Source organism: Haloferula luteola, from assembly GCF_014201715.1.
GTDB lineage: Bacteria > Verrucomicrobiota > Verrucomicrobiia > Verrucomicrobiales > Akkermansiaceae > Haloferula > Haloferula luteola.
This window is the reverse complement of the sequence record NZ_JACHFD010000014.1, coordinates 56,468-112,108: the sequence shown is the minus strand read 5'-3', so window position 1 is coordinate 112,108 and position 55,641 is coordinate 56,468. Positions and strand designations below refer to the sequence as shown.

The window sequence follows — 55,641 nt, the reverse complement described above, 5'->3', positions numbered from 1 at the left end:
TGGCGGTCGATCACCGCCTGCATCCGTTGCCGTTCGTCGTCCTCCATATACGGCGCATGTCGTAGCAATCGGCATGCCCTTCCGAGGAAATTTCAGGGAAGTTCATACCAGGGCCGCTTGCAGCCATGGCGCATGTCGATGCCATCAAGCAACAGTGCGAACGCGGTGGAGCTTAGCCGTAGCTTGCCGTCCCTGGCCTCCGCTCCCTTCGGCCAAGCGAAGGTCCCTCGCTCCAAGCGCTTGGCCAGCACCCACAGGCCGCTGCCGTCCCAGTAGAGGATCTTGAGCAAGGTGCGGCGCTTGTTGGTGAAGGCGAAGATCGCACCGCTCATCGGGTCCTCCTTGAGCTTCGTGCCGACGATGTCATGGAGACCGTTGAAGCTGCGGCGCATGTCGCAGGGCTCGACGGCGACGAAGACCCGCAGGCTGCCGGAAAAACTCAACATGGCCGGGAGAGTTCTCGGATCAGGGCCGCGGCGAGCGCAACACCGGCCATGTTGGCGACGCGCAGCTCGGCTCCTCCAAGCAGCCGGACCGTCACACCGTCGCCCAAGTCGGAGACCAACGACTCCACTTCAAGCAGCGACCCGCCCGCCGGGGCCGGCAATCCGGGAGAGGATCCGGTTCGCTTCCGTTTCTGGATCCACGCGGTGAGTGTCTGATATTTGACGCCATGGAGGGCGGCGAATTTTGGACCGCTCAAGCCACTGGCGTCGTAGGCTTCCAGCAAGTTGGACTTCTGCTCGGGCGAATAGCGCAGACGGCCTCTGCGATCCAATCTGACAAGGGATTCTTGCGTAGCATTCATACTCTGAAGAGCTATGAACGCTACGCTACACAACAGCCATAAAAGCCCGACGGGGCTTCAGACCACGCTTACACCCAGAAAGAGCAAAGTGACACCCGCAACCACAATGTGAAAGTGCGAGGACTGACCCCTTTGACGTGACGGCACGCCAGCGGGATGCTTGGCGGCGCGGAGCCTGGCTTTGAGGAGCGGAGCATTCCGAGCCCGGGGACCGGAGGGACTTCGCATCTACTACTAGCGACGTAATCGAGACGTCGAATACTGCTTTTCACGGAAAAGCCTTCGATCTCACGCGATAGATCGAGACCTCGGCTGACGAACCCTCTTCTACAGAGTAGATCGACTTGGCGAACAATTTGCTACGAAACTCAGGGGCAAGACACTCGCATCGCCAGATCCGATCAGCATTCGTCGTTGCCGACTGGACCAATACCAAGTCCAGGTCATCTGAGATAGGTGCGAGCTTCAGAATCAGCTCGATCAGCGATTCGAGTTTGGGTGGAGCCGAACCAATATCGTTCCACTCTTCAAAATCTCCCTGAAACTCTTCATCCCCCACCTCAAAGAGTTGAAGTTCACCGCGAAGTCCCAGCACTTTTTCCAAGTACTGCTTCTTGGACTCATCGACTAGTGGGGTGATACGGAGCGCCTCGTCAAAAAGGCTCCCGAGTCCGGCTTGCGGGTTGGAGGACCGAATCGCAATGAACTGTGAACAATCAAAAGCAAACATACTCATTCGGCATACTTTCCATTTTCGACGTGATCATACAGTTGCTTTACGTCCTTCCTTGAGGGTTTGGTGACACCTCCATTCTTAGTCTTGGTTCCGGTGGTCCCCCGCGCTCCTCTCGGCGTCATGTTCCGGAGAGGTTGGTGAACATGTGGGCTCAGCCCTCCATGGCTTCCGGATCCAAATCGCTTAAACTGAGTGCTTCCAGCGGTCACATCAAAGCCTGGTGACTTAGTGTAGAGCCCCACCTCTGCTTGGGCGGCGGTCTGCTGAACATAACCTTCAAGCGTTCGAGTTCCCGCTGCCGGACGGACTCCCCTTGTGTGCAAGGTACTTTCGGTGACTTTGGCCGTGGTCGCGGCTGTTCCACGCGCTGTCGTGCCTCCGGGCTTCAACGGGCCGGAAAGCATCGCGGCTGTTCCGGCAGCCTTAGCCGTTGCCGAGGTGCCCTTCTGGAAACGCTCCATGCCGGATAGTTCTCTTCCATCTTCAAGGCTGTTCCCCGTGGCCGCCTCGACTCCGTCATTCCATCCGAAAAACTCTCCTCCAGCGACGCCGACCATCTGCGCGCCCTCAAGAACTGAAACGTGACCGTCCTCCGCTGCGGAGGATGTAATCGCAACCCCGCGCTCGACCATCGCGTTGTGGGCATCCTTGTCCACCATGGCACCGAGCGCGTTGACGAAGTTGCCCATCGTTCCCTGCGCCACGGCGGTGACGTAGTTGCCCTTGTCCGACGAGCGGTCCGACATTGTCATCCACTCGTTGCCCATGTCGTAGGCGTAGTCCCGAGCCGGGTTTGCAACGGCGTTCCATGCGGCGTCGATCCAAGCTCCGTTGCTCTCGCCAAAGCCGAACAACCCATGCGGGTCATACATTGTCCAAGGGTTCTGCCTTACGTAAGTGTAGACATTGGGGCCATCGACAAATCCCGCAGGATCTCGAGTGAGGAAAACGCCCATCTCCAGATCGCGGTAGCGCATGCCTTCATTCAAGAAGCCGGTGGGATCTTCTTCTTTGGTGTTGGCATGATGAACATCAAGATCGGTGCCCTGCTCAGCCGTGCGCGTGCCAAAAGCTTCATACTGACCCTGCCAGACGATGCCTCCGAGGGCATCGGTGCGGGAAATCACATCACCGCGTGAGTTGAAGGCAACAAAAGTAGCGGCCGGAGTGCTGGAGGGAGTCGCGCGGCGATAGGTGTAGAGAATGCCGCCAACACCGCCTCCCCAATCGCTCCCCCGGATCTGTTCCACTGTCGGCTGGGTGACCCCATCAAAATACTCCTGAACACTCGTTCCCCCCAAGAAGGAAAGCCGTACCATCTCCGAGGCACCTCCATCGGGAATCTGGTTCCGCTCAACCCGACGGGATCGGTGATCGTAACGATACTGGAAGTCTTGGGACTGCACGTGGTCCTCCACCAGCGTCAGACGATTGAGAGAATCGTACTGATATTCCTCGACAGGACTGAAACCCACTCCGGGTTGGTCGTATTTGGCCACACGATTGCCATTCGGATCGTAGGTGTAAGCGGCAATCCACTCGTATAGATTATTGGCAACCTCCTTTTTGACATTGACCAATTGGTTGGTGTTGGTGCCGGCTGCCGGGCTTCCATACTCATATTGCCACTCGCCGGGAGCGGATCCGACCTGCACATCTTTCACTGTCCGGTTGTCCGCCAAGTCGTAATCGTAATCGGTCAACTGCGTGACGGGAGCCGTTCCAGCCGCCACCAACGCATAGTTGGTCGACTCCGCAATGCGCTCCTCATCCAGACGATCGAGCTTATCATAGGTATTGATGATCTCGCGTGCCTTCAGGGAAGAAGCCCCGAAATCTTCAAGAATCCGAAGCACATTCCCCACCCGATCGTAGCCGGAGGGCAGACCGGAGCCTGCGACCGGATGAGAGTAGTCATGGCGAGAAATCACCGTGGAGCCGATGGTAACCTCCATGAGGAGCCGGCGATTCAAAGCATCAAAAACGGTGGTGGTGACTTGCCCGTTGGGGAGTTCCTTCTCCACCACATTTCCAGCGCTATCGTAGGCATAGGTGGTGATTTGATCCCCCGCTTGTGGGCTGATTCCACTGCAACGCCACCCGACCGGAGGTGCATGTGCCGCGAGATCGAGACAATCGGTCATGCGGTGAAGTGCATCGTACTCACAATACAAGCTGCGCGTGGAGCCCCCGACCAAATCATAGGAACGGGTCAAGCGACGATTGCCGACCAGGTCGAGGACATGATTGTGAGTCGCCCCTCCAGACATCTCTGAGACGACCCGATCCTGATAGTCGAGTTCTTGAATGACGTCGCGGGAGTCCGATCCATTCAAGTTGCCATGCAGAACCGCGACCAGTCCACCGGGACCCTGCGTCGTCGGCACCACCGGTGCATTGTCTCCAAAATCGCTGATCCCAGTTTGGTAGAAGTAGGTGAGGTTTTCATCGCTGTGACCGGGGAACACCGTGGAGGCGACGCGCATCAAACCATCATAATTGAACTGGGTTTCACGCAGGTCCGGCCGCTTCGCGGAGGTTTGCACCAGTCCATCGTAGAACATTTGTTCCTTGCGCTCCACAACAGAGCCCATGTCCCATAGGGTGGCCGTCTTTCGACCGAGGCCATCGTAAGTGAATCCGGTGACGTGACCGGCACTCATCATTTCGTCAAACAACCATTTCTGATCGGTCTCCTCCCACTCCTTGGCCGCCAACCCATCCGCTACCGCAATCAGGTTCCCCGATGCGTCATACTGATTCGCGATCACCTGATCGCCCGCCGCCGCACTCCAAGGATCTGCCGGATTCCCCGTCACCGGATTTCGGGCGCTGGCAACCAAACGATTCAGAGAATCGTAACGGTTGCGGGTCACGTTTCCATTAGGGTCGGTGACCGCAACCACATTCCCATTGGCATCGAACTCGCTGATCGTTACCATTTGTTCGTCGAGTCCGTAGGCGGCGATGGTCTGATAGGGGCGATGGGCGGCATCGTAATCGGTCTTCACCACAGTGCCCCTCGGGTCGACCGCATACACCGTATTTCCAACGGCGTCATAGACGGTGGAAGTCACTGGTGGGTGAACCGTCCCCCACTCCGCATCCTCCACGGCAGGAGCCTCGACCCGAACCAATCGATTGCGATCATCATAGCTCTGGGTTGTGGTCATTCCCAGCGGATCCGTGACCGTCAACAGGTTCCCGTTGGCATCATAGGTTTTCAGCACCCTGCCAGGTCCGTCGAATTGGCAAGCATCCAGCGGTCCTTCAGAGACTCCCGTTTTGGGATTGGGCGATCTTTCCTCGATCACGCGTCCCGCGCGGTCATACACCATGTGCGAGTCCCGCTGCAGTGCGGACCCTTGGAACATCACTGTTTTCCATGTCCACCCCGTACTGGTATACCGAGTGGCAGTGGTCTGTTTGAGAAGGGTGTTGTTCGGCTCAACCACCGACAGCACGGGACGATTCAGATCATCGTATTCGGTTTTCGTGTAAAGGACATCGAGGGAATCCCAGGCTTCCAGATCAGAGATGCTTGGATTGTTGGTTGGAAGAGTGATTCCGGAGGCATCGCGGAAACTCAGAGTTCCCAAAACATTTCCTACCTCGTCATAGGCTGAGATGGTAAGGGAGCAGGGACCCAACGCGCGGGTTCGCCAATCTCCGGAGTTCTTTTGATACTCCGTCCGCACAGCGATTGGGCGATAGCGATCATCATAGCGGGTTTCCGTCACATAGCCACGGGGATCGACCACCCGGGTGGGCTTGAATCCATCCCCTTGGAACAAGTCCCCCCCCGAATTGGCAGACAAATCGTAGTCCAATTGGCTCACCCCACCCAGTGCATCGACCGTTTGCACCAGACGGTTGAGGCCATCGTAGGTCATGCTCGTCTCGCCCTCCATTGGGTCGATCTTTTTGACCAATCGGGCGCGGCGATCCCACACATACTGAGTGATCAGATCCTCGGCATCGATCCGATAGTTGCGGTTCATATCGACGGCCGATCTCTGAACCATTCCTGCGAGATTGTACTCCCAGAGAAGTGCATTGCCGTTTTCATCCAGTTCACGAACCTTTCTCCCCCCGAGATCGTATCGATAGGACTTCTCAGCCCGTGGTCCCGAGGATGCCACCCCACCCCCAAGGGCCGCTTGCAATGCGGCTTCCGCAGTGGGGGTCGCCGGATATCGAACGAAGGACAACCGGTTCATCCCGTCATAGAAGAAATCGGTCGTATTTCCCCTAGCATCCGTCACCGCAATCTTGTTTCCACTCTCATCATAAAGATTCGTGGTCGTGATCCAGACTCCTTCATCGCCAGGAGTCATGGGGTCATCTTCTTCGAGAAGAGTCTTCTCTTTCCAGATCCTTCCGGCGGCGTCAGGTTCATATTGTTTGACGATGTCCTCAACCCAAGAAGGGTCTCCGCCACCTGGAATTGCCTTCGTCACCTCCTCCGTCAGAAACATCGGAAACTCCGCGGATTCATACTTCCACTCGGTCTCCTGAATGGGATCTCCAGAGACCACCTCGGCTGCATTTGCGAAAATCTTCGACCCAGTCCGAAGGCCCAAGGCGTTGAAATCAAATGCGGTCACTCGCCCCAACTCATCCGTCACCGATTCTTGCAGACGAAGTGCCCCCGAGGTGTAGGTAAATGACTTTTCAACCGTAGTCCCGCCCGTGTGGGTCACCACGCGAGTCGGATCGGGATAGTACTTCTCAATCGGCCCTGCAGTGGCATCCGTCGTGGACGACGCTCCCCGCGCTTCGATGATCCATCCATCGGCAATAGCCTGCGCCACCCCTTCCCTCACATCTTCATAGAAATATTCGGTGGTATTTCCTGAGGCATCGACTGCTTTGGAAACCACTCCGCCCGCCCGAGGGTTGAAATCAAACTCCTCGACCACAAAATCACTACTGGAGACGGGGTTGCGACCGAGCGACTTCCGGATAGCCAGATGACCGCACGCCAGAGTGCCGTTAAAGACCACAGGGGCCTCTCCGACCGAACTATCGCACACATGCCCCGAGCTGCCGCCACTTGAAGAACCTCCACTCTCGTTCCTCTTCTCGGAAAGCATCATCATGTGACTGAACTCGTAAACCGTCGAATAGCCATCCGACTTCACCGTCGTCTCTCGATAGATATCTCCGTTTGAGACATTATCGAGAAATCCCAAGTGGCTTTCATCAAATCCCGTTCCCTGGAACTCGTAGACTTCAGCACCGCCGTCGCCATCGACGTCCGCGGTCGAAACCGATTTCACCGGAATGGCTTGAGGGATTCCAACTTTGTACCAAAAGCCCGAGGCCATTTTGGCAGGATCTGGCTCCTCATTTTGTGGTGCCCTTCGGTATCCAGCAAGCAGTTGGTCCGCTGCCACTTTTGGAGAGTAGTCATACTTGGCCTGGGTCACCACCCGCCCACAATACTGACTCAGGAGGGCATCCCCTTGGGCATCTGCAGGCAAATCCGCAAAATCTTCATGCGGAACTCTTCCAACAAGATTCACATATTGAATTCCCGTCAACTCAGTAACATCGCGCTCATATTCCACATCCAAATATTGCCCCGATCCATCCTCAATCCGCGTAAGCAAGGGAATCACTCCATATTCCGTAGCCTTGATTTGTTTCCCGAGTCGCTTCGACAATTCGTGCCCAATAATGCCTCCCTGCAGCCCCGATCCACCATAAGCGCCAAGATCGCCAAATCCTTCACGACGTTTCAGATGCTCGAATTGGAATCTCTTGACGCTCCCATCAGGACAGTGAACCGCGCGCAACCATTTCCAGTGGGGATTGCTCGTACTGCCGGCAAATCCCGTCCAGCGCCCAAAACTTCCTGGGAGGGTGTATTCGCCGTATTCCAATCGATACACCTGACCTCTGGGATCTTTCAGTGAGGTAACGACGGAACCGTCGTAGGTAGCCTCGATCACCCCAGTTGGTGTGATGCCAGACACCCACTCCCCCTCGGAATCCAAGCATCCGGACGAAAAATGCTCCACGTAGAGGAGATCCCCTTCACGACGATAGCGGATGGAATTTCCGAAACGATCAGTCACCCGCGATCCATAGGCCATTCCGCCCTGCGCCGCTTCGGCGAGATCTGCAAAAGTTGTCGTAGGCTTTTCAACGCTCTCATAGGTCCAGCTGCCACCGGTGCTCGGATCATCTCCATACCAAGGAAAGTAGCACTCCGTCCCAAATCGACTTCTAAGAACATAATGGCCCCAGCAATCCCCAGAAGTCGTCGACCTTGGTGCATCCGTATAGGGCATCCAGATGAGCCGGAACTCGTTCGCAAGTGTCGACGGGCCCAAGCTCCCGCTTTTTCGAAAGTTCCTCATGTCCGACGATTCAAAGTCGTGCACTCTGCCATTCGAATCCGTAACCTTGACGAGATAGCGCAATGAGGAAACTACTCCGACCACGACTTCTTGCCCATTCGCGTCCTTTTTGGTCTGATTCTCCGTATGCCAATCGGAGGCGATATTCAGAGTGGGCCTCAAATTGGTGGAGAACCCGACACCAAATGGCCCGATCAGCAGCGAGTTATTGGGATTTCCACGCAGCGAAGTTCCGATCACCTCTCCCTCTCCCGCAGTTCCCGTTGAGCTGGTAGACTGGGTTTGACCAAGCACTGGGCCCTGACTGGCGGGCTGATTCTTGTAAATGGGACCCATCTCATACCTCAGAGCTTGCGGATTGTACGAAAGGTTGACGGATAGCACCAACTCGCTGGAACCTTGCGGAGCCCACAACAAACTTGTATCAAAATTCAATCTTCGATCAAAAGCATCGACATACGCCTCTTCTGATTCGATGTCGGACTCTTCTTCAGACTGAGGTTGTTGATCACCAATGGGCTTACCTCGAAGAGATATTTTTCGATGATCCGCAGGCCCCATCGGAGAAGAAATCGGAATCGACTGAACATCCACACTCACCTCTGCCGTTATCTCACGAGTGGCGTTCGCAATGCTTTTATAATCAGCAAATAGACCAAAATTCTCAAAGGGAAGATCCCTCCCATAAGTCCAACTATCCGCCAAGCCCTCCCCCTCATCCAGCGTGAGCTCCAGAATAGAATACTGATACAACGGATCATTGTGATTTAGATCCAAACGACCCGTTGAATTCGACCGATATCTTTGAGTGTATTGAGCCAAATAGAGGGCGTCTTTTCTCATCCATGGTGATTGATTGAACAACCGAAACCTTGGCACCTCCTTCTGTGCCGTGAATCCTCCTCCGTCTTCATAATATTCGCCTTCAACCTTGGACATTCCAGCATCAAAAAGCGGAAACTTATGATAATCATAGAACTCCGATCGGTAGTCTTGAATTGAATTTGCTGATGACCACCAACTGTCCCCATTGACATAGGCTCCTTGCGGAACCTCAACCGAAGTGGAATCCCCCTGCTCCTCTGCATCTCCCAGCCAAGCCAGGAATGAGTAGATCAAATGCGACCCCTCCGTTCTGGATTCTGTAGTATTATCAAACTGATACTCGAATTCAGGTATCGGATTTCCTGATGTCGTACTCAAGTTTTTCGCTTCAATTTCTAGGAAGGTATGATTGACAAGATCATCATCCACCACCCCTGCTTGAGCGAGATCGGCAATATTGGGCCCAGAACCAGAAATTCCGTAACCTTCAGGAAGGTCTCCTAGGATCAATGACTGGTGATCCGGATTATTAGAATCGGGAGTTCCAATTCCCGCGAGAATTTGCTCGGAGATGAGTTTCTCCCAGTCATCCGGCATCCCATCGTCGTCCAAGTCATCCGATCCCACTTCCTGCCAACGGATGAAATCTCCCTGAGCCCCGGTGCCTCCCACAACGAGTGAGGACGGTCCAACATCTCCAGCGATGGCAGACACCGAATCCGCTTCCAAGGCAAATCCGTTAGTTAAGAACGTTGTATCCGGCAGGACTGACCACACCCGCACTTCGGTGTCTCCATTGGCCAAGTAACCAGCATCGGCAAGCCGGTCGACATAGTTCAAGATCGGAAAACTCTCGCTCGGCAACGAACCTGATGGAATGCCAGAGTGAAGATGAGGCTCCTCCTTCTTGACGAGGAACTGGTAGGAAGGGCTCTCGAAATCCAAAGAAAGGGAGGAAAACACTCGCCATTCTCCCGTTGTTACAAGCTCAAGGGATTCATCAAAGAAGCTTTGACTGAGACGAAATGCAGGGAAGGAGTCCCGACGATGGCCCGCATACAAATCCACGGTGATGAGACCGCTATCCAAGCCCCAATAGGCGATGTCCCCGGAGAGCAAAAGAGGTTCCACTTCCCACGTTCCCGAAGAGCCACCACTCCATTCGGCTGTGACAAGTTCGTCCTGATCAAGGCCTTGAAATTCTCCTGAAGCAACTTCGACGGTACGGATGCCAACCATGCGTCCATCATCAAGAACCATGGTCCACTCATCGTGCTGTTCCTCGGACGCCACCCATTCCACTGCCGCGCGTGCATCGGCAACTGCAGCTCCTGAAGGATCCGAAACGGCAAAATATCCATTTCCGCTAACATCAAGAGTTTTCCACAGCCAATGGCTTCCCGTGGGACTCAAGGCCACCAGATCCCATGTCGACCCAGTCGGCAGTGTGTACGAGGAAGCGCTCGGCGTCAGTGTCGAAGTCCATCCCGATGATAGGCTCCATTTTTTAGCTCCAGCGGTCGTCGAAATCACCACCGCGCCGGTGGGATCAAAACCCATGATGGCTTCAAAATCGACAACGCCAGGGAGGTTCAAATTGTAAAGGGTGGGGGTCGTCAGCCCACGAACTAGCTTCAAATTCTGGACGCCATTCAGGACCGTCGAAAGAAGGAAGGACCTTGAGGTGACCCCATTGGTGTCCATTTCGGTGAAAGAGTCCACCACGCGGAAGACTTCGCCAGCCTGAAGGAGCGAGGTGATCTGAAACTCCCCTCCGGTCCAAGCTCCGACTGGCCGAGTTCCCAGACGATACTCGTCATAATTCATGACCCCATCGCCATCAAAGTCCTTTTGAGCATCGCTTGCATCGAGGGGATCGAGTCCCCAGCGCAGCTCCCAAACATCGGGCATCAAGTCGCCATCACTATCGGTTTCGGCGGGATTGGAACCCAGTTCGAGTTCGAAGAGGTTCATAAGACCGTCTCCATCAAAATCTTCGGCCCCGTCCGGAATTCCATTTCCGTTCTCGTCCGAATTCAGTGGGTTGAAACCCATTGCAATTTCATCCGCATCACTCATCCCATCCCCATCGGTATCGGACACGGTGGCGGAGGTGCCCCATGCGTATTCATCGAGATCCGACAATCCATCCCCGTCAAAATCATCCCACTCCGTCTGGGCATCCGTCCTATCGAGTCCGTGAGCGAGTTCCCACCAATCAGGCAAGCCATCGCCATCCGTGTCACGCATCGGATCTTCGATGGATTGGACGAGGTCGAGATCGAGACAAAAAACGGCTTTCACCTGACCAATGGTCGCCGGGGCCCGACGAGTCTCGGACTGCGTCAGAGCAGGATCCCATGGGTAATAACCACCGACCACGTATCCCCAGCTGGCGTTCAGAGAACTCGAGGCTTGGTAGGAAGTGACTTGAGAATCCGCCAATTGATCTCTCACCCAGAGAGGATCAATTTCATTGAGGCGGTCGTAAAAGGGTTTGGCGAGCGCCTTGAGTTGTCCGATCTGAAGAGGTGAATAGTTGGCATCCACCTCAGCAGCCGTGGGGGGGGAATCATCAAAGATGCTGGGGATGAGATCTCCGTGAATCACCTGCCCCACCACCGTATCTTCGAGGTTCTCCAGAGCTTTCACGGCGGCATTCTTCCCCTGTCCTACGTTGGAGATGAGATGTCCGTCGCCGTCGCCATTCTCTGAAGAGATCCAAGGAGACTCTCCGCGATACCACCACTCAGGTCCCAGGCGAGTCTGAGCATGGACAACACCCGGGAGAAGAGTGGAACACGCAAAAAGCAGGAGTTGAAATCCTGCTGCGATTTGACGAAAGAGCAAATTCTGAAACATCGAACCGAAATCTAAGCTAAGACTCCCTCTCCTCGATCGCGCCCCATCCAACATCGTTGGTCACCTTAGTGGTAAAACATGGGCATTTGAGACCGCGCAAAACATCGAAAGGATATAGAAATATCCCTTCACCCAAAGAATCCATGCAAGTTCCTCTGATAGATCCCCTTCGTTCGTCAATTTTATTTTCCATCAACCACCGTTTTCTTGATATCATTCTCCGTCGTCCTTCGAGCCACTCATACCGCGTGCCACATCTCCCTTTATTTCACTAAAAGTCAGTGAGTTGAAGACCCATCACCTCTCATTTCAGAGAAATTTCATTTGTAGGATGGGAAGCCCTTCCCTCGCTTCTTTGGTTCTTCCGCATCCGCTAGAGGATAACTATCGCATCACCAAAGCATTTGATGATGGACTCCTTAGCGAATCAAAAATCGGTGAAGCTTACCAAGCCGTCCATCAATGATTCTTGTTTTCATTACTTTTTCATGATCCGTCCCCTATCACAGCATTTGCCGTAACTGGAGCAGAATGAAGGCAAGAGTTGAGAATCGACCCGACCCTATCATTCGCGCACAAATCCCACGGAGCATGGATCTCTTCCGGCAAACGACCTCAAGGCGTTCGATTCCAGCATTTCGAGGGTGCGTTCGGAGAATAGCGGAATTTCATCGCGCGATGCTCCCAACCCCATGACGCCGTTCCGAGTCTCGGAGGAGTCGATTGCCTCCTCACCACTGGACGCGCGGTAACCCGTTGAGACGACCTGCTGGAGCGACGCGATTGAGTCCAAGGAAAGGAACGACTGGAGAGCGCCAGGGAGGAAGGATCGTCTCCCCCTGAAGCACGGCGGGTTTCGGGCCATCGTCGTTTCAGCGAAAAGGGTCGGGAACCGAACCGAAGGACGCCACCCAGTCGAGTTCTCGGAAAATGGCCCCCAAGACAGGAATCACCACAAGCGGACTTGCGACATTCGGTACCCTTTCGGCTTCTCCGTTCACCGATTCCAAACACTCCATTCACCACCGATCACCCTTGCGCCAAAAAATGCCTTCGATGTCGTCGAACGCTTCGATTCTCCCCCGCTCCTCGCCGGAAAAGCATCGGCGCTCTGCTGCGGCGCAAAAAGCGCCTGATCGGGCACTGCCGAGGATGCGGGTTGCCACCGTGATCCAGAGGACGGACTCCCGCCAAGAGGGGACCCGCTGGTTTTTATCCTGACCCTGAGGACCCGTGAGGGCTTTGGCTCAGAAGGCACCGGAAAGGGATTTCGTTGCCTCCCCACGCCCCAGCGAGCGCCCTGGAGATTCAGGGTCCGCTGGAAGAGCGCTGACTTTCTGAATCTCCCGGTGCCTCGGTCGGCATCAATAGACGTCGCGCTGGTAGCGCTTGTCCTTCTTGAGCTGGTTTACGAACTCCGCTGCCTGCTCGTCGCTCATGCCGCCATGTTGAGCAACCACGGCATGCAATGCCTGGTCGACATCCTTGGCCATGCGGGAAGCATCGCCGCAGACATAAAAGGCGGCGCCCTTTTGAAGCCATTTCCAAAGCTCCTCGCCTTGTTGCTCCATCAGGTTCTGCACGTAGACCTTCTCTTTCTGATCGCGAGACCAAGCGAGGTCGAGGCGGTCGAGAGTGCCATCCTTCACATACGCTTCCAATTCGTCTTGATAGAGGAAGTCAGAAGTTTGGTGCGGGTTTCCAAAGAACAGCCAGTTGCCGCCCTTGGCCCCCTGGAGTTTGCGCTCCTCAAGGAAAGCGCGGAAAGGCGCGATGCCCGTACCCGGACCACACATGATGACCGGAGTCTCGATATCGGTCGGCAGTCGAAAGGCTTTGTTGGAGTGAACGAAAACCCCCGGAGTGGCCCCCTTCGCACGATCGGCGAGGAAAGTGGTGCAGATGCCGCCACGCTTCCGTCCATGGCTTTCGTAGCGAACGATGCCCACGCAGAGATGGACTTCACCCGGATGGGCGTTGGGACTGGAAGCGATGGAATAGAGCCGTGGTTGAAGCTTCTTGAGGATGCCCACAAAATCTTCTCCATCGGAGAAATCAGCGGGGTGATCGACCACAAGATCAATCAGATCCCGGCCCCAACAGAAGTCCTCGTAGGCCTTTTTATCATCAGCTTCGACCAAAGACCGCAGATAGGGCGACCCGCTGCGAGGCTGCCATTTCTGAATGATCGATTTGTTGAGGGTACCGATGTCGTAGTATTTGAGGAGAGCTTCGCGCAGAGACGCTTCCTTGCCATTGGGCAGAGGAACATCGGTGTCGGTGTTGAAGCCAAGATTCGAGAGAATTTCGTCGACCACAGCCGGATCATTCTCGGGCACCAGACCAAGGGCGTCCCCCACCTCGTAGCTGAGACCGGATCCCTCGAGGGAGAAGGCGATGTGGTGAGTCTCCTTGGCCCCACCTTGATTGAGATTGAAGTTCTGAAGAATGGCCGATGGGAATGGACGCTTCTTCGAATAGCCTTCTTCGGATTGGTCGAGAGCCTCATCCTGCCCCGGAACCACCATGGTTTCGGGCGCAAGAAGGTCGACGAGGGCTTCGCTCCACTGCTTGAATTCCGTATCGAAATCGACATCGCAATCGATCCGATCCACCAACCGGGTGGCCCCCAAATCAGCAAGACGAAGATCGATATCGATGCCGCATTTGCAGAAATCCGGGTAGCTGGAGTCTCCCAAGGCAAGGACCGAAAAGCCGACCCCTTCCAGAGCCGGAGCTTCGGAAGATAGCAGCCATTGGTAAAAGTCTGCCGCATTGTCCGGCGGCTCACCATCGCCGTAGGTCGAGGTGATGATCAGCACGTTTTTCTCTGCAGGCAGCGTCGAGCGATCGTAAGTGGAGAGGTCCTCGACCTTCGGCTCGAAGTTGCCCTTCTTGAGCCGCTTGAGGAGCTTTTTCGCGAGGCCTTCGGCATTGCCGGTTTGGGAACCCCACAGCACCGTGACCGGAACCGCAGGCCCGGACGGCTTGCTGGGAATGGCGACACCGGCGAGAGTCTTGGTCAGGAAATCCTCGAGCCAAGCACGCTGCTCAGCGGTGAACGGGGCGTCGTCAGGAAGTCGAATCATGGCTGGATGGCGGGATTGAGAAAAGCTCCGCCGGAGGGAGGCGGAAGATGGAGGTTGAAGGTTGGGGATTCAAGCGCGTTTCATACCATCTCGGATGGCGTTGAAGCGGGTATGACAGGATTGGTCCCCTGTCAGCCGACCGTCTTCAGCAGCTCGAGAAAGGTGGGTAGGATCTTTCGATAGAGAGAGTTTTTGCCTCCGCGCGACAATTGCTCGCGGACCAATCCGACACATTCATCGGGATCCAACGGGCCAGGTTCTTCCAAGCAATGCCCGGGAGCGGCGAGGTGGCGGCAAAGGTAGTTGGCCCCGGCCTGACGGGAGACTTCAATGGTGACGGCGTCGCCCGATAGACTCAGCAACTGCAAAGGAGGCCCGTCGGCCACGGATTCCAGCACCACATCCAGGGTGTGTCCTCCACGGCTTTCGAAGGCGAAGGAACATGCTGAATCGTGAGCCCGATCAGCTCCGAAGGCCCATTCTCCCGCGGGCTTCCACCCAGCCTGAACCACCAACCATGCCAGCAGTTGCAGAGCTCCAATCCGGTGGTCCTCTTGGTAGCGGATGACGACCTTCCCCATCGATGGCAAGGCGGCCAGGGCGACCGGATCATCGAACAAGGCAGCCAAGGAGACCCGAATCTGAAAGCTCCGAGTCCACTCCAGGTCCTGCACCACAAGAGCCTTCCGCGCCTGAAGCGCCTCTTGGATCTTCGCGAACGAATCTTGAGGCTGACTCCATTCGGAGCTGTCGAAAATGAAACGATCCACCCCGCGGGCAAATCGATCATCGAAGACCCAGCTCAGTTCGCCTTGCCACCACAGGGTGAGCGGCAGATCCGAGGCGAGGTGGGAAAACACGGTGTTATGCAAGCGCCCGGCAGCTCGCCCGGAGAGCGCAAAGGCCAGCTGTTCGCAGCACACTGATTTGCGGCCGTGGTGGAGATGGCAATGGGCGGTAATCCAGGCGCGGATGGATGCCTCGGGGGCGTCAAAATCCATGCTGATCAGGATCGCCCGACAAGCATGTTCCACGGTCAAATCCCGCACGGCCTTCGAGTTGGACTCAAGGCTGTGAGGATCCTCGGAGTATATCGCGAGGTTGATCAGAGAAGCATTGGTGCGGGCGTCATCCTCGGCCCACAGCTTCTTCAGTTCGTGGTCGATCGCCCCCACTGGCACTTCTCGGCCCAGCTCGGGATGGACGGGATTCACTTCGTTCATCGGCTGCAGATCAAAGTCGTCTCCATTCGTGACCGTCCTGCTTGAGCAGTTCGTCGGCCTCCTTCGGTCCCCAGGATCCTGCCACAAACTCCGTCATGGCGGGAGCTTCATCTCCCGCCTGATGCCAGGCGTGTTCGATGTGGTCGATGAACTTCCACGCTTCCTCGACTTCATCTCGCCGGGCAAACAGGGTCGCGTCGCCCGCCATGGCATCGAGGAGCAGGCGTTCGTAGGCTTCAGGGCTACTCTTGCCGAAGCTGGTGGCGTAGTGGAAATCCATTTTCACCGGTTCGAGACGCAGGCTGGTGCCTGGGATCTTGGAAACCATGCGCAGGGAGATGCCTTCGTCCGGCTGGATGCGAATCACCAACACATTGCTGCCGGGAAGCCCTCCGGGCAGGGCATTGAAGAGGACGCCCGGAGCGGGCTTGAAGTGCACTGAGATTTCCGTCGCCTTCTTCGGCAGGCGCTTGCCCATCCGGATATAGAAAGGCACCCCACTCCAGCGCCAGGTGTCGATCAACAGCCGTAGCGCGACGTAGGATTCGGTCATGCTTTCTGGATCAACGCGATCTTCTTCCCGATACCCGGGAACTGAAACGCCATCGACGTGACCTGCGGTGTATTGTCCACGGACGACATTGCGAGCCACTTTCTCAGGTGTATCCCACTGACGCAGGGAGCGGATCACCTTCACTTTCTCATCGCGCACGCCATCGGCGCTGAGGTCCGTGGGGGGCTCCATGGCCACCAGACTCAGCAGCTGCAGGAGGTGGTTCTGCACCATGTCGCGGAGAGCGCCCGACTTGTCGTAGTAGCCGCCACGCCCACCTTCCATGCCGAGGTTCTCGGCGCAGGTGATTTGGATCTGCTCAATGTGATTGCTGTTCCAAAGCGGTTCAAAGATCGCGTTCGCAAAGCGCAGAACCATCAGGTTTTGCGCGGTTTCTTTGCCCAGGTAGTGATCGATCCGATAGGTATCTTTCTCCTCGAAAGTGCGGTTCACCACCTGATTGAGACGCTGGGCTGTCGCGAGGTCGGTGCCGAAGGGCTTCTCAACAATCACGCGAGCCCAGCAACCGTCTTTCGCCTGATTCAGACCGGCGCCCTTGAGGTGCTCCAGGATGTCATCGAAAAACTCCGGTGCACTGGCGATGTAGAACAATCGGTTGCCTTTGCCTCCGCGTTCACGGTCGATTTCATCAAGCCGCTCAGCCAATCGCTGATACCCTTCGGCATCGGTGAATTCGCTGCGGTGGTAGTGAATGCTTTGGACGAAGCTCGACCAAACTTCTTCGTCGTGACCGGAGCGGGAAACCTTGCGGTTCAGCTCTTCCAGACCGGCACGGAATTCCTCGTCGGATTTCTCCCGACGGGCAAAACCAAGGATCTTCACTCCGGGCGGCAGCTCGCCGTCGACGGCCAGATTGTACAAGGCCGGAACCAGCTTTCGGTGGGTGAGGTCGCCGGTCGCACCAAAAATAACCACCGAGCAGGGCTCAGGGCGGGTTCGGGAAACGAGGTCTTCGCGGAAGGGATTGCTCATGAACTGGGGCAGCCGATTTGGAGGATGGAAGGCATTTGGAAAAGAGAAATGGGCATGAATTTCAATCAACGCAGGCATGAAACCCGAGACCACCACGGCCCAATCAGCATCACTCGCTGATCCCTAATGCCTTTCAAAATATACCCCTCTGAATGAAATGTCCTACAAGTTTGCAGTTCGCTTTCCTGAACTCCATCCCCTGAGGAAGCCCCTCCAGAGGGGGACCTGATGATCTTTGCCGCCGTTGTCGCACCTCACCCGATGGACGGAGAGACATCCTCTGCTCACTCAACGGAAAGGCCGAGGATGGACCCGGTCTCCAAAGAAAACGCCCGACCTCGCGAAGAGGACGGGCGTTTTCGAGAAGATGACGTTGAACGGGAATCAGCGGGAGTAGAGCTCGACGATGAGCTGCTCGTTGACGACCGGATCGATGTCGGAGCGTTCCGGCACGCGTTCCACGATACCTTCCAGCTTGTCGCGGTCCAGAGTCAGCCAATCGACGAGCGGGACCGACTGAGTCAGGTCCATCATGCGCAGGACGAGCTGCTGAGCGGACGGCTTGGTGCCGATGGTGATCTTATCGCCGGGCTTCACTTGGTAGCTAGCGACGTCGACCCGCACGCCATTCACATAGACGTGGCCGTGGTTGACCAGCTGACGAGCAGCTGCACGGGTGTTGCCGAAGCCGAGGCGGTAGCAAACGTTGTCGAGGCGAAGCTCCAGAAGCTGGAGGAGGGTCTCACCCGTCACGCCGCGGCGGCGGGCTGCTTCCTCGTAGTATCCACGGAACTGCTTCTCGAGGACACCGTATTGGAAACGGAGCTTTTGCTTTTCGCCGAGGGCGATCGAGTAATCGCTCTTCTTTTTGCGGCCGGCGCGGAGGCCGTGCTGGCCCGGCGGGAAGTTGCGGCGCTCGAGAGCTTTGGAGGAGCCGAAGAGAGCCACGCCGAAGCGGCGGCTGATCTTGGCGCGGGGACCGGTGTAACGTGCCATGGTAAAAGGTGGTTGCGGTCAGGTTTTAGACGCGGCGGGCCTTCTTCGGGCGGCAGCCGTTGTGCGGGATTGCCGTGACATCCTTGATCGAGAGGATCTCCACCCCGAGGGCCTGAACGGCACGCACGGCGGATTCACGACCCGAACCTGGACCCTTCACGCGGACATCGGCTTCCTTGAGGCCGTGACCCATGGCCTGGCGGCAAGCATCTTGGGAAACCACCTGAGCAGCGTAAGCCGTGCTCTTCCGGGAACCCTTGAAGCCCATCTTGCCGGCGCTCGACCAGCCGATGGTGTTGCCGCTGGCGTCGGTGACGCTGACGATGGTGTTGTTGAAGGTGGCCGTCACGTGGACGATCCCCTTCGAAATGTTCTTCGAACCCTTGGCCTTGTGGATCTTGATTTGACCCTCTTCGGCACCGGCGATCTCGGCAAAGATATCGCGCTTCTCCTCTTTTTTAGGAGCCGGGGTGGATTCTTCAGCCTTCGCTTCGGGAGCGGCGGCAGGAGCCGCGGCCTCAGCGGCCGGGGCGGCTTGCTCCGGAGCCTCGGTGGCCGGAGTTTCAGCTTTGGTTTCTTCGTCAGCCATCTTCTGGAAAAATCAGAGGTTCTTACTTCTTCACCCCCACGGTCTTGCGCTTGCCCTTCCGGGTGCGGGCGTTGGTGCGGGTGCGCTGGCCACGAACCGGAAGGCCGCGCTTGTGGCGAATACCACGGAAGCAGTTGATTGAGGTGAGACGCTTCAGCTGTGCTTGCTTCTCACGGCGGAGGTCACCCTCAATGATGATTCCCTCACTTTGGATCACCGTGCCAATCTTGACGAGTTGGTCCTCCGTCAGTTGGCCGGCGCGAATGTCCGGATCGATGCCCGCGTGGTCGAGAATACGCGATGCAGTGGACGAGCCGATGCCGTAGATGTAGCGGAGCGATGCTTCGATCCGCTTTTCGTTGGGAATTTCGATGCCGAAAATACGTGCCATGGGAGCCTTTGGTGAGCGAATAGCGCCACGGACCGAAGGTGCAAGGAAACACTGCTCCGGTCCGGAGCGGGCGGGCTGTTTAGCAGAGGATATGGGGCTGACAAGCGGGAAATCGAAATTTTCCCCATGCTTTTTGCGAAAAACCCCGATCATCGCCTGCTAGAGCCCCTCAAAGCGAGCCATCCAATTTGCGAACCTTCATGGCGCGGAACCAAACCTCATCGCCGTGATCTTGGATCAGGAAGTGGCCAGAACCAGGCTCCGCGTAGTCGTCGACTCCAGCAAACTTGCTCTCTTTTTTCATCTTCTTCCAACTGGCGCTTCCCACCTTGGCCTTCACGACCACCTTGGCATTGAGCCAGTGGGTGATGGTATCCCCCTTCACCACAATCTTCGAATGATTCCACCCGTCCGCGTCCGGCTGCCCGCCTTCTTTCGGCTCGACGACGTCATAGATCGATCCCGCTCGCTGATCCGGAGTCTTGCCATTGGGATGCCGCTCGTTGTCGAGCACCTGATATTCGGGGCCGATCCAGTTCCCCTTCTGCTTCCGCAGCCGGTATTTGACACCGCTGTTGCCTCCCGAGGAGATCTTCCACTCAAACTCCAGTTCAAAGTCGGCGTAGTCGGCCACGGAGATCAGGTCCCCAGTTCCTCCGGTCCGGTGGAGCACTCCCTCCTTGAGCTCCCAGCCATTCCCCGGGGCACCGCCGCTCGCCGAAGTCCAATTCTCGACCAACGGAGCACTCAACAGCTCCTTCCACTCCCCTTCCGCCGCCTGAACCGGCATCCATCCCAAGACCAACATCCATCCGGCAATACTCTGAGTTTTCATCACCCCCCCGTTACGCCGAGTTGTCGGACAACCTTTCCCTCACCGCATCTTCTCGACAAACCAAGGAGCCCACCTAGCGTCAGCCCAACCTATTTCGATCCCGCGATTCCATGGAAGAACCTGCTCCCGCCCTGCCGCTAGATGCATCCGATCTCCCACCCGACGACGTCGCCGCCATTGATGAGCTGGGAAAAACTTACGCCGCTTTTCGACAGGAACTCGCCAAAGCCATCGTCGGCCAGGAAGACGTCATCGAAAAACTCGCGATCTGTCTGTTTGCCCGTGGCCATGCCCTGCTGATGGGCGTGCCCGGCCTTGCCAAGACCTTGCTGATCTCCACGGTCGCCAAGACTTTTGACCTGAGCTTCAGCCGCATTCAGTTCACTCCGGATTTGATGCCAGCCGACATCACCGGGACGGACATCATTCAGGAAAATGCCGCAGGTCACCGAGAATTCGAATTCGCCGCAGGCCCGGTCTTCGCCAACTTGGTCCTCGCCGACGAAATCAACCGAGCTCCCGCCAAAACCCAATCCGCCATGTTGGAGGCGATGCAGGAGAACAAAGTGACCGTGCTGGGTCGCACCTACGACCTCTCTCCGCCCTTCTTCGTCCTCGCCACGCAAAACCCGATCGAGCAAGAAGGCACCTATCCCCTGCCGGAAGCCCAGCTCGACCGCTTCATGTTTCTCATCGAGGTCGACTACCCCACGGCTGAAGAGGAAAAGCGGATCGCCCGCGCCACCACGGGCTCGGCCAAGCCGGTTCTGAACGCGCTCATTGATGGGCGCCGGATTCTTGCCTTCCAGGCGCTGGTTCGGCGCATGCCGGTCCCGGATCACCTCTACGACCACGCCGTCGCCATGGTGCGCAAGACCCGCCCAGCCATGCCGGAGGCCCCCGCTTGGCTCAAAGAATGGGTCGCCTGGGGAGCCGGTCCGCGTGCCGTGCAGTACTTGATTCTCGGGGCCAAGGCTCGGGCGGCCCTGCAGGGTCGCTACATGGCCAGCCTGGAAGACCTCGAAGCCGTGGCTCCCTCCGTGCTTTGCCACCGGGTGATCACAAACTTCTCAGCCGAATCGCAAGGCATGACCTCCCGCAAAGTCGTGGAACGTCTGATCGCTGAAATGCACGAATCGTGAGCCCACCCCGCTACGAGTTTCTCGATGCCGACATGCTGTCCCGGCTCGGCTCGCTTCCGGTCGAAAGCCGCACCGCCATGGTCGGCAACGTCGCCGGTCGCCACGCCTCCCCGCACCGCGGGTCTTCCGTGGAATTTGCCGAGTACCGAAAATACGTGCCTGGTGACGACATTCGCCGTCTCGATTGGAAGGCCTACGCTCGCTCGGACCGCTACTACATCAAGGAGTTCGAGGCCGACACCAACTTGCGGGCCTATTTTGTCGTCGATGGCTCCGGCTCGATGCTATTCGCGGGCAAGGGCGAAGCCAAAGTCGCCTACGCTCGGCGCATTGCTGCCTCCCTGTCTTATTTGCTGGTCAATCAGGGGGACGCGGCAGGTGTCTCCATTTGCACCGAGAAGCTCCACCTCGAAGTCCCGCCGAGTCGTCGCCCAGCGCACCTTCAGCGCATCTTTGACACCTTGGCTGACTTGGAACCCGGCGGTGAAACCGGGCTCGTCGGTGCCCTTCACCAGATTGCCGAAAAGATCAACCAGCGCGCATTTGTCGTCATTCTCTCCGATCTCTTCACGGACCCCGCCGCCCTTTCCGAAGCCCTCCAGCACCTGCGCTACCGCAAACATGACATCTCGGTATTTCACCTGATGGATCCGCAGGAATTGCACTTCGATTTCGAGCGCCCCCACCGCTTCGTCGACCTCGAAGATGGCACGGCATTGGTCGCCGAGCCTTCGTTGATTGCCGAAGAATACCAAGCTGCCTTGAGCGAATTCATGCTTTCCGTCCGGGCCAAGTGCCACGACGCCACGGCCGACTACCAACTGGTGTCCACCGACACCCCCTTGGAGCCGTTGCTGCGGGAGTTCCTGATTCACCGCATCCCCAAGGGAAAATAGTCCCGCGCCAACCTTTTCCTTCTCGCCTTGTTCTTCCTCTCTCCAACGATGCTTTGGGTGCTGCTGGCCGCAGCCATCCCGATCATCGTCCACCTGCTCAACCGGCGGCGCCATCGCACCGTGAAATGGGCGGCAATGCAGTTTCTGCTCAAGGCATCGCGGGAAAGCCGCGGCAAAAAGCGCCTGCGCCATCTGCTGATCCTGACCTGTCGGGCCCTGGCACTCGCCGCGCTCGCCTTCGCCGCAGCCCAGCCGGTGGTGGGTGGATTCTTTGGCCTCGGGGCGGGAAAGCCAGACCTGATCGTCGTCGTTCTCGATCGCTCAGCCTCGATGGAGTCTTCCCCGGCCAACTTTGGACACAGCCGACGGGAAATCGCCCTGATGCGCCTCAAGGGAGCCCTCAAAGACTTCTCCGGCAGTCGCGTCGTGATGATCGACAGCGCCAGTGGGCAAGCTCAAGAAGTCCCCTCTCCCCAAGTTCTGGATGAACTGACCTCCACAGCCGCCACGGACACTCGCGCCGATTTTGCCAAGCTCCTCGGCCAGGCCGCCGACTACCTCCTCCACGCCTCTGGGAAAGCCGAAATCTGGGTCGTCACGGACCTTCAAGCCGCCAACTGGCACCCCGAAGATGCCCTCTGGGAGACCACCCGCGCCGCCCTCACCACCCTCCCCCAGCCTCCGCGCATCCGTATCCTTTCCGTCGCCGGCAAGGACTCGGCCAATCAGGCCATCCGCACTCTGTCCGCTCGACGAGCCGGAGATACCCTGGTGTTGGGGCTGGAGGTCGTCCGCACCGACGAGGCCACCCAGCCCCTCACCTTGCCCCTGAGCATCCAGCTCGATGGAGCCACCCTGACCGACTCCATCGCCATCAGCGGGCAGCGTCTGCAACTCGAGAAAACCGTTCCCCTTCCTCCGGAACGCGAGAACGGCTTTGGCTGGATCAGCCTGCCGGGCGATGGCAATCCGCGCGACAACGTCAGTTACTTCGCCTACGGACCGGCACGCCCCGTGAAGTCGTTGGTCGTCGCCACCACTGGAGAAGCCGCCACCTATCTGGGCCTGGCCTCTGCTCCCGATGGATTTGCCGGCCAATCCGCCGCCGTCTCGTCCGCGGATCAGCTTCCCGAGCTGAGTGACCTCTCCACTCTGTTTTGGGCCGCCCCGCTCCCCCAGGGGGAAACGGCTCGCGACGTCCAACAATTCCTCGAACGAGGCGGACAGGTCGTGTTTTTCGCGCCCCCCGGGGACGATTCTTCCTCTTTTCTCGATCTCTCCTGGAACCCGACCGAAACGTCGCCGCCGGAGCAGTATTGGATCCTCTCCCAATGGGAGCGCGGCGATGGGCTACTCCGCGATAGCCTCGACGGAAGCCCTGTGCCGGCCGATCGGCTCCGTGCGATTCTCCGTCGCACTCCCACGGGGGATGCGAGCGTCCTCGCCCGCTGGGACGATGGCGAAACCTTTCTCGCCCGGAAGATTGTCGGTGCCGGCACCTTGTGGATGGTCGCCACACTTCCCGATTATCAATGGTCCAATCTCGGTGACGCCGATGTCCTGCTGCCCCTTTGCCAGCGCGCCGTCGTCGCCGGGTCCAAGCGCTTTGAAACCGGCCGCCTCACCGAAGTGGGTACGTCTCTGCTTTCGCCCTCTGCATCGCGGATCGATGACTACCCCCACCGAGATACCGCTGAACCGCGCTTTCTCGCTGGCGTCTATCGCTCCGAAGACGGCCCCCTCGCCGTGAATCGCCCCACGGAAGAAGACCTCGTCGGCGCTCTGGATCCCGCCGGCCTCGACCTGCTTCTCGATGGCACCGATCACTCGTTGTTTGAGGACAATCGCACCTCCGCGAGCGATGCTTTGGGTCGCCCCATTTGGCAGGCTCTCCTGGTTGCGATGCTTCTGCTGTTGCTCTCTGAGGCCCTCCTATGCTTGCCGAAACGCACACCAGCGACCTTGGCCACGCCTCGACCCCTGACCCGCGCCTGACCCCCACCTCTTGAACTTCTCGATCCAGTCCCTGCATTTCAGCCCCACCCCGACCCTCTTCGTGACCGGCCTGGTGGTGATGGCGCTCATGGGCGGGCTCTCTGCGGTGATGGTGAAACGCAGTGTCCATCCCCGCCGGACCGCAGGGGTGGAGACTCTCCGCCTCCTCGCCACGCTCGTGGGAGTCCTGTTTCTATGGAAACCAGAGTGGCGAACCGTGCTCCACCCGGAGACACGCCCACGCATCATGGTGCTCACCGATGTCTCCGGCTCCATGTCCACCGCCGATGCCGAAACCCCTGAGGGCGAAGTGGTTTCCCGTCGCGAGCGCGTTCAGCAACTGCTCACTCCCGAATTCTTGGAGCAACTCTCGGCAGGGGGAGCGAATGAGGTGATCCAGCAAGAGATCTGTGCCGCGGTTCCCGACGAGCCCCTTTCCGGCACCGACCTGACCACACCCCTCATCGATCTTTTAGAAGCGGAGAATCATGTTCGCGCCGTCCTCCTCCTGTCGGATGGCGATGACAACCTGGGTCAACCCCCAGTCGTCGCGGCCCAGAAGATGCTCCAGCGAGGCATTCCGTTGTTCGCCGTTCCCATCGGCACCGAACAACGACTTCCCGACCTCGACCTCATTGCCGTCAACGCTCCCACCTACGGCATCGTCGGTGAGAACGTCCAAATTCCGTTCACCATCCGCTCCTCTCTGGACCGTGAAGTCCGTACCACCCTGCGCCTCACCGATGGCACCGGCCGGTCCCGCACCAAGGAAGTCGTCCTCCTTCCAGGCGTCGAAAACTACGAGTCCATCCTGTGGCGCATCCAAGCGGAAGGCTCCAGCACCCTGACGCTGGAGGTTCCATTTGCCGATGGCGAACGAGTTCGCTCCAACAATCGTCGCGAGTTCAACCTCACCGGACGCCCGGAGTCCATCAAGGTGCTGGTGATCGACTCCCTTCCGCGCTGGGAATATCGCTACCTACGCAATGCCCTCTCACGCGATCCGGGAGTCGAACTTTCCTGCCTGCTCTTTCATCCCGACCTGGGCCTTGGACAAGGTCCCGACTATCTCTCCGCCTTCCCTTCCAAACCGGAAGAACTCGCCACCTACGATGTGATCATGATGGGCGATGTCGGCGTCAAAGACGGCCAACTCACCACCGAGCAATGCACCATGATCGCCGGGTTGGTGGAAAATCAAGCCAGCGGCATCGTCTTCCTGCCTGGCGAACAAGGCAATCAGGCAAGCCTCCTCGACACCCCCCTTGGCGATTTGATGCCGGTGATTCCCGATGCCGAACAACCTCAAGGCATCGTCGACCCCACCCCGTCGCCTCTCGAACTGACCGGAGAAGGTCGCAGCTCGTTGCTCACCTTGTTGGCCGACACCGAAGAAGCCAATCCGGAGGTATGGGCATCGTTGCCGGGCTTCACCTGGCACTCGGCAGTCAGTCGGGCCAAGGGTGGTGCCCAGGTGCTCGCCGTCCACTCGAACCGCCGGACCCAATATGGTCCGACCCCCATCATCGTCACCGCCACGGCAGGTTCAGGCAAAGTCCTTTACATGGGCATCGACTCCGCCTGGCGCTGGCGACGTGGTGTGGAAGACAAATACCACTATCGTTTCTGGGGACAGGTCGCCCGTTGGATGTCCTATCAACGGAACATGGCTCAGGGTCAGCGGATCCGACTCTACTATTCTCCCGAGCGACCAGAGCCGGGAAATGTCGTGAGTTTCCACGCCAATGCCTTCGCTTCCAATGGAGCCCCCCTCGAAGAGGGCGAAGTCATCTTGGATGCGGAGTCTCCCGAGGGCGAAACCCATTCCATCTCCCTGACCAAAAGTGATGCCTCGTGGGGAGCCTACTCGGGCAAACTCCGCATCACCCAACCCGGCCAATGGAACATCTCCGCCCACATTGCAGGAGAACCCGATTCCCAGGTCGAAACCCGCCTGCTCGCCCAGGGCGTCGAACTCGAAAAAATCGGTCAACCTGCCCGCCCTCAGGTCCTGGAAGAGCTGGCACGAATCACCCGGGGAAGATGGCTCCCCCCGCAGCGCCTTGGCGAGCTGACCCATGAAGTCCGGGCCCTCCCAGAACCTCGCCCCATCGAAAATCGGATTCCTCTGTGGTCTCACTGGCTGCCACTTACCCTCCTCATCTCGCTTCTTTCCGCATTCTGGATCGCCCGCAAATGGAACGGCACGATCTGAGCTTTCGTCCCCTCGCACACCTCTCACTCATTTCCCGTGGCATACCTCGAAATTCAGGACCTCAAGACCCATTTCCACCAACGACAGGGTTCCCTCTTCAATTCAACGGTCGAAATCATCCGTGCCGTCGACGGGGTCTCCCTCCAAGTGGAGAAAGGTGAAATTCTCGGCCTCGTGGGGGAATCTGGCTGCGGCAAGTCCACCCTTTCCCGCACCGTGATGCAGCTTCAGCCACCCACAGCGGGCTCGATTCGCCTGGATGGAGTGGAACTGACCGAGCTTCCTCCTGCCGAAGTCCGCCGCCGTCGCCTCGATTTTCAAATGGTCTTCCAAGACCCCTATGCCTCTCTCAATCCACGGATGACGGTCTTCGCCACCTTGGCTGAAGCGATCCGCCAACGCCATCCCAAGCTGACCGGAAAGCCACTGGCCGATCGAGTCAGCGAGCTGATGGAAACAGTCGGCTTGGCACCCCGGTTCCAGAAGAAATACCCTCACGAGTTCTCCGGCGGACAGCGCCAACGCATCGCCATTGCCAGAGCCCTTGCTCCTGAGCCGAAATTGATCATCGCCGATGAGCCCGTGTCTGCCCTCGATGTTTCCATCCAGTCCCAGATTCTGAACCTACTCAAAGACCTCCGCGAACGGTTCGGACTGACCATGATCTTCATCTCCCACGACCTGGGCGTGGTCCGCTACCTTGCCGATCGGATTGTGGTGATGTATCGCGGACGAATCGTCGAGGAAGGCGAAGCCGAGCAGGTCTTCAACCACCCCCAAGACGCCTACACCCAGCGGCTGCTCGCCGCCATCCCGGGCATGGCGGAGATGAGCCACTAAAGGACTTCTGCGAAGCGCCCCTTTTCGCGGAGCGCCCCTTTCCCGCCAGCAAGATCAGATTTTCTCCACCTCCACGGTGACGGAAAGGCGGCACTGCGCCGTCCCGTGGTAGGTCCCCTTGATCGGGGCCACATCATCGTAGTCGCGACCCACCGCCACTTTGATGAAACGCTCGTCGGCGAGGCAGTTATTGGTCGGATCAAATCCGACCCAACCCACTTCGGGTAGATAGATCTCGGGCCAGGCATGAGAGGCCTGGGCTCCAACCAGCTTGTCCCGAGGACCATTGTAGAGATACCCGGATGCGTAACGAGCCGGCAAGTCGATGGCCCGACAAAGACCAATCATCACGTGGGTAAAGTCCTGACAGACCCCCCGCCGCCCGGCGAATGCTTCCTCCAAATGCGTGCTGACGTGAGTACTCCCCGCCTCGTAGGTGAAGTGATCATGCACCCACTCCATGATGCGGCTGGCACGGTCAAACACCTTCGGAAGATCCTCCGTGAGATCAATTGCCTGACGCCAAATCTCCGGATGCTTGGAAACATAGCGACTGTCCTGCAGATAGGCCCAAGTCGTCTCACGAACCTCGGAGTCCTCATAGTAATCCATGCAGGCCTCTCTCGCCTCTCCAGGGATTTCCAAGGGAAGATTGACGATCCGAAAGCGACTCTCAATTTCGAGCCGTTCGTGCGGACGATGAATTTCGAAGTAGTGCGTCGTGTTCTCGAACAGATCAGAATACTTCTGCAATCGGGTCGCCGGCAGCACCCGAACCGTCGACATCAAAGTCTTTTGAAACGGAAAGGTTCTCGGCTCCAAATGCAGGGAATTGATGCTGTCCTGCACGGGTGCCCCATACTGGAATGTCGTCCGGTGGAGCACGTTGTATTTCGGCCCGACCGGCGCACTCTGCCGCCCTCTGTTTCCAGCCTCCTGTTCCTGCACGGCGGCGATCATTGTTGCTCCTGCTCCATCTGCCAAGCCGCCACCGCCGAAACGGTTGTCACCTCCACAGCCGGAGTGGTTTCCAGCTGATCCGGGAGCAGCACGTAGGTATCGAAAACTTCTCCACCGACATCGTTGATGCCCGATTGAAGCTGATCGAGATAGGCATGCAGACCCTTCTCCATCACCTCCTCGAGAGTTCCATAGGACAGCTCGGAAACCAGCTTGCCTGCCAAGCGCTCGGCACTGTTCTCGTAGCCCCCGCGCGGGGTCCCGGAAATCCGGTGCAAGCACTCATCAATGCGGTCGAAGCAGTAGGCCACCGATCTGGGGAAGCTCTTCTCAAAAAGCAAAAACTCCGCGACTCCGGAACGGTCCACAGGTCCAGGTTTCAAGGACCGATAGGCGTCGAGAGCACCACACGACTTCAGAATCGAAATCCAGTGGTCACTTGAATCCGCATACTCCGGTGGCAGGAAATGAGCGACGTCAAGAAACCGGGTCGTCTTGTCCGCCCGTTCCAAATACCGCCCCAACTCCATGAACGCCCAGGCTTCTCCACGCAGCGTCGTCCCCGAAGCGATCCCGTGGAAACAAAAAGTCCCCCGACGCAGTGCGCTGAAATAGTCCGCACGATTCGACTGGAGCATGCGCTGCGAAGCGTCGGAATTCACGAAAAGGTAGAGCGAATTGATCTCTTCCCACAAGGACTCCGAAAGCTGATCCCGAACCATTCGGGCATTTTCCCGCCCTTGGGCGATGCACGAGGCGATGCTATTCGGATTGCGACGGTCACTTGTCAGGAAATGCACCACCGATCCCAATCCTTCCGGATTGAGTTCGAAATAGAGCTCCTCATCTCCCGTGCTCGCGATGATGGGACGCCAGAAAGTCTCCTCCCGGCCGTCGCTTCCGAAATCGAGCAGCACCCGTTCGTTGACTTCAATCAGACGGGCGAGGTTGTCGGCCCGCTCGATGTAGCGGACCATCCAGTAAAGGCTGTTGGCAACTCGTGATAACATGACTCAATCCCTCAAAACCCAAGTATCCTTGCTTCCCCCGCCTTGCGAGGAATTAACGACCAGCGAGCCTTCGCGCAGCGCGACCCGCGTCAGACCGCCTGGGACGATCTTCACCTCGCTTCCATAAATGATATACGGCCGCAAGTCGACATGTCGGCCCGCCATCATGCCATCGCAGCTCGTCGGGCATCGCGAGAGCGAAACCACAGGCTGTCCAATGTAGTTGCGGGGATCCGCCTCGATGCGTTTGCGAAACTCTTCCAGCTCCGCCTTGGTCGCGGTCGGCCCCATCAACATCCCGTATCCACCCGATTCATTGGCCGCCTTCACGACCAACTCGGGCAAGTGGTCCAGCATGAACTTGCGATCTTCATCCTCGGACGCCAGATAGGTGGGGACGTTCGGTAAAATCGGCTCCTGGCTCAAATAATAGCGAATCATGTCCGGAACAAACCGGTAGATCACCTTGTCGTCCGCCACGCCGGTTCCGACGGCATTGGCCAACGCCACATTTCCTGCCCGGTAAGCTCGCATCAGTCCCGGCACCCCCAAAACCGAGTCCTTTCGGAAAACGGTGGGGTCGATGAAATCATCATCAATCCGGCGATAGATGACATCCACCCGCACCAAGCCTTTGGTGGTGCGCATGTAGACAAAATCATCCACCACCACCAAGTCGCGCCCCTCGACGATCTCGATCCCCATCTCCCTCGCCAGATAGCAATGCTCAAAATACGCGCTGTTGTAGCATCCAGGCGTGAGCAACACGCACACAGGATCCCCCTCGCGGTGAGGAGAAACGTGGTGGAGCATCTTCCGCAATTCCGTGGGATAGGTATCGACCGGGCGCACTCTTGAGCCCGAGAAAATCTCCGGAAATGCCCGCTTCAGCGCATTGCGATTCTCCAACAAATACGATGCTCCAGAAGGGCAACGACCGTTGTCTTCCAGCACATAGAATTGGCCGTCATCACCGCGAATCAGGTCCGAGCCGCAAATGTGGATGTAGATGTCTCCCGGCACATCCATGCCACGAAACTCCGGGCGATAGTGCTTGGCTCCATCAATGTGGTATTGCGGCACCACGCCATCTTTGACGATCTGCTGGTCGTGGTAGATATCGTGGAGAAAAAGATTCAGCGCGATGATCCGCTGCGTCAGGCCCGCTTCCAAATTCTCCCACTCATCCGCAGGAATGATCCGCGGCACCGGGTCGAAGGGAAAGATCCGCTCCGTTCCGCGATCGTCGTGATAGACGGTGAAGGTGACACCTTGGCGAAGGAAATGCTCGTCGCACGCCGCTCGACGGCGCTCGAACTCGTCATCGGTCATCTTCTCGAATTTCTCGAGGACGTCCGAACAACTCGTCCGCACCTCTCCGGCGGACGAGAACATTTCATCATAGAATTTTCCGGGTTCGTATCCTTGAAACATGAGCCTTGCGTGGACTTCCAACCTTTTGAGCATGGCATGGGCCAAGTGTCTAGAAAGCATGGAATGATGACACTCAGCGGCGAAAATTCCAGGCTTCCGTTCCGTACCGCTCGCGGACCGACTGCCGGAGCCGGTCAGCCGGTGGCTCCCATCGCACCTCCTCGATGGATTCCGCCAAGCGCGCCAGAAAACGCTCCACCTGCACTTCCCCTGGAACCGGTGCCACGGAACCTTGATGCAATAGGCCTCGCGCACTCCTTCTTTGTCCTGCCCCGGCGATTTTTTTGCCCCGTGCATCCAAGACATCGTGTTCGGCCGGAATCTCAAAACAGGTCCCGCCTTTCACGGGCGGCCGATCCGCCGCGAGTCCGGCACCCTGCTCCGACAGGGCGTCCGCCAGCGCCTGGTGAATCGCTCCATAACTCGCCCCTCCCTTCTCCTCCGCTAAGGCCTCTCCCCGCGGAATTGCCAAGGTATACGTCCAATCCTCACGGTGATCGACCATCCCGCCCCCTGTCCAACGTCTCACCCAAGGAACGTTCCCGTAGGTCGCCCGCATCTCGGCTGCTGGAACAAAATAACCGCAACTCGCCCACTCCCCCTGCCATCCATAGATCCTGACGATCGGAATCTCCGAGGTCTCAAGGAGCCATTGATCCACGGCCATGTTCTCTGGCCCACTCCGCAGCACCTCGTCCCGCCAAACCCGCAGTCTTTGCATGGTCTCATCTTGGGAACCGTGCCCCCTGCCGGCAACTCTTCAAACAGCCTTGCATCCACCGCTCCGCCGCTCAGCTTCTGCCCATGCCCATCGCGCCGAAGCCCGACAGCGCCCTGCTCATCGTCGGTCACGGGTCCACCGAGAACCCGGACTCCTCGACTCCCTATTTCGACCACGCCCAGGAAATCCGTGACCGAGGACTTTTTGCCGAAGTCCATTGCTGTTTTTGGAAAGAAGAGCCCTCCATGCGTGAAGCTCGCTTCCTCATCGAAGCCGAGGAAGTCTACGTGGTTCCCGATTTCATCAGCGAAGGGTATTTCACCCAAGATGTGATCCCCCGCGAACTTGAGCTCACCGGTCCCACCACCCATCGACATGGAAAAACTTGGCACTACACCCTGCCAGTGGGCGTCCATGATTCCATGACCGATCTCCTGCTGCGCCGTGCACGCGAAGTCGCACCCGAGGTCGATCCTGCGACGACGACCCTTTTCATTGTCGGCCATGGGACGGGCCTCAACCAGAATTCCACCAAAGCGATCAAGGACCAGGCCACCCGAATCTTCGAATCCGGAGCCGGTTACGCCGCCGTCCTCGATGCCTACATGGAGGAACAACCCCTCATCGCCGACTGGGCAACCTTGGCACAAACACCCAACGTCGTCGTGGTTCCCTTTTTCATCGCCGATGGCCTCCACAGCTATCAGGACATCCCGGTGCTTCTCGGCATCGAGCCCGAGGTGGGACCCGCCGCCAGCCAACGGGAGGTGTTTCGCCACAACCCCCATGCGCTGCGGGAAAAGACCCTCTACTATTCATCCGCCATCGGAACCGAACGCCACATGGCGGATGTGATTCTCGACCAAATCGCTGACTTCGACCTTACTCATCGTTCATGATCGCCGAACGCCTGGCTCAAGCCGTCCGCGATGGGATCCGCCAAATCGGAGAGGTTCTCATCCTCCCTGACACCGCCGAGGCTCCTTTCGCTCTCTGCCACCATCGAGACGCCGATCAGCTCGATCGCCTCGAGCGCCACCGCTCACCGTCCGCTGCCCGCGACCTCTCCACTTGGGCTGAAGACGGCCATTATCGATTTACCAAAAGCGAACTCTCACTGCGTCGTGGCTGGCTCATGCTGCTTTCCTCCGCAGAGGAGCTGCGCACCGCTCTGGACCTCTTCTATCCAGCAGGAGTCGGACTGTGGCTGGCGTCCCAGGAGGGAACGCTCGACGTTCAGCACCTTCGGGAAAAACTCGATCGTCAAACCGGCATGTATCGCTTCGCTCGCCACCTCAGTGCAGAGGGAGCCCAAAAACTCGTCGCCGACGTGTGCGGCCCCGCCCATTGCTGCGTGAAGAGGATTCTTTGGCAGCTGGATTCTGAGACGCCTCTCGTCGACAGTGAAGCCAGCCGTTTCCCAGGACACCTCCCCACTGGCCGACCCGCCATTCCCCTGCTCTGCAGAGAGGCCTGCAATCACTTGGTTGCCGAAGCTCGCCGCGCCTCGAAGGCCGAGGCCGACGCTCGCCATGCCTGAGCCCACCCTCCCCCATCTCCACGCCTTCAAAGACGTGCTCGATCCGACCCCGGGAGACCGACCCCAGAGGATCGATTCTCTCCCGGTGTCAGGAGCTGGAATTCAGTGGCTGCAACCGCAACCCCCACCACCGCCGCCTCCGCAGCAGCCACCGCCCTCCGTGGCGGCGATTTCTTCGTTCGAGGGCACGTGGCCGAGCTCCATGGTCAAATTGACGTATTTCATGACCGAGCGCTGGAGCGTTTCCAACTCCCCTTGGGCATCCATGAAGGACCGAGCCACCGGATTGGCAAACAGCTGCTCGCGGGCGGCTTCAAATTCGCGAATCTCCGAATCGCTCAGCTCCACACCTGCATGCTGCTTGTGGTGAAGTTCGCTACCCCGCTCGTGCACACCGCGGTACATCAGGGTCGCTTCTTCATCTTCCATAAAGGTCTCCACATCCCCTTGCAGCGCCTGAAACCGGGAATCCCCGGCAATGGCCGCACAAAGTTCGCGGACTTTCGTCATCACAGCGGAATCATCGGCAAGCATCGACATGCCCGTCCCCTAGCCCCCTCCGATGCCAATGGCAAACGGGATTCCGGGGAAACTGCGGCAGCTTCCCCATGGGCCGGGAGCCGATACGCCGATCAAATCGCAATCCATGCGCCCTTGACGGCGGGTTTTTGCTCGCGGTGGCAGGGGCCGTCCCTACATTGGCTCCAGCGATTTTTCTCACCATGGCGAAGCTCCAACTCACCCTGAAGGTATGGCGTCAGGCCGGTCCAAACTCCCCCGGCAAGATGGAAACCTACGAAGCCAAGGACATTCCTGAGGAGGCTTCGTTTCTCGAAATGCTCGACATCGTCAACGAACGACTGGTCGACCAAGGCACCGAGCCCATTCACTTCGACCACGATTGCCGCGAGGGCATTTGTGGAATGTGCTCCCTGACCATCAATGGAATCCCCCACGGCAAGGACCGTGGCATCACCACTTGCCAGCTCCACATGCGGAAGTTCCGCAGTGGCGATACCATCTGGATCGAACCCTTCCGCTCGCGTGCCTTTCCCGTCATCAAAGACCTCGTCACCGACCGCAACTCGTTCGACCGCATTCAACAGGCCGGAGGATTCATTTCAGTTCGCACCGGTGCGGCTCCAGATGCCCACGCGGCCCCCATCGGCAAGGATGCCGCCGACGCGGCCTTCGCCGCTGCGGCCTGCATCGGATGCGGTGCCTGCGTCGCCGCCTGCAAAAACGCCTCGGCGATGCTTTTCGTCGCCGCCAAAGCCTCCCACCTCAGCCATCTTCCCCAAGGACAGCCGGAGCGCGATCGCCGCGCCCTCGCCATGGTCCGTCAAATGGACGAAGAAGGCTTCGGCGGGTGCACCAACCAATACGAGTGCGAAGCGGCTTGCCCGAAGGAAATCAGCGTCGATCACATCGCCCGGCTCAATCGCGACTACGCGACCGCCATGCTCAAGGAGCAATTCGTGTCCGCCTGAGCCGCCCGAAAAATCCCCATTCACCCCAGGCCGACGGAGAATTCCGTCGGCCTTTTTTTGTCCCGAATCTTGGAAATGCGGGAAATTCAAAAACTCCTGAGCCCATTCTTGCCACGGATTGCCCCGACCACCGGTCCCATCAAAAACTTCCCTTCATAGCTCTTCACCATCCGGGCTAAGACACTAAATAAGCTAGCATTTTCCTTCACGCGATACCGTATATTGTGACACACTGAGCCATCGCTTTTTTCACCCATGCGCTGCGTTCAATGCGGTTCTCTCAAGGACAAAGTGCTCGACTCCCGAATGAGCAAGGAGGGCACTTCGATCCGTCGTCGGCGCGAGTGCCTGGCGTGCAGTTATCGCTACACGACTTACGAGACCATCGAGCGCACCGAGCTCCGCGTCACCAAACGCGACGGCAGCAAGGAGGCGATCAATCGCGAAAAGATTCGGGGTGGCCTGATCAAAGCCTGCGAGAAGCGTCCCGTCTCAATGGAACGCATCGACCGTGCAGTGGAGGAAATCCTCACCGAACTTCACAAGGACCACGTGAGCGAAGTGCCTTCGTCGTCCATTGGTGCCAAGGTGATGGACAAATTGCACCAAATCGATCCCGTCGCCTACGTGCGCTACGTCTCGGTTTACCGGCAATTCGAGGATGTCGGCGAATTCATCCGGGAAATCCAATCGCTGGAGCGGCGAGCCGCCCGCGACCCGATGCAGCGACGCCTCTTTTAACACCCCACTGATTCACCTCACCCTTACCCCAACCGTCCCACTCACCGAATTTACCCCATTTCTCCCGAGTGATCGCCCTCATCGGCAACCGCCCCGTCATCCAAGTCGGCCGCCACCAGGTGCACGACTACGATACCGGCTGGCTGGGTGATGCCCTCCGCCGCGCCGCCCGCGCTGCGGAACGGGAGGACTTTCCGTGCCTCGACGACATCCAACGTGGCATCGAAGAATACCTCGAGAGTCGTTGCTCACTGCAATTGCTTCCCCTCCACGAGCTCTTTGACCGACTGCGCAGGATGCTGGAAACCATCGGCTGCCGGCCCATCGCGGAGAAGCTCGAGCCCTTGGCTCCACCGATCACCCTTTGTCTGGAAACGCTCGCCCTCGAAGTTGGGCAGGCCTTCGAGCTGGGATTTTTCTCCCGCTTGCGCGAGGAACTTGGTGAGCTTCGTCGCGCGGGTGCCGAAGAAGTGCGCTTCATTCGCCTGCGCGAGTCCGTGCTGAAACTGCGGAGCGTCGAAGAATGGGATGCGGAGTGCGATGCCCTCGTCCATGAGGTTCGCGACTTTCTGCGCCTTCAGGACAAAGAACTGCGGGGCAACCGCCCCTTTGCCTTCCGAGTGGAAGGGGAACGCTTCGAATAAAGCCTATCCCTTGCCATCCCAGGCAGCGCGTGCCAGCCTTGCGGCATGGCGGAGAAGACGCTTTTTGAGAAAATCCGGGACCGAGAACTCCCTGCCGAGATCCTTCACGAAGATGATCTTTGCCTCGCCTTCAAAGACATTTCCCCACAGGCACCCACCCATTGGCTGGTGATTCCCAAAAAACCGATTCCACGAGTCGCCGAAGCCACAACCGAAGATCAGGCAGTTTTGGGTCACCTCCTCCTCACCGCTGGGAAAATCGCGCGGAAGGCAGGCTTCGCGGAATCGGGCTTCCGCTTGGTGATCAACAATGGACCCGATGGTGGCGAAGCGGTCCCTCATCTGCACGTCCATCTTCTCGCAGGACGCCCTCTCACCTGGCCCCCAGGCTAATCGCTCCTTCGATCCGCCTCGACGCAAACACGATCTTCCCCATGCCCTCCCCTTTCCTGATCCCACTGATCGCGACGGCCTCACTCGCCGCCGCCCAGCTGCCAGAGCAGGCTTGGCAACCCGTGGAAGCTCGGCAGATCGTCCTGGTACATGGAATTTGGCAAAACGAATCCCTCAGCTTTGGGCGCCTGCGCACCCAACTCGAAAAGGCGGGAATTCCCTGCATTTCCCCCAGCTTGAAACCTGCCGATGGGCGCGATGGTCTTGAGCCGATGGCCCAACAGCTCCAGCAATCTATCGACGAACAATGGGGCCCCGAATCTCACTTTGTGGTGGTGGCGTTCAGCATGGGAGGTCTGATCTCCCGCTACTATTTGCAGGAGCTTGGCGGAGCGGAGCGTTGCGACGCCTTCGTCACCCTCTCCACACCTCACCACGGCACTCAAATGGCCTTTTTCCACTATGGGTTAGGAGCCGCCGAGATGCGTCCTGAGAGCCCTTTTCTCCATCAGCTCCAGAAATCGGCGGATCAGCTCACCGGGATTCCACTGCTTTCCTACCGAGCCGAACAGGACTGGGTCATCGTCCCCCGTGAAAGCTCCATCTGGGAACCCGCCGTCAACATCGAGTTGCCGGTCTACCTCCATCCATCGATGCCGAAAGCCAGCTGTTTCATCGCTGACTTTTTGACTCGCTTTGAGTTCCCCGAAGCCACCCGCCCGGACCTCCTCGATCCTCAGATTTTTGCAACCCCGGAACGCCCATCTACGACACGCCCCCGCTTTTCCGGTTTCCGGCGTGGACTGTGACCGATCGAGATCGCCTAGCCGCCCGCTTGCTCTAAAGCCTTAATGAGCCGCTCAAAATGCTCCTTGGGCTTCACCTTCTCAAGGATGGCTTGAATCTCTCCTGTCGGCGAAATCAGAAAAGTCGAACGCTCCGTTCCCATGTAGGTCTTGCCATACATGGATTTCTCGACCCAGACACCGTAGGCCTCCACGATCCGCTTGGAATCGTCCACTAAGAGCGGATAGGGCAAAGATTGCTTTTCGATGAACTTCCGATGGCTGCTTTCGGCATCGATGCTCACCCCGATGACCTCCAGACGCCCCTTCAGCAGAGCCCATCCGTCCCGCAACTCGCAGGCTTGAGTGGTGCATCCAGGAGTCGCATCTTTCGGGTAAAACACGAGCGCGACCCAGCGACCACGAAAGTCGTCTGGACCGACCGAGCGAGTCGATCCGTCAGGAAATACAAGGAGGCCGGAGTAATCCGGAGCCGGTTGACCCAAGGCAGGTTTCACGCCTGCAAAGCTCATCGACTCCTGAAGCGACCACAAGGCTTTCGTGAACCTTACCGGTTGCGACGTTCCTGTTGCTGACGTTGCTGCTGCTCCTGGCGGGCACGTTCCTGCTGCTGACGTTGCTGCTGCTCCTGGCGAGCGCGTTCCTGCTGCTGGCGTTGCTGCTGCTCTTGGCGGGCACGTTCCTGTTGCTGGCGTTGCTGCTGCTCTTGGCGAGCGCGTTCCTGCTGCTGGCGTTGCTGCTGCTCCTGGCGAGCGCGTTCCTGCTGCTGGCGCTGCTGCTCTTGGCGAGCGCGTTCCTGCTGCTGGCGTTGCTGCTCTTGGCGGGCCCGTTCCTGTTGCTGGCGTTGTTCCTTCTCCTGGCGGGCGCGCTCCTGCTGCTGGCGCTGCTGCTCTTGGCGGGCCCGTTCCTGTTGCTGGCGTTGCTGCTGCTCTTGGCGGGCCCGCTCCTGCTGCTGGCGTTGCTGCTGCTCTTGGCGAGCCCGTTCCTGTTGCTGGCGTTGTTCCTTCTCCTGGCGAGCGCGTTCCTGCTGCTGGCGTTGCTGCTCTTGGCGAGCGCGTTCCTGTTGCTGACGCTGTTCTTTCGCCTGATCGGCCCGCTCCTGCTTCTGGCGTTGCAACTTCTGCTGAGATTCTTGCTGTTGCTGACGGCGGGATTCCTCCTGCTGCTGTTTCATCGACTGCTCAGCCTTCTTCCGCTCTTGCTGCCGAGTCTTTTCCTCCGCCTGGAGACGAGCCGCTTCTTTTTGCCGCTGTTGTTGCTGCTCACGAACTCGTTCCTGCTGCTGCTTGAGCGCTGCTTGTTCCGTCTTCTTCCGCTCTTGCTGAAGTCGCTTCGCCTCCTGTGACTGCCGCCTTGCGTCGTCTTGGCCACGACGCGGCTCCTCTTTCACGTTCGGCACGGAAGGACGGACATCTCTTGAGCCAGGACGAACTGCCGGCTGGGGAAGTGGCTTTGCCAGTTTCTTTTGAATCCACTGCTCCCGGGCATCCACCACGGCGAGCCGGTTCTTCTTCAGCTGCTGCTGCCGCACATCATTTACTTGGCCTGCCCAACGATTCCGAGCCTCGTCACGTTGCTTGCGCTGTTGCTGATAGCGCCCCATCCATTCCCGGTTCACTCCTCCGGCAGCCCGCTCGACTTGAATCGTCTTCATCGGTTTGCCCAGCTTTGGAGGACGGATGGCAGGGTTCCAGGCCGCATTGAGGGAAGGCGCAAAGACGCGAATCGAGCGATCCACCTGCCGCGGAGCCCGCATGCCCGGAGCCCTCAATCCCCCAATCGGATCGAGATCAATCCTGCGGACCGGCCACGGAGTGGCCACCCGACGGCGAAGATTCGCGTAATTGGGGCCGCAGGCCATGGGGCGGCCATGCACATAGTAAAAATTGGTGCACGGCCGGGCTTGGGCCCAAAATCGCCGATACTGAGGAAAGGGCACGCAGTGCCTCCAGATGGGAGCGGCCATGTAGCGTTCCTCCACGAAAATGAAGCACACCTCGGCGATCCCGAAATCCACCTCCACGTTGACCCCCCAAGGCGTCGGCGAGCCGACCATGGTTTCGGGAGGCAACGGCGCCCAGCCGACATGACCACCGCCATGTCGCCATGCCACCCAGGCAGGTGCCCATTCCCCGCCCGGAACCCAGCACCACCCGCGCCCCGCAAGGAGAACCCAACGCCCATAGTGGTAGGTGGCCCATCCAAAGGATTCGTCGGAAACCCACAGCCATCCGCGATCACTGCACACCCAACGCCCATGAGTGTAGGGACGCCATTGCCGATCCTGCACCACGACACGAGGCTGGAAAATGTAACCATAGTCCGGCGTATCGAACCATTCGCCCTGATCCTGCAAGGAATCATAGAAGAGCCCATAGTCGGCCACCGGCTCCTGATAGGTTTCCGGAACGATTTCCAGTTCGTCCTCCAGTGCCTGCGATCCCGCGAGGTCCTTTTCCCGCTCGGTCAGATCCGCCTCCCACGCCTCCAGCATGTCTCTCTGGGCAGCGGGGTCATTCTCATCCACGGCCACCGCCACCGGGACGGATTCAACAGGATCGATCTCGGAGAGTTCCTCCTCTTGGAGCGATCGAGCATCGGCCAAGGCATCGCGTTCCGCTTCCAAGCGCTGGCGCTCAGCCTCAAGCGCCTCACGCTCAGATTCGGCGGCTTGGCGAGCTTCATCCAATGCCGTTAGGACGGCTTCCGCATCCTCTCGTTCGACGGAAGACGAGGGCGAACGATCGCAGGCGGTGAGCAGAAACGCTCCGGCCAGGGACAGGGAAATCAAGGTTTTCATCGGTCGGAAGGGGTGATGCCAAGATCAGACCCCGGAACCGCTGCCTTTATTCACGCACCCCCAGAGTCGCAATCTCATAGTCAACGCGAGCCGGCCCTCCGCGTCCACCGGGAACTTCCTTACGCACCACCCGACTCCCGAGAAGCTCTTCCATCATCCTCAACTCGAACTGGATCGCATTGGGAAAGACCTCCTGAATGGCCCGAAAGGGATGATGGTATTCTTCGATCCGAAATCCCCGTTGAGGATCGTATTTGCAGCGGCTGAAACATCCGACCTTGTCCCGTAGCCCCGACAACAACGTCGCCTTTTCCACCAGCGATTTGGCTCGCTGGAGCCGCGGCCGCCACTCTTCTCCCAGCTGCTGAAAATAGTGAAGCAACAAGCGCTCCGGAGCGGTATCTCCATAAACCTGGCGCGCCGCCTCCAGTAAGCCCAGTGAGAGTTCCTTGCCCGCATCTGGAAACAAGCCCTCCGCCTTGGGCGCCAGTCGATACATGATCTCCGGCCGACCCACCTCAGTCCGGGGAACACGCCACGTTTCGACGAAGCCACGTTTGCGGAGGGCCTCACATTGGTCCTTCACCCCCATGTAACTGCCTCCCAGGCGCCTCTGGAGTTCCGGCACCGGCATGCCACCGGATCGCTTCAGCTCCTCGAGGACATTCACCCACGACGTTTTCACCAAATCCCGGAACCCTTTCAAAAACACCTCGGCACGTTCCCGGTGCGACGCCATCCACGCAACCGAAAAGCCTGTTCCGCAGGCAGTTCCGGTTTCACTTGTCGGGCCGGCCCCGTAACCCCGAGCATCCGCCGCGTGCACGACTTGAAAACGATCTCCGGCCTGTTCGATATGCGGGCCGATTTCATCCAGGCCCAGCCATACGGCTCCGGTCACATCAATGACACCTATTGCGCCGTTTACGATCAAGCCGGCCGACCGATGCGGTACATTCACCAACGCATCAATGACCACGTCTTCAAGAACCCAGCCGCGTTGATGGAGAACATCGAACGGGTGACTCGCCACTCGCTGCAGCGGCTCCTCGAAATGGATCACCCCGAGGCGCACCGGCGAACCCTCGTGACCATTCCCGCCCTCGATGGCCGGCCTTGGGCACGCGATGCTGATGGAAATTGGTGGCGAACGTTCCCCTTCATTGAGGGCGCCAAAGGCTACGACGAAGTCGAAACCCACCAACAAGCCCGCGAAGCGGCAAAGGCATTCGGCGAATTCCAGAAGCTCGCCGCCGACCTCGGGGGGCCCCGACTTCACGAAACAATTCCCGATTTTCACCACACTCCGAAGCGCCTTGCCACGCTCCAGGCGATTGCCAACGAAGATTCAGTCAGCCGGCGCACTCGCGTCGCCATCGAGCTCGAATTCGCTCTGGATCGGGAGATGGACACCCGAAAAGTCACCGATCTCATCGCCCTCGGCAAAATCCCCGAACGCGTCACCCACAACGACACCAAGCTCGGCAATGTTCTCCTCGACGAAGTGACCGCCGAAGGAGTTTGCGTGATCGATCTCGACACCACGATGCCCGGATCCGTGCTCTACGATTTCGGAGACATGGTGCGAACCATCTGCCCCAGCACTCGTGAAGATGAAGCCGACCTGAACCGCATCGACTTGAGACTCGACCGTTTCGAAGCGCTGGTCGACGGCTACCTTACCAGCGCGGGTTCTTTCCTCCTACCTGCTGAAATCGCCCTGCTCGCCGAGTCAGGAAAACTTCTCGCCCTGGAGTGTGGCATTCGCTTCCTGACCGATTTTCTCGATGGGGACCGTTACTTCAAAACTCATCGGCCAGACCACAATCTCGATCGCTGCAGGGCCCAGTTCGCTCTGGTGCGCGCCATCGAGAAGCGACTTCCAGAAATGGAAGACCTCGTCGCCCACCGAGCTGGCATCTAAGGTTCGTTCACATCCCCGCCTCCCCCAACAGTCGGCGGGCTCGATGCAAAAACGTGTGCTCCGCGAGAACCCGCTCGCGACCCGCTCGAGCCACCTGATCGGCATATTCAGGGTTTGCCAACAAATGGCGAATCGCCACTGCCAATCCGGCAAAGTCGTCATATCCGATGACTTCCTTCCCGGGTTCGAAACACAACGGAAGATCCGGCACCTCCGGGTACAGCACCGCCCCTCCGCTACAGGGTGCTTCAAATGCCCGGAGGTTCAATCCACACTCGGTATTTCCCGGTTGGAGAGGGCTCAGGCAGCCCAAATAACTGGCGTAAATCTTAGCCAACGAGCCGGATGATATCCGTCGCCCTCTCCACGGGCGGAGAAAATCACGACAACCCGGCCCGAAAACCTCGATGGGCAGTCCCTCTGACTTCACCCGATCAAACAGGGCACGGCGATGCTGACTGCACTTCCCCGCAAATACGACGGCAGGCTTTCGGGGCCGATCTCCCATCCAAGGATATCGCTCCGGATTCACGGCAAGGGGCAGAAAACTCAATGGGGCCGCCGAGCCGTAAAACTTCTCCAAGGCGGGAATGCAGCCACTATCGAAATAGTACACTTGGTCAAAACATGCCTCTTGCCCGTGAGGCACCCCGCCCATGTGATCGCACAGCCACCCCACCACGTGAGTATTCTTGAGACTGGGTGCCAATCTCTCCCACGCCGAATTCACCAATCCTCCCCGATTCTGAAACACCACCAGATCGGGTGCGAAGTTCTCCAACTCGGCGATCATGCGATCGACCACGGCAGGGTTCTCTAGATCCCGCCGCCCTTCTCGCTTTTCCGCCCACCTTTCCGCCGCATTCAACGCTTGGGTTCCGATGCCTAAAACCTCAGCACCGGCCTCTTGAAAGCCCTGCTGCAGATCCTCGAACCACGTGAGAATACTCCGTGATTTTCCGACCACCGCCACCCGCGGACGCGCCTTCGCCTGCTCCATCTCGGAGGGCGTAGCAATCCCCCCCGAGGCGGTCAATCCGCGGCTGTCGGGCAAGCCATGGTTGCCGAAGGCCATCCGGTCCGGTTAGCTGCCTCGTCTCCCATGCTGGCTTCCCTATTTCGCCCCCGCCCCTCCTACCTGACCTGCGCAGGCCGGGACGATGGTGGCGGAGCTCAGATCATTGCCCAGATCTCCGTGATGGCTCTCGCCAAGCTTCGCGGTCTCACCTACGCCCACACCCCCCTCTCCGACGTCGCCCACCGCCCTGAGGATCAATCTCGCGAGGCTTGGGCAGCAGCATGGGAAGAGCGCTTTCAGCTTGGCCACGGCGAAATTTCCGCACAAGCGCTTCTCGATCAAGGACTCTCCTTCCGTGCGATCCGAAGGGCTCATCGCTTTTTGCCGCGCCCCCACACGGTCCATCAGCTCGCACACGCCCACAAAGTCACCAATCGCCACCCAGAGGTTCTCGCCAAACTGGCACCTGAGCTCCGTGAGCGCTACCTGCGGACTCCGACCCCGCCACTCCGGTTTGACGAAGGCAAAATCCGAGTCGCCTTGCATCTGCGTCGCGGTGATGTCGGTGCGTCCGGGCTCTTCTCCGAACGGTTCACGGAAACCGCAACGGTGGTCGAACGAGTGCGTCATCTACATCGTGTCTTTGGCCGCGAAAACCTTCACCTGATCCTCTTTTCCCAGGGAAAACCTGAGGATTTCGAGCCCTTCACCCAACTCGGTGCCGAACTGCAGCTCGATTTCCCGGTCTTCGACACCTTTCATCACTTCGCCGCATGCGATGTCCTGCTCACCGCCATCAGCACTTTCAGCTACCTCGGCGGATGGATTGGCGGACCCGTTTGTTTCTACGAACCCTTCTGGCATCCACCCTTGCCCGGATGGCACTCGGTCGATGAGCTAAAAACACTCGCGCCCCATGTTCTCCGAACAGAGGTGGAAAGCGCCCGCGCCCGCGGATTTCAATGACGCTGGCGCTCAAGAAGCGCACGGAACAGATCATGGGAAGCGGCGAGCTCATCAAATGTGCCGTCACCCACAATCCTCCCGCCTTCGAATACGAGAATCCGGTCGGCAATGCGGATGCTACTGAATCGGTGGGCGATGATCAGCGTCGTCCGCCCCTTGGCCAGAGTCGCCAGCTCTTGCTGGATTTGAGCTTCGCTTTCAGAGTCCAAAGAGGCGGTCGCCTCATCGAGGATCAGCACCGGAGCATCCTTCAGGAAAGCACGCGCAATGGAAATCCGCTGGCGCTGACCACCAGAGAGTTGAGCTCCACGCTCGCCTACCATCGTGTCGTATCCATGGGGCTTGGCACGAATGAAGTCGTCGGCATTGGCCATCTTCGCCGCCTGAATGACCTCTTCGTCGGTCGCATTCATGCGTCCGAGCCGGATGTTGTCACCAATGGTTCCTGAAAAGAGCACGGCCTCTTGGGGAACCAGAGTGATCTGATTCCGCAGGTCCTTCAGGCGCAATTGCCGAATATCGAGACCATCGAGTTTCACCGCGCCCTCCACCGGATCGTAGAACCGTGGCACCAAGCTGGCAAAAGTGGTTTTGCCCGCTCCCGAAGGACCCACCAAAGCCACGATCTGCCCCGCAGGAATCTGCACCGCCACCTCTTCAAGGGCGGGCTTGTCGTCGTAGTGGAACGATACGGTCGAAAACTCCAGACTCCCGACGGCCCGGCCTATTTCCACCGGATTCTCGGGATCCCTGACATCCTCGTCCGCATTCAAAATCACCTCCAATCGATCAAGGGAGGCTTCCCCCTCCTTCAACCGGCTGAACACCGCGGCAATCTTTTTCATCGCATCGTAGGCCAAATACAAGGCCCCCACCACAGCAAGAAAGCGCTCCAAGGTCAGTTCATGGCGAGCTCCGTAATACAGAGCCACTGCCACCACCAACGCCGCCAGAGTTTCAATGATCGGCATCGACGAGAAGCGGTACTTGAGCACCTTCATGTTCAGCGTGTTCCAACGCGCCTTCCCTTCCTCAAACCGCCGGTTCATCAATTCCTCCAAATTGAACGCGCGGATCTCTCGAGTCGATCCCAGCGACTCGACCAACACCGCCGAGTTGCTGCCCGCCTCCGCCTGCATCCGCGCCGCACGGAACATCAGGCGCTTCGCCATCAAACGCACCGGCACCACCACCAATGGAATGCTCAACAAACACAGCATCAGGAAAAATGATTCCTGATGACTCAAGCCATCGGCCACCAAATATCCGATCGCGGCAATCAGCGTGAACGGCTGCTTCAGCAAGTCGTTCGCGGCCGTCGTGACGATCGACTGAAGCATGCTCGCATCCCCCATCACCCGGTTGGTGAGGTCCCCGGTTTTCTTCCCTGAAAAGAACGCCAAGGGTAGCCGCTGAATCTTGGCAAAAACCATCCCTTGAAGCTTCACCAACACCTCCACCCCCGCACTGGCGACCCAGTAGACGTTCAGAAAATTGGAAATCCCCCGCACCGCAGCCACCAAGGGAATGATCGCGCAAGCGCTCATCAGCAAAATACTGCGACCCTTTTCCTCGCCCCACCGCTGATCGAAGTACTCGCGAACCGCCTCATGGTCATTGATGAAGCTCGCCGTCTTTTTGACCCCGTCGGGCACCAGACTGTCGAGCCACTGCCGAAACTCACCTTTGGGCTTTGGGGGCTCGGGAGCCGATTCCACCGACTCGATTTTGTCGGATCGGAAGATGATCGGAAACACCGTTTTGATCATCAGCGGCATGCCCGCACCACTGGCCAAAGCATACACGATCCCCGCCGCCAATCCGGCCAGGAATCGGCCTCGGGCGCCTTTCAGAAGGGCAAAGTAAGGGGCGTAGCGGTTCATCGTCCGGCCCATCCTTGTCAGGGGCAAGCGATCGACAAGCTTCATTTCCGGCCGGATCCCGCCGCCTCTCCATGGCACCGACCCACCCCGCACTGGGACGCGCCAGCCCTTGAAATTCACCCACTCCGCCATCCTTCCCCTCTAAGCTACCGGCTTTTGACTTGCCTCTCCACCGCCCTGTCAGAACCTTTCGCGGCGTGGATTTCTGGCGATCCTGCCCACCGTCCTCCTGCATCCCATGGCCACCCTTCCCAGGATTTCGATCATCACCCCCTCTTTCAACCAAGGGGAGTTTCTTGAGGCCACCTTGGAATCCGTTCTCGGACAGCACTACCCCGAATTGGAGTATGGAGTGATCGATGGCGGTAGCACTGATGGCTCCGTCGAGATCCTGAAACGCTATGCAGACCGTCTCGATTTCTGGGTCTCCGAGCCCGACCGAGGTCACGCCGATGCCATCAACAAAGGATTTGCCCGGACTCAGGGCGAAATCATGGCCTGGCTCAACTCCGATGACCTTTACACTCCCTGGTGCTTCAAGGCGGTCGCCCAGATCTTCGATCAATTTCCGCAGGTCAACTGGATCGTGGGCTTCAATGGTTGGTGGAACGCCCAGGGCATCATGACGCACGCCGAGCGCACCCCTAAGAACATCCACGATTTCCTCCTTGGCCGCTACTACGGTTGGATCCAACAGGAATCGGTCTTTTGGCGCCGCAGCCTGTGGGAGGCGGCTGGAGGTTACATCAGCCAAGATAAAAAGCTGATGGTCGACGGGGAACTCTGGTCACGATTCTTTCTCCACGACCGGCTCTACACCGTCGACGCCGTCTTCGGGGGATATCGCGCTCACGGCACCAACCGCGCAGGTAAGTTTCTCGACGATTGCCTTCGAGAAATGGACGAGTCCGTCGCCCACATGCGCCAGCAGTGCCCTCCTGAAGTTCTCAACCAGACGCGACGCCTGCGGCAACTGAGAACTCTTGCGCGCAAAACAGGCCTCAAGAAACAGGTCGCCCGTCAGGGCCGAAAATGGTTTCCCCAAATATTCGATGCTGCGGACTACGACAACATTCACTGGGATGGTGAAGCCTGGGTGCATCGCAAGCTGCCTTACTCACTCACCTGAACGGTCCTGCCTCCTTCGTCCTCTGCACCGATGACTCGCCCGCTATTCCTCCTCTCCCTGCCCCGTGCGGGATCAACCCTGCTCCAGCGCATGTTGATGGCCAGCGGAGAGGTCGCCACCTTGGGTGAGCCCAGTCTTCTGCTCCGATTCTTAGGGAACGATGAGATCATGACCCGCCGGGCCCCCTATTGGGACTATTTGGTCAGCCAGGCCATGGATGACATGCGCCAGGCGTCCCCCGGATTCGACGCCCGCTATCGCGAGGGGGTTCGACAACTCGCTTTGGGGGTCTACGACGAACTCGCAGCCGGGAAGCCGTGGTTTCTGGACAAGACCCCTCGTTATTCGCTCATTGCCGATGAAATTGGCCGCACGTTCCCGGACGCACGGTTCATCATCCTCTGGCGCCACCCCTTGGCGGTCGCCTCCTCCATGTGCGATACCTTCTGCCGGGGAGCATGGGAGGTCGACGACTACGCCATCGATCTCCACCGCGGCCTCGATTCCCTATTGGGCTTCGCCGCCACCCATCCCGACCGGATCGCCGAAGTCCGCTACGAAGATTTGGTGAGCAATCCCGTCGCGGAAATGGAGAAGCTCGAATGTTATCTGGGCCTATCCGGACTTGCAGCTCATGCCCGCCAACCTGCGTTGACTGCCGGAGGATCCCTCGGCGACCCAACAGGGGTGGTGAAATACCAGGGTGTTTCCGAACAAAGTCGTGAGGCTTGGAGAAGCGCCTACGACAACTGGGGCCGCCGTCGCTGGGCACGTCGGTATTTCTCCAACCCGGAACGTCGTGCGTCTCTGGCAAAGCTCGGCTACCACCTCCCACCCGAAATGGCTTCCACGCCTTGGTGGCAAGGGTCTCTCGTTCAAGGCTGGCGCGACTGGAAATCGACCATCGGAACCCCAAAACGGCTGCGCCAAGGGCCGCGCTGGCAAAGCCGATTCGTTGAAAAATTTCATGCCAAAAACGGATTCCCTATCGGCTTCCAATAGGGAGCCCGGGGAGCCCGATCAGGCGCGCTCGAACTGGTAGCCCCCCCACTCGATTTCCTCCGCGAACCGATCCGCCACTTTCGCGACCAATTCCTCATCGTAGTAGCTCGAGTAGTGCGCGCGGGAAGAGGCATTGCGCTTCGGCAAAACCACCCGGGGAATCTCCAGCCGATCGCAAACCTTACCGAAGTCCTCGTCGATCGACTCAAAACGGATCAAGAAATCGATGTCTTGGGTCAGGCTTCCTTTGGCACCCAAGCCCATCTTGCCAAGAAGCTTCTCTCCCACTTTCGGGCAATGCACGTAGTGCCTCAGGGTCGGTGTCTCGGCCAACAAGGAGAGAAAATCATCCCGATCCCACGCACTCACTTTACGATGCGGAGAAAAATAAAATGAGATCATCATGTCCCATGGATTTCGCAGCGTCGCAAACTTGAACAACTTCTCGAAGGTCGCACGGTCCAAAACCTCGCGGTATTCAGCAAGAGTCGCGTGCTTGGTGATTTGATAGTTCGCGTTGCGAACCTCAAAACGCTCCACCCCATCCTGATGTTCGCCCATGATCACGATGTCATCCTCGGAATAATCCTTGAGGATATTCTGGATACTATTTCCCCCGGTCTTGGGAACGTGGATGAATAAGAACTGGTGTTTGAGGGAAATCATCTTCGGTCGTCAAAAAGTGGAGACGGTGAGGAAAACTCTCACACCGTCGGTGGGTTCCACCGAGAAAACAGGAGCATCGACCGCTGGCAAGCCCGGAGCCGCCATTCCCCGGAGACGAGCCCCAAGCTTTGCTCGTTGTGACTCAAGGGTCACGGCCCCGAATTTGCTTTCCTTCCCATCATCTTTCATCCCATGCATGAGGTCGCCGCCTCAGAAAAAGTGAAAACCACCTCACTGAAATCCAACTCGTTACCTGCGACTTGATCCCCTACGACCCCAAACAGCCGCTCATTTTCATTCACATGCCGAAAGCCGGCGGCACCTCGTCGCGCAATATCGTCCGTTCGTGGTTTGAGCCGAATTTTCACACCCATTACATCAACGAAATGGACGGCAGCCTGCCCGCTCCCGTTGACTTGGCACAGGTGCATTGCCCCTCCCAACCTGCGGTGATTTTCGGGCACTTCAATCGTCGCCGCGGTGCCGGCATCCCCGATTACTACCCCGAGGTTCGGCAGTTCGTGACGATTCTCCGCGATCCTCTTGCGCTGGCCATTTCGCGTTATTTCTACACTCGAAAAAATGGCAAAGACTGGAAGCAAAGTCCCGAAACCCTGGATCTCACTATCAACGATTATCTTCGAGAGTGCCGCATCGATATGCTTCAACATTTCCCCACCGACACCTCGATCGACAACTACGAGGAGGTGATCCACGAGCATTTCGTCCACATCGGGATTACCGAAAAGCTCTCCTGCTCGATGGCGGTGATCGCACGCAAACTTGGCAAGCGTCCCCCCCGCTATGTTCCGGTCAAAAACCGCTGCTCAAGGGAAGGCACCATCTGCGAGCAAGCCCAAAAGGCCTTTCGAGAACGCCATGAATTGGAATTTGCCGTCTACGATTGCGCCAAACGATTGCATCTTGCCGAAGCCTCGACGCTGCGCTGCAGCCTGATCCAACGGCTTCTGGGTCGCTCCATGCGCTAGCCACGCTCCCCATCCATCGGATACTCGGTGAGCAGGGATTGCATGCTCTCCTGCAGAGCTTCGATCTCTCGTTTCTCTTTCCTCAGATGGCGACGCCACCTGCGGACCGATGGGAGAAATTGAGCCCAGGGAGAGCTTGCACAGCGCTCGCGATAAGCCGCCATTCCATGCATGCGTGAAACCATGCGCGGTTGGAGCTGACGATAAGCCGCCATGATGCGCGGCAACACGGGATCCTCCGCCCAGCGGCCCTCCGCCTCGGCGGCCAGTTCCTCCGGAGCCCCCAACAAGCGCTCTACCAGATCGCCGCGAATCCCCACCACTCCCGGTTGCGTCTCATGAATCCAAAATTTTGATGGCACCGTGGGATCGACCGCCCAACGCGCCTGAAAACTCATTTTTACCGCCCAAGCCGCATCTCCGGCATGGCCATACTCGACAGGAAGCGGATGCGCTTGCAGGAAATCGGCACGGTAGAGATTGCTCGCGCTGCTTCCAATCAGGGTTGCCGGATAGGCCGCTAGGCAGCGTCCTAACCATTCTCGTACCGGAAGCACCACAGGGGCTTCCAGCTTCCGCTCTCGCACCAACTCATGGACCGGCCAGGTCTTCCCCAACGCCTGGCCCGAATCATTCACCAACTCCGGGGGGCTGATCACAGCGTCAACCTGCAACGACTCCGCCGTTTGCACCAATTGCTGCAACCCCTTCAGCCCGATACAGTCGCCTACGGTCGCCATGTAAACGTAGCGGGAGGTGACCTGCGAAATCCCAAAATTCCACGCCTGATACAGCCCAGGAGGCCGATCGTGAAACTCCGCTCCAGGATGCTGCAACGCCGCCTGGAGCGCTTCCATGGTGCCATCCGTCGATGCGCTATCGACCACCACCACCTGCTCCACATGAGGGAGAAGCTCCAGGAGATCGGCGATATGGGCATCCAAAGCCGGCCGACACTGCTTCACAGGCACCACGATTCCTACGGGAAGAACTTCAGACATCGTGCCCTCCCTTCTTTGAAAAGGGTGGCAGGTGGCCGTCAAAATCGGCGACTGACAAGGATCGAGCGGGCATTTCCCGGCGGATCGTCCGTGACGCGATGCCCACCAACAAGCGGAAAACCCGCACTCCAAACCACGAAGCCCGCCGCATTGGACAAGCTCCGGGCCTTCGGATATGGCTACGCGCCTGATGCCCTGCGTTCCGCACCGCCGATACACCCGGTTCATCCTCAGCACCATCGCCCTGACCCTCCTCCTCATCGGCGTCACCAATCTGGTGGTCAACCCCTGGCGGGTCCTCCCCACTTTCCTCTCCTCCAAGTCCTTGGAGCCCTGGCGTGACTTTCCCCGCCACACCCGCACCGGCAAAGCCGGGGTCGTGCTGACCCACCCGGACACCCAACTGGCCATGTTCGGTTCCTCGCGGGTGGCCATCGCCATGCGTTCCAACGATCCCGCTTGGCAGGGCCTTCCTGCACTCAACGTCGGTGTCCCGTGCGGCAACATCATCGAGAACACCACGGTCGCCCATTACTCCCTCGATCGCCTTCCTGAAACCGATTGGCTCATCCTGAACCTCGACTACGGCACTTTCATGTCGGATGGCGACAGTCGAGCTCTGGCCGATTTCTACGAATCGCCCTTTTCCCCCTCCCCTCCACTGGAAAGAAACCTACGCTACCTCGTCGGCACCTCCACCCTGATCGGGTCCATCGACACCCTGAAGCGAGCCGCCGAGGGCGAGACCTCCCAATTCTCGCCGCGCGGCGATTGGCTGACCTGGCACATTGACGAACCCCGGCAACTTCTCGCCCAGCACCTCCGCGACCGCAAAAAAGGCCGCGATCAACAGTACGGCAATCACCCCGAAGCTCTGCGGGAAGCCCGCAAGGCTTGCTTCGTGGCATTGCTCGACCGCTGTCTCAGCCAAGGAATCCGAGTCACGCTCACCTGCATCCCCATGCAGGCCCTCACCCAAGCCTGGCTCGGTGAAGATCCCGCACCTGGCCCTGTCTGGGAAACCGAGCGCCGATACTTCGCTTCAGTCGTCGACGCCATGCGGCTGAAATACCCCGATCAGCAACTCGATTGGTGGGACTTCTCCCTATTCCACCCCCTGACGACCGAACCTTTCCCCCCCGTGGGCAAGCACTTGGGGGGCACCGATCACTGGATCGATCACTCCCATCCGAACTCTCTTCTCGGAGCGATCATGGCGGCACGCATCGCCGGCACCCAGGGTCCGGAACACGCGGGTCCCCCCTTTGGCTGGCATGTTGATGGCTCCAACATTGATGCCTTTCTCGCGGATCTTGTCCGCACCGAAGCCGAATATCGCCAGCAAATGCCTCAGGAAATCGAGTGGGCCCGCAAGGTCACCCAAACCTCGACCCGACCCTGACTCCCCAGCCCACGCTCCTTGACCAGCTCCTGAAGATTCATTCCAATCCCGCCCTTCCCGCGGTCCGCCTCCGATGATTTTCAATTCCTACACTTACCTTCTGCTGTTTCTGCCGCTGGCCCTGATAGGCTTTTTCTTCGCGGCACGCATCGCGGTTCGGGCCGCCTTTGTTTGGCTGGTGATCGCCAGTATCGTCTACTACGGATGGTGGAACCCCGATCCCTCCCAGCCTTGGAAGCCTTGGTATGTGCTGCTCATTCTCGGCTCCTGTCTCTTCAACTTTTGGATAGGAGAATACCTCGCCCGACACCGTGGCACTTCCCGGGGAAAAACGCTGTTGATCAGCGGTGTCTCCGCCAACCTGATCCTGCTCGCCTACTTCAAATACACCGGCTTTGTCGGCCGGCTCATCGAACAACTCGGAGATTTCTCCTTCCACCTTCCCAATGTCGTCCTCGCTCTGGGCATCTCCTTCTTCACCTTCCAACAAATCGCCTACCTCGTCGATGCCTGGAGGGGTGAAACCGAAGAATACCGCTTCACCGACTACCTCCTGTTCGTCTCGTTCTGGCCCCAATTGATTGCCGGTCCGATCGTTCACCACAAGGAGATGCTTCCCCAGTTCGAGAAGCAAACTTGGAAAAACCACCGCTGGGTCGACACTTCCGCTGGCCTCACAATCCTTATCATCGGCCTCTTCAAAAAGGTGGTGATCGCCGACAACGTCGCCCCAGTCGCCAATGCCATCTTTGAAATGGCTGGAGGCACCGGTCGCCCCCCCGGGTTCTTGGAAGCTTGGGCGGGAGCCATCGCCTACGGCATTCAGATTTACTTCGACTTCTCCGGCTACACCGACATGGCCATCGGCTCCGCCCGTTTGTTCGGCATTCGCCTACCTCTCAATTTCCACTCTCCCTACAAGGCCGTCTCCATCGTCGACTTCTGGCGCCGCTGGCACATCACCCTTTCCCGTTTCCTGCGCGACTACCTCTACATCCCTCTCGGCGGAAACCGGAAAGGCAAGTCCCGTCGCTACGTCAATCTCCTCATCACCATGGTGCTCGGGGGATTCTGGCACGGTGCAGGCTGGACCTATCTGCTCTGGGGGCTCCTCCATGGGGTCTTCCTTTGCGTGAACCACGGCTGGATCTTCCTTCGCAAAAAGCGCGGCCTTCCGAAGGTTCCCAAGCCCATGGCCATCGCCATCACGTTCCTTCTGGTCATCATCGCCTGGGTTCCCTTCCGCGCCGGCACCTTCGAACTGGGATCCAGTGGCTCGACCACCAAGGCCCTTGCCGCCACCCGCGAGATGCTCGCCGCCATGTTCGGCTTCCACGGCCTCGGCGGCTGGCCCGACGTCGCCACGCAAGTGGTGAAGGAAAGCCACGCCCTCCGTGCCTGTCTGTTGGTCTTCGTCTGCTGGTTTGTTCCCAATACCCAGCAATTCATGCGCCGCTACCAGCCCGCCATGGACCCATCTCACTTTGAAGACTACCAGATCGGTCCACGAAAATGGTGGCAATGGCGCCCGAACAGCCGCTGGTTCGCATTCACCCTCCTTCTGATGCTCGCCACGCTTTATCAGTTCGATAAACTCAGCGAGTTCATTTACTTCCAATTCTAACCTCAACCCGCTTCTTCGGTTGGCACCCCTCTTCGGCTCCAGCTCTGGGCGCTCGATGCGGAGCCATTGCCGCTACGCCTCAGGGCTGGTCGCAGGGTTCCTCCTGCTGTTGGTGGCATTCTTTGCCGCCAACACCCGCATCGACCCTCTGTGGGTGACTCCCAGCCCGTGGACCGATCCCGGATTCGCGCCCTACAAACAAATTTACCGCAGCCTCCGAACGGCCAAAGCCGGCATGGTGACAGCGGAGCCATGGGACTTCGCCGTGGCAGGTTCTTCCCGCGTCGCTGCCGCCTTCGATCCGACCGAGCCTGCTTGGAGCGGTCACCACGGCATCAATCTCGGCCTCTGGGCCGGCAGCATCACTGAAAATGCCGCCATGGTCGCTTATGCGCTCGACCATCAACCCTCCTTGCGACGGATCTTCGTCGGTCTCGATCTCAACGATTTCAGCTCCAGCTACGACCTTCGATCCGTGACTGGCTTTGCGTCATCTCCACTCAATCCTCGAAACGACAATCTGGAATACGACCTCCGAAAATACGTGGGCATTTCCACCTTCACCGCTTCGATCGCCACTTGGAATTCCCGCCGCGCCCTTGAACCGGCCCCTTTCACCCCCCAAGGATTCTGGAGAAACCCCATCGGTGGACGCGGCTTCCGCAGCATGTTTCGGAGTGACTCCGCTCCCGTCGCCCTGAGAACCGCCAAATCCCGCCGTCACACTCCCGAAGTCAGCTCGGTCAAAATGGCGGCCGTGCGGGATATCCTCGCAGCAGGCCGCCACCATCAGGTCGAAATCACTCTGTTTCTCACTCCTGACCACGCAGCAACCGCTGCCATTCCGGCCATCCTCGAAGTTCAGGACCCGTTCTTTTTTACCGAACGATCGGCCCTCACCCGCCTCGTTGCAGAGGAGAATCAAGCCCACCCCGATACCCCCCCGGTTTCACTATGGGACTTCACTGGGTTCGACTCAGCCAACACCGAAGCCATCCCCGCGGGTCCCACCGCCTCAGCCCACTGGTGGATCGATGGCATTCACGGCTCGCCCAAGCTCGGTGATCTCATGATCTCAAGAATGCTCCAGCCCTCCTCGACTCCCTCCAGTCAAGACAACTACGGTTGCATTCTCCTCCCCGAATCGCTTTCTTCCCGCGAGCGAGAGATTTCGCTCGGCTACGCCACCTACCGCAGCACCCACGCCCGCGACTGGGAGTGGGTCAGTTCGCTCGTCCTGAAGGACCAGGGCGGCGGTTTTTGATCCGACCTTTTTCTCCATCTGGCATGTCCGCGTCCGACCCTTCCTACCACCGTGCCCGCCAGGGCCTTCGCAAGCACACCCTTGGATTGCTGGCATGGTTTGGATCCATCATGCTCGTCTTTGGCTTTCTCGCCACTTGGGTGAACCCTCTCTGGATCACCCCTTCCCCTTGGTCTTCCGCCAGTTTTGACCACTACAAACCCGTTCACAAACACCCTCGTCTCGGGAAGACCGGCTTGGTGCGAAGTGGAAAATGGGATGCCATTCTGCTCGGATCTTCGCGTGTCGACATCGCCTTCGATCCGCAGCATCCCGCCTTCGGAGACCTGCGGGTTGCCAACCTCGCTCTGCGTGGAGGAACCATCACCGAGCATCGGGCCATGCTCGAGTATGCTTACGCACGGCAACCTCTCAAGCTGGTCGTTGTCGGCGTCGACCTTGCCGATCTTACCTCCCGACATGACGTCCTCGACGTCGCCGGCTTCCAAGAATCCCCCCTCAGCGAGTCCGGAGATCCCTTCGAAAAGGAACTGCGCTATCGCTTTGGCACCTCCGCCTTCGAGATGAGCGTCAAGACCCTCGACTACCGCTTCACCAAGCGCCTTTCCGCCTACAGTCCCCAGGGGCAATGGGTTCGCCAACTCGACAAGCGACCCCTCCGTCAAGTCCTCCAATATGAATCGTTCATGTGGGCCAACCGATTCATCAAAGAACGCCACAAGGGCATCGCCGGCAACCCGGACAAAGTGGAAGACTATCGCCAAATCATCCGTTTCTGCCTCGATCACCATCTGCGGCTGTTTCTCTGCATCCCCCCCAATCACGCCGCTTTCCTCTCGGTCTTTCGACTCAAAGGCGACCCCGATCCCGGCTTTCGC

The 55,641-nt window shown here is 58.6% G+C and carries 45 protein-coding genes (1 of these 45 running past the window's edge); 21 read left to right on the top strand and 24 right to left on the bottom strand.

Annotated features, from left to right (window positions below):
* Positions 1-92 precede the first annotated feature (92 nt).
* From tnpB to HNR46_RS14130, 12 genes are all read right to left on the bottom strand, one after another.
* The gene (tnpB, locus tag HNR46_RS14180; RefSeq protein WP_184019913.1) at positions 93-446 is read right to left on the bottom strand and encodes an IS66 family insertion sequence element accessory protein TnpB; all 354 of its coding nucleotides are present in this window, start codon (positions 444-446) and stop codon (positions 93-95) included.
* Positions 440-808, bottom strand: a complete 369-nt coding sequence (tnpA, locus tag HNR46_RS14175) for an IS66 family insertion sequence element accessory protein TnpA (RefSeq protein WP_221285174.1) — start codon at positions 806-808, stop codon at positions 440-442. The genes tnpB and tnpA overlap by 7 nt, the downstream gene beginning before the upstream one ends.
* Before the next feature lie 268 nt (positions 809-1,076).
* The gene (locus tag HNR46_RS14170) at positions 1,077-1,544 is read right to left on the bottom strand and encodes a hypothetical protein (protein ID WP_184019910.1); all 468 of its coding nucleotides are present in this window, start codon (positions 1,542-1,544) and stop codon (positions 1,077-1,079) included.
* A complete protein-coding gene (locus HNR46_RS14165; RefSeq protein ID WP_184019908.1) occupies positions 1,541-11,599 on the bottom strand; it encodes an RHS repeat domain-containing protein in 10,059 nt (3,352 codons plus the stop codon). Before HNR46_RS14165 ends, HNR46_RS14170 begins: the two co-directional genes overlap by 4 nt.
* 565 nt (positions 11,600-12,164) lie before the next feature.
* Positions 12,165-12,392, bottom strand: coding sequence for a hypothetical protein (locus tag HNR46_RS20655; RefSeq protein WP_221285173.1), 228 nt, complete (start codon positions 12,390-12,392; stop codon positions 12,165-12,167).
* Positions 12,393-12,963: 571 nt separating this feature from the next.
* Positions 12,964-14,688 (bottom strand): sulfite reductase subunit alpha, encoded by a 1,725-nt coding sequence (locus tag HNR46_RS14160; protein WP_184019905.1) that lies wholly within the window; start codon positions 14,686-14,688, stop codon positions 12,964-12,966.
* Positions 14,689-14,819: 131 nt separating this feature from the next.
* Positions 14,820-15,911, bottom strand: a complete 1,092-nt coding sequence (locus HNR46_RS14155) for a glucose-6-phosphate dehydrogenase assembly protein OpcA (RefSeq protein ID WP_184019903.1) — start codon at positions 15,909-15,911, stop codon at positions 14,820-14,822.
* A gap of 10 nt (positions 15,912-15,921) precedes the next feature.
* Positions 15,922-17,457, bottom strand: a complete 1,536-nt coding sequence (gene zwf / locus HNR46_RS14150) for a glucose-6-phosphate dehydrogenase (protein ID WP_184019901.1) — start codon at positions 17,455-17,457, stop codon at positions 15,922-15,924.
* A 384-nt stretch (positions 17,458-17,841) separates the two neighbouring features.
* On the bottom strand, positions 17,842-18,453 hold the full coding sequence (rpsD, locus tag HNR46_RS14145) for a 30S ribosomal protein S4 (protein WP_184019899.1): 612 nt from the start codon (positions 18,451-18,453) through the stop codon (positions 17,842-17,844).
* A 25-nt stretch (positions 18,454-18,478) separates the two neighbouring features.
* Entirely contained in the window at positions 18,479-19,042 is a 564-nt protein-coding gene (gene rpsK / locus HNR46_RS21415) for a 30S ribosomal protein S11 (protein ID WP_221285172.1), read from the bottom strand.
* Between the two features lie 22 nt (positions 19,043-19,064).
* Positions 19,065-19,433 (bottom strand): 30S ribosomal protein S13, encoded by a 369-nt coding sequence (gene rpsM / locus HNR46_RS14135; protein ID WP_184019897.1) that lies wholly within the window; start codon positions 19,431-19,433, stop codon positions 19,065-19,067.
* Positions 19,434-19,602: 169 nt separating this feature from the next.
* The gene (locus tag HNR46_RS14130) at positions 19,603-20,268 is read right to left on the bottom strand and encodes a 3-keto-disaccharide hydrolase (protein WP_184019895.1); all 666 of its coding nucleotides are present in this window, start codon (positions 20,266-20,268) and stop codon (positions 19,603-19,605) included.
* Positions 20,269-20,378: 110 nt separating this feature from the next.
* On the opposite strand from HNR46_RS14130, the gene HNR46_RS14125 reads away from it, so the two are divergent.
* The 5 genes from HNR46_RS14125 to HNR46_RS14105 are packed head-to-tail and all read left to right on the top strand — an operon-like array spanning position 20,379 to position 27,356.
* On the top strand, positions 20,379-21,410 hold the full coding sequence (locus HNR46_RS14125; protein ID WP_184019893.1) for an AAA family ATPase: 1,032 nt from the start codon (positions 20,379-20,381) through the stop codon (positions 21,408-21,410).
* 32 nt (positions 21,411-21,442) lie between these two features.
* The gene (locus tag HNR46_RS14120; RefSeq protein WP_184019926.1) at positions 21,443-22,306 is read left to right on the top strand and encodes a DUF58 domain-containing protein; all 864 of its coding nucleotides are present in this window, start codon (positions 21,443-21,445) and stop codon (positions 22,304-22,306) included.
* 27 nt (positions 22,307-22,333) lie between these two features.
* Positions 22,334-24,301 carry a vWA domain-containing protein gene (locus HNR46_RS14115; protein ID WP_184019891.1) on the top strand — a complete coding sequence of 656 codons (1,968 nt, stop codon included), beginning with the start codon at positions 22,334-22,336 and terminating at the stop codon, positions 24,299-24,301.
* A 10-nt stretch (positions 24,302-24,311) separates the two neighbouring features.
* Positions 24,312-26,516 (top strand): hypothetical protein, encoded by a 2,205-nt coding sequence (locus HNR46_RS14110; RefSeq protein WP_184019889.1) that lies wholly within the window; start codon positions 24,312-24,314, stop codon positions 26,514-26,516.
* Between the two features lie 36 nt (positions 26,517-26,552).
* On the top strand, positions 26,553-27,356 hold the full coding sequence (locus HNR46_RS14105) for an ATP-binding cassette domain-containing protein (protein WP_184019887.1): 804 nt from the start codon (positions 26,553-26,555) through the stop codon (positions 27,354-27,356).
* A 54-nt stretch (positions 27,357-27,410) separates the two neighbouring features.
* Here the strand turns inward: HNR46_RS14105 and HNR46_RS14100 are convergent, their stop codons facing one another.
* Genes HNR46_RS14100 through HNR46_RS14085 form a run of 4 tightly spaced genes read right to left on the bottom strand, consistent with a single transcriptional unit; the run spans position 27,411 to position 31,481 of the window.
* Positions 27,411-28,316: a transglutaminase family protein gene (locus HNR46_RS14100; RefSeq protein ID WP_184019885.1), complete on the bottom strand. Its 906-nt coding sequence runs from the start codon at positions 28,314-28,316 to the stop codon at positions 27,411-27,413.
* Positions 28,313-29,326, bottom strand: coding sequence for an alpha-E domain-containing protein (locus HNR46_RS14095; protein WP_184019883.1), 1,014 nt, complete (start codon positions 29,324-29,326; stop codon positions 28,313-28,315). Before HNR46_RS14095 ends, HNR46_RS14100 begins: the two co-directional genes overlap by 4 nt.
* Before the next feature lie 3 nt (positions 29,327-29,329).
* Entirely contained in the window at positions 29,330-30,793 is a 1,464-nt protein-coding gene (locus tag HNR46_RS14090; RefSeq protein ID WP_246418094.1) for a circularly permuted type 2 ATP-grasp protein, read from the bottom strand.
* A gap of 40 nt (positions 30,794-30,833) precedes the next feature.
* Positions 30,834-31,481, bottom strand: coding sequence for a lipoyl protein ligase domain-containing protein (locus HNR46_RS14085; RefSeq protein ID WP_184019882.1), 648 nt, complete (start codon positions 31,479-31,481; stop codon positions 30,834-30,836).
* Between the two features lie 83 nt (positions 31,482-31,564).
* Between HNR46_RS14085 and HNR46_RS14080 the strand changes: the two genes are divergently transcribed.
* Positions 31,565-32,380: a CbiX/SirB N-terminal domain-containing protein gene (locus tag HNR46_RS14080; protein ID WP_184019881.1), complete on the top strand. Its 816-nt coding sequence runs from the start codon at positions 31,565-31,567 to the stop codon at positions 32,378-32,380.
* Entirely contained in the window at positions 32,377-33,021 is a 645-nt protein-coding gene (locus tag HNR46_RS14075) for a DR2241 family protein (protein WP_184019879.1), read from the top strand. Before HNR46_RS14080 ends, HNR46_RS14075 begins: the two co-directional genes overlap by 4 nt.
* Before the next feature lie 102 nt (positions 33,022-33,123).
* Here the strand turns inward: HNR46_RS14075 and HNR46_RS14070 are convergent, their stop codons facing one another.
* Complete coding sequence (locus HNR46_RS14070) at positions 33,124-33,561, bottom strand: YlbF/YmcA family competence regulator (RefSeq protein ID WP_184019877.1); 438 nt, start codon at positions 33,559-33,561, stop codon at positions 33,124-33,126.
* Positions 33,562-33,743: 182 nt separating this feature from the next.
* Here HNR46_RS14070 and HNR46_RS14065 point away from each other — a divergent pair, with 182 nt between their 5' ends.
* The 5 genes from HNR46_RS14065 (at position 33,744) to HNR46_RS14045 (ending at position 37,098) form a co-directional block, all read left to right on the top strand.
* A complete protein-coding gene (locus HNR46_RS14065) occupies positions 33,744-34,511 on the top strand; it encodes a succinate dehydrogenase/fumarate reductase iron-sulfur subunit (RefSeq protein WP_184019875.1) in 768 nt (255 codons plus the stop codon).
* Between the two features lie 255 nt (positions 34,512-34,766).
* A complete protein-coding gene (gene nrdR / locus HNR46_RS14060) occupies positions 34,767-35,252 on the top strand; it encodes a transcriptional regulator NrdR (protein WP_184019873.1) in 486 nt (161 codons plus the stop codon).
* A 68-nt stretch (positions 35,253-35,320) separates the two neighbouring features.
* Positions 35,321-35,896 (top strand): hypothetical protein, encoded by a 576-nt coding sequence (locus HNR46_RS14055; protein WP_184019871.1) that lies wholly within the window; start codon positions 35,321-35,323, stop codon positions 35,894-35,896.
* A 45-nt stretch (positions 35,897-35,941) separates the two neighbouring features.
* Entirely contained in the window at positions 35,942-36,289 is a 348-nt protein-coding gene (locus HNR46_RS14050; protein ID WP_184019869.1) for a histidine triad nucleotide-binding protein, read from the top strand.
* A 41-nt stretch (positions 36,290-36,330) separates the two neighbouring features.
* Positions 36,331-37,098: an esterase/lipase family protein gene (locus tag HNR46_RS14045; RefSeq protein ID WP_184019867.1), complete on the top strand. Its 768-nt coding sequence runs from the start codon at positions 36,331-36,333 to the stop codon at positions 37,096-37,098.
* A gap of 14 nt (positions 37,099-37,112) precedes the next feature.
* Here the strand turns inward: HNR46_RS14045 and HNR46_RS14040 are convergent, their stop codons facing one another.
* From HNR46_RS14040 to HNR46_RS14030, 3 genes are read right to left on the bottom strand one after another with little or no spacing between them, the layout of a single operon-like run.
* Positions 37,113-37,592, bottom strand: a complete 480-nt coding sequence (locus HNR46_RS14040; RefSeq protein WP_343076046.1) for a peroxiredoxin — start codon at positions 37,590-37,592, stop codon at positions 37,113-37,115.
* A gap of 50 nt (positions 37,593-37,642) precedes the next feature.
* Positions 37,643-39,895, bottom strand: a complete 2,253-nt coding sequence (locus HNR46_RS14035) for a DUF6600 domain-containing protein (RefSeq protein ID WP_184019863.1) — start codon at positions 39,893-39,895, stop codon at positions 37,643-37,645.
* 46 nt (positions 39,896-39,941) lie between these two features.
* Positions 39,942-40,580 carry a helix-turn-helix transcriptional regulator gene (locus tag HNR46_RS14030; protein ID WP_184019861.1) on the bottom strand — a complete coding sequence of 213 codons (639 nt, stop codon included), beginning with the start codon at positions 40,578-40,580 and terminating at the stop codon, positions 39,942-39,944.
* 135 nt (positions 40,581-40,715) lie between these two features.
* Here HNR46_RS14030 and HNR46_RS14025 point away from each other — a divergent pair, with 135 nt between their 5' ends.
* Positions 40,716-41,819 carry a phosphotransferase enzyme family protein gene (locus HNR46_RS14025; protein WP_343076045.1) on the top strand — a complete coding sequence of 368 codons (1,104 nt, stop codon included), beginning with the start codon at positions 40,716-40,718 and terminating at the stop codon, positions 41,817-41,819.
* 7 nt (positions 41,820-41,826) lie between these two features.
* On the opposite strand, the gene HNR46_RS14020 is transcribed toward HNR46_RS14025, so the two are convergent.
* A complete protein-coding gene (locus tag HNR46_RS14020) occupies positions 41,827-42,894 on the bottom strand; it encodes a CgeB family protein (protein ID WP_184019859.1) in 1,068 nt (355 codons plus the stop codon).
* 27 nt (positions 42,895-42,921) lie between these two features.
* Between HNR46_RS14020 and HNR46_RS14015 the strand changes: the two genes are divergently transcribed.
* Positions 42,922-43,803 carry a hypothetical protein gene (locus tag HNR46_RS14015; RefSeq protein ID WP_184019858.1) on the top strand — a complete coding sequence of 294 codons (882 nt, stop codon included), beginning with the start codon at positions 42,922-42,924 and terminating at the stop codon, positions 43,801-43,803.
* Here the strand turns inward: HNR46_RS14015 and HNR46_RS14010 are convergent.
* Positions 43,797-45,686, bottom strand: coding sequence for an ABC transporter ATP-binding protein (locus HNR46_RS14010; RefSeq protein ID WP_184019856.1), 1,890 nt, complete (start codon positions 45,684-45,686; stop codon positions 43,797-43,799). The two genes, HNR46_RS14015 and HNR46_RS14010, sit on opposite strands and share 7 nt — an antisense overlap.
* Before the next feature lie 238 nt (positions 45,687-45,924).
* Between HNR46_RS14010 and HNR46_RS14005 the strand changes: the two genes are divergently transcribed.
* Positions 45,925-46,815 (top strand): glycosyltransferase family 2 protein, encoded by an 891-nt coding sequence (locus tag HNR46_RS14005; protein ID WP_184019854.1) that lies wholly within the window; start codon positions 45,925-45,927, stop codon positions 46,813-46,815.
* A gap of 30 nt (positions 46,816-46,845) precedes the next feature.
* Positions 46,846-47,817 (top strand): sulfotransferase family protein, encoded by a 972-nt coding sequence (locus tag HNR46_RS14000; RefSeq protein ID WP_184019852.1) that lies wholly within the window; start codon positions 46,846-46,848, stop codon positions 47,815-47,817.
* Positions 47,818-47,835: 18 nt separating this feature from the next.
* Here the strand turns inward: HNR46_RS14000 and HNR46_RS13995 are convergent, their stop codons facing one another.
* The gene (locus HNR46_RS13995) at positions 47,836-48,483 is read right to left on the bottom strand and encodes a sulfotransferase family 2 domain-containing protein (RefSeq protein ID WP_184019850.1); all 648 of its coding nucleotides are present in this window, start codon (positions 48,481-48,483) and stop codon (positions 47,836-47,838) included.
* Positions 48,484-48,785: 302 nt separating this feature from the next.
* On the opposite strand from HNR46_RS13995, the gene HNR46_RS13990 reads away from it, so the two are divergent.
* The gene (locus HNR46_RS13990) at positions 48,786-49,472 is read left to right on the top strand and encodes a hypothetical protein (RefSeq protein ID WP_184019848.1); all 687 of its coding nucleotides are present in this window, start codon (positions 48,786-48,788) and stop codon (positions 49,470-49,472) included.
* Here the strand turns inward: HNR46_RS13990 and HNR46_RS13985 are convergent.
* Positions 49,469-50,473 (bottom strand): glycosyltransferase family 2 protein, encoded by a 1,005-nt coding sequence (locus tag HNR46_RS13985; protein WP_184019846.1) that lies wholly within the window; start codon positions 50,471-50,473, stop codon positions 49,469-49,471. The two genes, HNR46_RS13990 and HNR46_RS13985, sit on opposite strands and share 4 nt — an antisense overlap.
* A 190-nt stretch (positions 50,474-50,663) precedes the next feature.
* On the opposite strand from HNR46_RS13985, the gene HNR46_RS13980 reads away from it, so the two are divergent.
* The 4 genes from HNR46_RS13980 to HNR46_RS13965 all read left to right on the top strand — a co-directional run.
* A complete protein-coding gene (locus tag HNR46_RS13980; RefSeq protein ID WP_184019844.1) occupies positions 50,664-51,875 on the top strand; it encodes a hypothetical protein in 1,212 nt (403 codons plus the stop codon).
* Positions 51,876-51,948: 73 nt separating this feature from the next.
* Complete coding sequence (locus HNR46_RS13975) at positions 51,949-53,499, top strand: MBOAT family O-acyltransferase (RefSeq protein ID WP_184019842.1); 1,551 nt, start codon at positions 51,949-51,951, stop codon at positions 53,497-53,499.
* A 55-nt stretch (positions 53,500-53,554) separates the two neighbouring features.
* Positions 53,555-54,763 (top strand): hypothetical protein, encoded by a 1,209-nt coding sequence (locus HNR46_RS13970; protein WP_221285171.1) that lies wholly within the window; start codon positions 53,555-53,557, stop codon positions 54,761-54,763.
* A gap of 23 nt (positions 54,764-54,786) precedes the next feature.
* Positions 54,787-55,641, top strand: partial view of a hypothetical protein gene (locus tag HNR46_RS13965; protein WP_184019838.1) — the 5' portion only. The gene runs 381 nt beyond the window's last position; the window shows 855 of its 1,236 coding nt (coding positions 1-855); the start codon lies at positions 54,787-54,789; its stop codon lies off the right edge, out of view.

Bases quoted from the DNA above. Each gene is read 5' to 3' on its own strand.
- tnpB (WP_184019913.1), bottom strand. From the start codon at position 446: ATGTTGAGTTTTTCCGGCAGCCTGCGGGTCTTCGTCGCCGTCGAGCCC.
- tnpA (WP_221285174.1), bottom strand. From the start codon at position 808: ATGAATGCTACGCAAGAATCCCTTGTCAGATTGGATCGCAGAGGCCGT.
- HNR46_RS14170 (WP_184019910.1), bottom strand. From the start codon at position 1,544: ATGAGTATGTTTGCTTTTGATTGTTCACAGTTCATTGCGATTCGGTCC.
- HNR46_RS14165 (WP_184019908.1), bottom strand. From the start codon at position 11,599: ATGTTTCAGAATTTGCTCTTTCGTCAAATCGCAGCAGGATTTCAACTC.
- HNR46_RS14160 (WP_184019905.1), bottom strand. From the start codon at position 14,688: ATGATTCGACTTCCTGACGACGCCCCGTTCACCGCTGAGCAGCGTGCT.
- HNR46_RS14155 (WP_184019903.1), bottom strand. From the start codon at position 15,911: ATGAACGAAGTGAATCCCGTCCATCCCGAGCTGGGCCGAGAAGTGCCA.
- zwf (WP_184019901.1), bottom strand. From the start codon at position 17,457: ATGAGCAATCCCTTCCGCGAAGACCTCGTTTCCCGAACCCGCCCTGAG.
- rpsD (WP_184019899.1), bottom strand. From the start codon at position 18,453: ATGGCACGTTACACCGGTCCCCGCGCCAAGATCAGCCGCCGCTTCGGC.
- rpsK (WP_221285172.1), bottom strand. From the start codon at position 19,042: ATGGCTGACGAAGAAACCAAAGCTGAAACTCCGGCCACCGAGGCTCCG.
- rpsM (WP_184019897.1), bottom strand. From the start codon at position 19,433: ATGGCACGTATTTTCGGCATCGAAATTCCCAACGAAAAGCGGATCGAA.
- HNR46_RS14130 (WP_184019895.1), bottom strand. From the start codon at position 20,268: ATGAAAACTCAGAGTATTGCCGGATGGATGTTGGTCTTGGGATGGATG.
- HNR46_RS14125 (WP_184019893.1), top strand. From the start codon at position 20,379: ATGGAAGAACCTGCTCCCGCCCTGCCGCTAGATGCATCCGATCTCCCA.
- HNR46_RS14120 (WP_184019926.1), top strand. From the start codon at position 21,443: ATGCTGTCCCGGCTCGGCTCGCTTCCGGTCGAAAGCCGCACCGCCATG.
- HNR46_RS14100 (WP_184019885.1), bottom strand. From the start codon at position 28,316: ATGATCGCCGCCGTGCAGGAACAGGAGGCTGGAAACAGAGGGCGGCAG.
- HNR46_RS14095 (WP_184019883.1), bottom strand. From the start codon at position 29,326: ATGTTATCACGAGTTGCCAACAGCCTTTACTGGATGGTCCGCTACATC.
- HNR46_RS14090 (WP_246418094.1), bottom strand. From the start codon at position 30,793: ATGCTCAAAAGGTTGGAAGTCCACGCAAGGCTCATGTTTCAAGGATAC.
- HNR46_RS14085 (WP_184019882.1), bottom strand. From the start codon at position 31,481: ATGCAAAGACTGCGGGTTTGGCGGGACGAGGTGCTGCGGAGTGGGCCA.
- HNR46_RS14080 (WP_184019881.1), top strand. From the start codon at position 31,565: ATGCCCATCGCGCCGAAGCCCGACAGCGCCCTGCTCATCGTCGGTCAC.
- HNR46_RS14075 (WP_184019879.1), top strand. From the start codon at position 32,377: ATGATCGCCGAACGCCTGGCTCAAGCCGTCCGCGATGGGATCCGCCAA.
- HNR46_RS14070 (WP_184019877.1), bottom strand. From the start codon at position 33,561: ATGTCGATGCTTGCCGATGATTCCGCTGTGATGACGAAAGTCCGCGAA.
- HNR46_RS14065 (WP_184019875.1), top strand. From the start codon at position 33,744: ATGGCGAAGCTCCAACTCACCCTGAAGGTATGGCGTCAGGCCGGTCCA.
- nrdR (WP_184019873.1), top strand. From the start codon at position 34,767: ATGCGCTGCGTTCAATGCGGTTCTCTCAAGGACAAAGTGCTCGACTCC.
- HNR46_RS14050 (WP_184019869.1), top strand. From the start codon at position 35,942: ATGGCGGAGAAGACGCTTTTTGAGAAAATCCGGGACCGAGAACTCCCT.
- HNR46_RS14045 (WP_184019867.1), top strand. From the start codon at position 36,331: ATGCCCTCCCCTTTCCTGATCCCACTGATCGCGACGGCCTCACTCGCC.
- HNR46_RS14035 (WP_184019863.1), bottom strand. From the start codon at position 39,895: ATGAAAACCTTGATTTCCCTGTCCCTGGCCGGAGCGTTTCTGCTCACC.
- HNR46_RS14020 (WP_184019859.1), bottom strand. From the start codon at position 42,894: ATGGCCTTCGGCAACCATGGCTTGCCCGACAGCCGCGGATTGACCGCC.
- HNR46_RS14015 (WP_184019858.1), top strand. From the start codon at position 42,922: ATGCTGGCTTCCCTATTTCGCCCCCGCCCCTCCTACCTGACCTGCGCA.
- HNR46_RS14010 (WP_184019856.1), bottom strand. From the start codon at position 45,686: ATGAACCGCTACGCCCCTTACTTTGCCCTTCTGAAAGGCGCCCGAGGC.
- HNR46_RS14005 (WP_184019854.1), top strand. From the start codon at position 45,925: ATGGCCACCCTTCCCAGGATTTCGATCATCACCCCCTCTTTCAACCAA.
- HNR46_RS14000 (WP_184019852.1), top strand. From the start codon at position 46,846: ATGACTCGCCCGCTATTCCTCCTCTCCCTGCCCCGTGCGGGATCAACC.
- HNR46_RS13995 (WP_184019850.1), bottom strand. From the start codon at position 48,483: ATGATTTCCCTCAAACACCAGTTCTTATTCATCCACGTTCCCAAGACC.
- HNR46_RS13990 (WP_184019848.1), top strand. From the start codon at position 48,786: ATGCCGAAAGCCGGCGGCACCTCGTCGCGCAATATCGTCCGTTCGTGG.
- HNR46_RS13985 (WP_184019846.1), bottom strand. From the start codon at position 50,473: ATGTCTGAAGTTCTTCCCGTAGGAATCGTGGTGCCTGTGAAGCAGTGT.
- HNR46_RS13980 (WP_184019844.1), top strand. From the start codon at position 50,664: ATGCCCTGCGTTCCGCACCGCCGATACACCCGGTTCATCCTCAGCACC.
- HNR46_RS13975 (WP_184019842.1), top strand. From the start codon at position 51,949: ATGATTTTCAATTCCTACACTTACCTTCTGCTGTTTCTGCCGCTGGCC.
- HNR46_RS13970 (WP_221285171.1), top strand. From the start codon at position 53,555: ATGCGGAGCCATTGCCGCTACGCCTCAGGGCTGGTCGCAGGGTTCCTC.